The 55,861-nt window shown below is 41.4% G+C and carries 46 protein-coding genes; 36 read left to right on the forward strand and 10 right to left on the reverse strand.

Annotated elements, in window-relative coordinates; genetic code table 11:
* Positions 1-85: 85 nt before the first annotated feature.
* Together tpx and AAFM34_RS03525 are read left to right on the forward strand one after the other, a co-directional pair.
* Complete coding sequence (tpx, locus tag AAFM34_RS03520) at positions 86-586, forward strand: thiol peroxidase (protein ID WP_341660017.1); 501 nt, start codon at positions 86-88, stop codon at positions 584-586.
* A 30-nt stretch (positions 587-616) separates the two neighbouring features.
* Positions 617-1,435, forward strand: a complete 819-nt coding sequence (locus AAFM34_RS03525) for a transporter substrate-binding domain-containing protein (RefSeq protein ID WP_341660019.1) — start codon at positions 617-619, stop codon at positions 1,433-1,435.
* A gap of 83 nt (positions 1,436-1,518) precedes the next feature.
* On the opposite strand, the gene AAFM34_RS03530 is transcribed toward AAFM34_RS03525, so the two are convergent.
* Positions 1,519-2,253, reverse strand: a complete 735-nt coding sequence (locus AAFM34_RS03530) for a PilZ domain-containing protein (RefSeq protein WP_341660021.1) — start codon at positions 2,251-2,253, stop codon at positions 1,519-1,521.
* A gap of 256 nt (positions 2,254-2,509) precedes the next feature.
* On the opposite strand from AAFM34_RS03530, the gene AAFM34_RS03535 reads away from it, so the two are divergent.
* The 3 genes from AAFM34_RS03535 to AAFM34_RS03545 all read left to right on the forward strand — a co-directional run bounded on the left by AAFM34_RS03535 (position 2,510) and on the right by AAFM34_RS03545 (position 5,562).
* Positions 2,510-3,688 (forward strand): MFS transporter, encoded by a 1,179-nt coding sequence (locus AAFM34_RS03535; RefSeq protein ID WP_341660023.1) that lies wholly within the window; start codon positions 2,510-2,512, stop codon positions 3,686-3,688.
* Between the two features lie 99 nt (positions 3,689-3,787).
* Positions 3,788-4,522, forward strand: a complete 735-nt coding sequence (locus tag AAFM34_RS03540) for an RNA methyltransferase (protein ID WP_341660025.1) — start codon at positions 3,788-3,790, stop codon at positions 4,520-4,522.
* A 41-nt stretch (positions 4,523-4,563) separates the two neighbouring features.
* Positions 4,564-5,562, forward strand: coding sequence for a succinylglutamate desuccinylase/aspartoacylase family protein (locus tag AAFM34_RS03545; protein ID WP_341660027.1), 999 nt, complete (start codon positions 4,564-4,566; stop codon positions 5,560-5,562).
* 7 nt (positions 5,563-5,569) lie between these two features.
* Here the strand turns inward: AAFM34_RS03545 and AAFM34_RS03550 are convergent, their stop codons facing one another.
* A complete protein-coding gene (locus AAFM34_RS03550; RefSeq protein ID WP_341660031.1) occupies positions 5,570-6,478 on the reverse strand; it encodes a LysR family transcriptional regulator in 909 nt (302 codons plus the stop codon).
* A 261-nt stretch (positions 6,479-6,739) separates the two neighbouring features.
* Here AAFM34_RS03550 and AAFM34_RS03555 point away from each other — a divergent pair, with 261 nt between their 5' ends.
* From AAFM34_RS03555 to AAFM34_RS03590, 8 genes are all read left to right on the forward strand, one after another.
* Positions 6,740-7,252 (forward strand): hypothetical protein, encoded by a 513-nt coding sequence (locus AAFM34_RS03555; RefSeq protein ID WP_341660033.1) that lies wholly within the window; start codon positions 6,740-6,742, stop codon positions 7,250-7,252.
* Between the two features lie 50 nt (positions 7,253-7,302).
* On the forward strand, positions 7,303-8,625 hold the full coding sequence (locus AAFM34_RS03560) for a DASH family cryptochrome (protein ID WP_341660035.1): 1,323 nt from the start codon (positions 7,303-7,305) through the stop codon (positions 8,623-8,625).
* Position 8,626: 1 nt separating this feature from the next.
* A complete protein-coding gene (locus AAFM34_RS03565) occupies positions 8,627-10,171 on the forward strand; it encodes a cryptochrome/photolyase family protein (RefSeq protein ID WP_341660037.1) in 1,545 nt (514 codons plus the stop codon).
* Between the two features lie 104 nt (positions 10,172-10,275).
* Positions 10,276-11,004: a sulfite exporter TauE/SafE family protein gene (locus AAFM34_RS03570; protein ID WP_341660039.1), complete on the forward strand. Its 729-nt coding sequence runs from the start codon at positions 10,276-10,278 to the stop codon at positions 11,002-11,004.
* A gap of 84 nt (positions 11,005-11,088) precedes the next feature.
* Positions 11,089-11,517 carry a YccF domain-containing protein gene (locus AAFM34_RS03575; RefSeq protein ID WP_341660041.1) on the forward strand — a complete coding sequence of 143 codons (429 nt, stop codon included), beginning with the start codon at positions 11,089-11,091 and terminating at the stop codon, positions 11,515-11,517.
* A gap of 647 nt (positions 11,518-12,164) precedes the next feature.
* Positions 12,165-14,504, forward strand: a complete 2,340-nt coding sequence (locus AAFM34_RS03580; RefSeq protein ID WP_341660043.1) for a M4 family metallopeptidase — start codon at positions 12,165-12,167, stop codon at positions 14,502-14,504.
* Between the two features lie 81 nt (positions 14,505-14,585).
* The gene (locus tag AAFM34_RS03585) at positions 14,586-16,136 is read left to right on the forward strand and encodes a M28 family metallopeptidase (protein ID WP_341660045.1); all 1,551 of its coding nucleotides are present in this window, start codon (positions 14,586-14,588) and stop codon (positions 16,134-16,136) included.
* A gap of 104 nt (positions 16,137-16,240) precedes the next feature.
* On the forward strand, positions 16,241-17,791 hold the full coding sequence (locus AAFM34_RS03590; RefSeq protein ID WP_341660047.1) for a M20/M25/M40 family metallo-hydrolase: 1,551 nt from the start codon (positions 16,241-16,243) through the stop codon (positions 17,789-17,791).
* Positions 17,792-17,863: 72 nt separating this feature from the next.
* Here AAFM34_RS03590 and AAFM34_RS03595 read toward each other — a convergent pair whose 3' ends face one another.
* Entirely contained in the window at positions 17,864-18,670 is an 807-nt protein-coding gene (locus tag AAFM34_RS03595) for an HAD family acid phosphatase (protein WP_341660049.1), read from the reverse strand.
* A 730-nt stretch (positions 18,671-19,400) separates the two neighbouring features.
* On the opposite strand from AAFM34_RS03595, the gene AAFM34_RS03600 reads away from it, so the two are divergent.
* From AAFM34_RS03600 to AAFM34_RS03610, 3 genes are all read left to right on the forward strand, one after another.
* A complete protein-coding gene (locus tag AAFM34_RS03600) occupies positions 19,401-21,320 on the forward strand; it encodes a leukocidin family pore-forming toxin (RefSeq protein ID WP_341660050.1) in 1,920 nt (639 codons plus the stop codon).
* Positions 21,321-21,548: 228 nt separating this feature from the next.
* Positions 21,549-22,394: a tryptophan 2,3-dioxygenase family protein gene (locus tag AAFM34_RS03605; RefSeq protein WP_341660052.1), complete on the forward strand. Its 846-nt coding sequence runs from the start codon at positions 21,549-21,551 to the stop codon at positions 22,392-22,394.
* 18 nt (positions 22,395-22,412) lie between these two features.
* Positions 22,413-23,594, forward strand: coding sequence for an aminotransferase class V-fold PLP-dependent enzyme (locus AAFM34_RS03610; protein WP_341660054.1), 1,182 nt, complete (start codon positions 22,413-22,415; stop codon positions 23,592-23,594).
* A 64-nt stretch (positions 23,595-23,658) separates the two neighbouring features.
* On the opposite strand, the gene AAFM34_RS03615 is transcribed toward AAFM34_RS03610, so the two are convergent.
* On the reverse strand, positions 23,659-24,267 hold the full coding sequence (locus AAFM34_RS03615) for a pyridoxamine 5'-phosphate oxidase family protein (protein WP_341660056.1): 609 nt from the start codon (positions 24,265-24,267) through the stop codon (positions 23,659-23,661).
* 254 nt (positions 24,268-24,521) lie between these two features.
* Here AAFM34_RS03615 and AAFM34_RS03620 point away from each other — a divergent pair, with 254 nt between their 5' ends.
* From AAFM34_RS03620 to AAFM34_RS03630, 3 genes are read left to right on the forward strand one after another with little or no spacing between them, the layout of a single operon-like run.
* Positions 24,522-25,070 carry a DUF2975 domain-containing protein gene (locus AAFM34_RS03620; protein WP_341660058.1) on the forward strand — a complete coding sequence of 183 codons (549 nt, stop codon included), beginning with the start codon at positions 24,522-24,524 and terminating at the stop codon, positions 25,068-25,070.
* Positions 25,071-25,079: 9 nt separating this feature from the next.
* The gene (locus tag AAFM34_RS03625; protein ID WP_114784013.1) at positions 25,080-25,289 is read left to right on the forward strand and encodes a helix-turn-helix transcriptional regulator; all 210 of its coding nucleotides are present in this window, start codon (positions 25,080-25,082) and stop codon (positions 25,287-25,289) included.
* Positions 25,290-25,345: 56 nt separating this feature from the next.
* Positions 25,346-26,224: a hypothetical protein gene (locus AAFM34_RS03630; RefSeq protein WP_341660062.1), complete on the forward strand. Its 879-nt coding sequence runs from the start codon at positions 25,346-25,348 to the stop codon at positions 26,222-26,224.
* A gap of 58 nt (positions 26,225-26,282) precedes the next feature.
* Here the strand turns inward: AAFM34_RS03630 and AAFM34_RS03635 are convergent, their stop codons facing one another.
* Positions 26,283-26,915 carry a hypothetical protein gene (locus AAFM34_RS03635; protein WP_341660064.1) on the reverse strand — a complete coding sequence of 211 codons (633 nt, stop codon included), beginning with the start codon at positions 26,913-26,915 and terminating at the stop codon, positions 26,283-26,285.
* Between the two features lie 394 nt (positions 26,916-27,309).
* Between AAFM34_RS03635 and AAFM34_RS03640 the strand changes: the two genes are divergently transcribed.
* The 5 genes from AAFM34_RS03640 (at position 27,310) to AAFM34_RS03660 (ending at position 34,387) form a co-directional block, all read left to right on the forward strand.
* On the forward strand, positions 27,310-29,028 hold the full coding sequence (locus AAFM34_RS03640) for a hypothetical protein (protein WP_341660066.1): 1,719 nt from the start codon (positions 27,310-27,312) through the stop codon (positions 29,026-29,028).
* Between the two features lie 112 nt (positions 29,029-29,140).
* Positions 29,141-30,043, forward strand: a complete 903-nt coding sequence (locus AAFM34_RS03645) for a homocysteine S-methyltransferase family protein (RefSeq protein WP_341660069.1) — start codon at positions 29,141-29,143, stop codon at positions 30,041-30,043.
* On the forward strand, positions 30,030-31,565 hold the full coding sequence (locus AAFM34_RS03650) for a BCCT family transporter (protein WP_341660071.1): 1,536 nt from the start codon (positions 30,030-30,032) through the stop codon (positions 31,563-31,565). Before AAFM34_RS03645 ends, AAFM34_RS03650 begins: the two co-directional genes overlap by 14 nt.
* A 96-nt stretch (positions 31,566-31,661) precedes the next feature.
* Positions 31,662-33,047 (forward strand): TldD/PmbA family protein, encoded by a 1,386-nt coding sequence (locus AAFM34_RS03655; protein ID WP_341660073.1) that lies wholly within the window; start codon positions 31,662-31,664, stop codon positions 33,045-33,047.
* Complete coding sequence (locus AAFM34_RS03660; RefSeq protein ID WP_341660075.1) at positions 33,047-34,387, forward strand: TldD/PmbA family protein; 1,341 nt, start codon at positions 33,047-33,049, stop codon at positions 34,385-34,387. Before AAFM34_RS03655 ends, AAFM34_RS03660 begins: the two co-directional genes overlap by 1 nt.
* Positions 34,388-34,436: 49 nt before the next feature.
* On the opposite strand, the gene AAFM34_RS03665 is transcribed toward AAFM34_RS03660, so the two are convergent.
* Positions 34,437-36,140, reverse strand: a complete 1,704-nt coding sequence (locus tag AAFM34_RS03665; RefSeq protein WP_341660077.1) for a protein adenylyltransferase SelO family protein — start codon at positions 36,138-36,140, stop codon at positions 34,437-34,439.
* Positions 36,141-36,322: 182 nt separating this feature from the next.
* On the reverse strand, positions 36,323-37,189 hold the full coding sequence (locus AAFM34_RS03670) for an alpha/beta fold hydrolase (RefSeq protein WP_341660080.1): 867 nt from the start codon (positions 37,187-37,189) through the stop codon (positions 36,323-36,325).
* 289 nt (positions 37,190-37,478) lie between these two features.
* On the opposite strand from AAFM34_RS03670, the gene AAFM34_RS03675 reads away from it, so the two are divergent.
* The 7 genes from AAFM34_RS03675 to ompW all read left to right on the forward strand — a co-directional run bounded on the left by AAFM34_RS03675 (position 37,479) and on the right by ompW (position 45,306).
* Positions 37,479-37,802, forward strand: coding sequence for a (2Fe-2S)-binding protein (locus AAFM34_RS03675; RefSeq protein ID WP_341660082.1), 324 nt, complete (start codon positions 37,479-37,481; stop codon positions 37,800-37,802).
* Entirely contained in the window at positions 37,795-39,180 is a 1,386-nt protein-coding gene (locus tag AAFM34_RS03680; RefSeq protein WP_341660085.1) for an FAD/NAD(P)-binding oxidoreductase, read from the forward strand. The genes AAFM34_RS03675 and AAFM34_RS03680 overlap by 8 nt, the downstream gene beginning before the upstream one ends.
* Positions 39,177-40,430, forward strand: a complete 1,254-nt coding sequence (locus AAFM34_RS03685) for an FAD-binding oxidoreductase (protein WP_341660088.1) — start codon at positions 39,177-39,179, stop codon at positions 40,428-40,430. Before AAFM34_RS03680 ends, AAFM34_RS03685 begins: the two co-directional genes overlap by 4 nt.
* 375 nt (positions 40,431-40,805) lie before the next feature.
* Positions 40,806-41,120: an isoamylase early set domain-containing protein gene (locus AAFM34_RS03690; protein ID WP_341660090.1), complete on the forward strand. Its 315-nt coding sequence runs from the start codon at positions 40,806-40,808 to the stop codon at positions 41,118-41,120.
* A 199-nt stretch (positions 41,121-41,319) separates the two neighbouring features.
* Entirely contained in the window at positions 41,320-42,576 is a 1,257-nt protein-coding gene (locus AAFM34_RS03695; RefSeq protein WP_341660109.1) for a peptidoglycan DD-metalloendopeptidase family protein, read from the forward strand.
* 302 nt (positions 42,577-42,878) lie between these two features.
* Positions 42,879-44,507 carry a methyl-accepting chemotaxis protein gene (locus AAFM34_RS03700; protein WP_341660092.1) on the forward strand — a complete coding sequence of 543 codons (1,629 nt, stop codon included), beginning with the start codon at positions 42,879-42,881 and terminating at the stop codon, positions 44,505-44,507.
* A gap of 151 nt (positions 44,508-44,658) precedes the next feature.
* Complete coding sequence (gene ompW / locus AAFM34_RS03705) at positions 44,659-45,306, forward strand: outer membrane protein OmpW (protein WP_341660094.1); 648 nt, start codon at positions 44,659-44,661, stop codon at positions 45,304-45,306.
* Between the two features lie 77 nt (positions 45,307-45,383).
* On the opposite strand, the gene AAFM34_RS03710 is transcribed toward ompW, so the two are convergent.
* Positions 45,384-45,863: a PaaI family thioesterase gene (locus AAFM34_RS03710; protein ID WP_341660096.1), complete on the reverse strand. Its 480-nt coding sequence runs from the start codon at positions 45,861-45,863 to the stop codon at positions 45,384-45,386.
* A 373-nt stretch (positions 45,864-46,236) separates the two neighbouring features.
* On the opposite strand from AAFM34_RS03710, the gene AAFM34_RS03715 reads away from it, so the two are divergent.
* Positions 46,237-47,934 carry a S8 family peptidase gene (locus AAFM34_RS03715; protein WP_341660097.1) on the forward strand — a complete coding sequence of 566 codons (1,698 nt, stop codon included), beginning with the start codon at positions 46,237-46,239 and terminating at the stop codon, positions 47,932-47,934.
* A gap of 50 nt (positions 47,935-47,984) precedes the next feature.
* Here the strand turns inward: AAFM34_RS03715 and AAFM34_RS03720 are convergent, their stop codons facing one another.
* Complete coding sequence (locus tag AAFM34_RS03720) at positions 47,985-48,695, reverse strand: SDR family NAD(P)-dependent oxidoreductase (RefSeq protein ID WP_341660099.1); 711 nt, start codon at positions 48,693-48,695, stop codon at positions 47,985-47,987.
* 957 nt (positions 48,696-49,652) lie between these two features.
* Here AAFM34_RS03720 and AAFM34_RS03725 point away from each other — a divergent pair.
* The 3 genes from AAFM34_RS03725 (at position 49,653) to AAFM34_RS03735 (ending at position 52,175) form a co-directional block, all read left to right on the forward strand.
* Positions 49,653-50,255, forward strand: a complete 603-nt coding sequence (locus AAFM34_RS03725; RefSeq protein ID WP_341660101.1) for a nitroreductase family protein — start codon at positions 49,653-49,655, stop codon at positions 50,253-50,255.
* Between the two features lie 191 nt (positions 50,256-50,446).
* The gene (locus AAFM34_RS03730; protein ID WP_341660103.1) at positions 50,447-51,397 is read left to right on the forward strand and encodes a LysR family transcriptional regulator; all 951 of its coding nucleotides are present in this window, start codon (positions 50,447-50,449) and stop codon (positions 51,395-51,397) included.
* A gap of 208 nt (positions 51,398-51,605) precedes the next feature.
* Entirely contained in the window at positions 51,606-52,175 is a 570-nt protein-coding gene (locus tag AAFM34_RS03735; RefSeq protein ID WP_341660111.1) for a cysteine dioxygenase family protein, read from the forward strand.
* Between the two features lie 58 nt (positions 52,176-52,233).
* On the opposite strand, the gene AAFM34_RS03740 is transcribed toward AAFM34_RS03735, so the two are convergent.
* Complete coding sequence (locus AAFM34_RS03740) at positions 52,234-53,238, reverse strand: Gfo/Idh/MocA family oxidoreductase (RefSeq protein WP_341660105.1); 1,005 nt, start codon at positions 53,236-53,238, stop codon at positions 52,234-52,236.
* 645 nt (positions 53,239-53,883) lie between these two features.
* Here AAFM34_RS03740 and AAFM34_RS03745 point away from each other — a divergent pair.
* Positions 53,884-55,707, forward strand: coding sequence for an ABC transporter transmembrane domain-containing protein (locus tag AAFM34_RS03745; RefSeq protein ID WP_341660107.1), 1,824 nt, complete (start codon positions 53,884-53,886; stop codon positions 55,705-55,707).
* Positions 55,708-55,861: the final 154 nt, after the last annotated feature.

The raw sequence follows: 55,861 nt of genomic DNA on the forward strand, positions 1-55,861 counted from the left end.
TATACTATATACTATATACTATATACCATATATCTACTTTATCTATACTAAAGCCTTCACTAACATTTATATTTAAGGGGTATATATGTCTTTAGTTAAATTTCAAGGAGAGCCTGTAGATGTGTCGGGCTTGTTTCCTCAAACGGGGTCTAGTGCGCCTGAGTTTTGTTTGACCGGGGGGGATTTATCAGATCTGACCTTGTCCAGCTTTGCGGGGAAAAATGTGGTGCTTAATATTTTTCCTAGTGTCGATACGCCAGTATGTGCGACAAGTGTTCGACAGTTTAACCAACAGGCTTCACGCTTACCAGATATGGTTGTTGTTTGTGTTTCTGCTGACCTACCGTTTGCTGTTAGTCGTTTTTGCCAAATCGAAGGGATAGAAGGTGTACAACATGCCTCCACTTTCCGTAGTCCTGATTTTGCAAAAGCTTATGGTGTGGATCTTTCGTCAGGAGCTTTACGTGGCCTAACCGCGCGAGCAGTGGTATGTATTGACAAAAATCGAAATATTGTTCATTCCGAGTTGGTTTCTGAAATTACGCATGAGCCCAATTACGAGGCAGCAATAAATGCATTTGGCTGAGTTGTTGCTTGCCAAAGTAGGCCAGTGCCTATGAGTTTTGCTAGAAGGTCTCATAAAACCTTCCTTTTTTCTTTGGTTCTTTTTGTTTTTGCAACGAGAGTTACTGCTGAAGAGAAAGCCTCTGTGACCATTTATTTGGATGAAAATGTTCCACCATACAGTTATCGGCAAAATGGACAGCTTGTAGGTATCTACCCTGATTTGATCAAAAACATCGCCAATGTTATTCCTAGCTTTAATGTCAATATAGAGCCCATACCTTGGACTAGGGGGTTAGCACTAATGGAATACGGTCAAGGCTTTGCTCTATCTCCAATCTATCACCTTCCTGATGAGCGCCCGTACATAGGAGCATACTCGAAACCCTTGTTAGGAGAGGAGGTTGCAATCTTCTGTAATAGGTCGGTAAGCGAAAGACTTGATAAACCAGTCATGTTTCCGAGGAGCTTTCATGGCTTGTATATTGCTGTACACAAAGGCTATCACCTAGGAAATGATACTTTTTGGCAATCTGTTAGAGAAGGGAGGATAAAGGCGGTAGTGAGTGGTAAGGATCCCCGAGCAAACTTGCAAATGCTGCATGCCAAGCGAGTGGACTGCTATCTCCATATTCAACTTTCTGTTACGTGGACCGCAAATGAAATGTTACAGCAGGGGATATTTGAAAATTTGGATTGGTTGGTTCTGGTTAATACACTTGATGAAAAATCGGCATTCGTAGGCTTTACTTCAAATACAGAGAAGTTTCCTTTCAGAGATGACTTTGTCGAAATGTTTAATCAAGAGCTCGTTAAACAGCAAGAAAACGGGTTGCTTGATAAAATAGAGTCTCTCTATAAATACCAGTAAGTAATATTCCTTTCACTTTAATGCTGATACTCCTTGTACAATTGTCTCTAGTTAGGCTGTGCAGTTGTTTTACCTGGATGTCATTATCTCAAGATAAGCTTGTTGCCGCTAAATTTGAGCTTGGATAGCAGAAGCTTGGAGCCTTCAATGCCTTTTTCATCAAATTCTACGCCATAACTAGAATAGTGGATTGAACTTTGTGAATTTCGAACATGGCCTGTCATTGATTGGAATTTGTGCTTTTTCGCCAATGCTTCGTGGATACAGACGGTGATTTCATCGCCGACTTGGAAAGCTTTGCTTAAAGGTGATGTCACAAAACGACAGCCGTGGACAGAAAGGTCTCGCATCTGACATTCCATTTTGATCCCTTGACATTTTACGCTAGCTGGGAGGTCGAGGTTATATCTTGGCTCTCTACGTAGCTGATTTACTTGCATGGTATTTGGAATGTTAAATGCCACGATTGGGATAGGGCTATGTAAAACGTATTCTAGTTGTGTTTTGAATGAAACTAAGGCACCTTCACCACGTGGTGAAATCGCTCTGATAGTTGCCCAAAATCCGGATTGAAAGAAGCAACCAGTGTCTTCGAGTGATACATTAGGTAGTTCGGCTAAGATTAGGTTGTGTGAGTGAGCTCCAATGAATAATGTTTTACAACTGAAGGCTCGGCCTACAGGCGTAGTAATAGTGACGGTGAGCTCGCCGCCGTGTTCTAGCATCGCAAGGGCATCAGTACTGTTGATCGATGTAAAGCCTTTCTCCGAAGAAGGGTTTGAGAGACGATCTGAGCGATCCTCTTCCTTTAGTTCCATCTAGCCTCCAACAAAACGATATCCTTATTGATGATATTATAATTATAAGTAGACCTAGTCAAAGTTTAGAGAGTTCATTTTTTGCACAAAGATATGCTAGGTTTTTCTTGAGTAACGGGAGACCTCAGTGTTTTCGTTAGCTTATGCAACAATGAGATATGCAATTTAAGTTTTTCTGGTAGATTAATTGTAAATAAATTTGTCTATTAACCCGGACCGATTTAATCTAAGCCTGCTGGTGTAAAAGGACTTCATCATGACTCATCTCTCTAACTGGAAAACACCCCAGAACTTTTTAATTATTATTTCTATTGTTGTACCCATTGCTTTCTCAAGCTGGATGGCGCTGCTCAATAATTTTGTGATTGAGCGTGCGAATTTTGATGGCTCAGATATTGGGTTACTGCAAAGCGTACGTGAAATTCCGGGCTTTCTAGCATTTACCGCTGTCTTTGTTCTTCTATTCATTCGAGAGCAAAAGTTTATTTTACTTGCGCTTGGTGCTTTGACCGTAGGCACCGCGATTACGGGGTTCTTTCCCTCTCTGTATGGGCTTTTACTCACCACACTGCTAATGTCGACCGGCTTTCATTACTTTGAAACGCTGAAGCAGTCTTTGTCTCTGCAATGGTTGTCAAAAGACGAAGCGCCAGAAATGCTAGGTAAGTTTATTTCAATTGGTGCATTAGCATCTTTACTTACTTATGGAGCGCTATGGGTATGTTTGGAAGTTCTTAGTCTAGAGTATCAATGGGTTTATCTTATTTTTGGGGGGGGAGGTTTTTTACTTGTGGCTTGGATGGCTTTGGTATTTCCCCAGTTTCAAACCGAAGTTCAGCAAAACAAAAAGCTAGTATTGAGAAAACGATATTGGTTGTATTACGCCTTAACTTTTATGAGCGGTGCACGCAGACAAATATTTACTGTATTCGCTGGCTTTTTGATGGTTGAAAAGTTTGGCTACACTGCAGCGGAGATTACCCTGCTGTTTTTAATCAATTATTTGTTTAACTTCTTATTTGCTAAAAAGATCGGTCGTTATATTGGTAAAGTCGGTGAACGTAAGGCCTTGATGTTTGAATATATTGGCTTAGTTGGCGTATTTGTTGGTTATGCTTTGGTGCAGAACGCGCAGTGGGCTGCAGCTTTGTATGTCATTGACCATTTATTTTTTGCCTTGGCACTGGCGATCAAAACTTATCTGCAAAAAATTGCCGATCCTGCGGACATGGCCTCAACGGCAGGTGTTTCCTTTACCATTAACCACATAGCCGCGGTGTTCATTCCCGTATCTTTTGGTTTTATTTGGCTTGTATCTCCTGCGGCTGTTTTTTATATCGGGGCGATAATGGCAGGTGTATCCCTGATTCTATCTTTGAATATTCCAGCCAAACCAGAAGAGGGTAATGAGGTGCGGATTCTTCGCTGGAACTGAGCGAATGTGTGCTAAGCACTTTAGCTAACCAGAGCTTTACTCTATAATCTCGCACGTTTTTAATAAGGGTGTTTTTTACCCTTTTACCTTGGATTTATTATGATTTCGAAAAATCAGCTCAAACTCTTACGTGCGTTAGGTCAGAAAAAACAGCGTAAGGCTCAGGGACTTTTTTTAGTCCAAGGAGAAAAAAACGTACTCGAGTTAGCAAACAGTAATTTAAAAACCAAGCAGATTTTTGCAACGGCTGACTTTCTATCCTCTTATCAAGATGATCTTAAGCGTTTTGAGTGTGTACAAGCAACAGAAGATGAGCTCACCAAAGCGAGTACTCTAGTAAGTAATAATACTGCGATTGCGGTCGTTGAGATACCAGATACCACAGTCCCTAAAGCTGAGGGAATCATTATTGGATTAGATGGTGTTTCTGACCCAGGAAATCTGGGGACCATAATTCGTGTTGCCGATTGGTATGGTATAAAGCATATTGTTGCGAGTAGAGATTGCGCTGATCCGTACAACCCGAAAACCATTAGCTCAACCATGGGTAGTTTTGGTCGAGTTACAGTGACGCAGCTTGATTTGCCTGAGTATCTTGAGCGGTCTGAGCTCCCTATTTATGGAGCATTTCTGCAAGGTGTTAGCGTTCACAAAACAAGCTTTTCAGGTCAGGGTATTTTACTGATGGGGAGTGAATCCCATGGTATTCGTGAAGCCGCAGCGCAGTTTGTTACTGACAAAATTACTATACCCTTGTTTGGCGGTGCAGAGTCGCTTAATGTGGCTATGGCTACGGGTATTATTTTGGATAATATGCGTCGCCAGCAAGCATAAATGAAGTTTTGAGCGCTCTGGATATATGAGGTAGTGATCGAATGAGTAGAACATTGAATGAATGCATAGTGCCTATGTATCCGACCATACAGGCGCTAGATGTTGATACTCTAGAGCCTGGTGAGCATAAGTTTTGGTTTGCTGTTGCAACCGATGCAATTGGTCACCCTCAAACTTTGCCTGTGAGGGTTTTCAAAGGTCGTAACCCTGGTAAACGTATCGTCATTACCGCAGGTATTCATGGTGATGAACAAAACGGGATTTTGACTGCTCAGAAATTGGCAAGAGTGTTGGAAAACCATACGATCACAGGTTGTATTACCATAGTGCCGACCGTCAACTTATCAGGTATAGCCCGCCATAGCCGAGACTTTCATTCTGCGGCTCCCGATAGTTCATCGGCAAACCTCAATCGTATTTTCCCTGGCAACCCCAATGGGGATGATGCTAACCGTTATGCTAACAGTCTTTGGCAAAATCTGCTTCAGCCCAATGCGGATCTGGCTATTGATCTTCACTCACAAACCAGTGGCTCAGCGTATCCTCTTTATGCCTTTGCAGACTATAGATTGGAAGATGCCATTAAGATGGCAAGGTTGGTTTGTCCTGATGTCATTTTAAATGATCCTGGTGATCCGGGTATTTTAGAAACTGTGTATAATCAAGCGGGCATTCCTTCGATCACGATCGAAGTGGGTATTGGCCGATATACTGATATTGACATGATAGAGCGTGCTGCTCTTGGCATCTTAAACATTTGTAAGCACTATAACATTATTGATGGTCAAGTTGATACACAGGCAAAACCATGTTTTGAAGGGAGCCGTATAACGAGCATAAGAGCCGAGCAGGGAGGGTTTGTTATTTGTCATGTTTCTTTGCTTGAGGCTGTCGAAAAAGGGCAGGTGTTAGCAACACAATACAATAGCTTTGGTGACGAAATTCATACCTATCACTCACCTGTTAAAGGCACGGTGATTAGCCACAATGTTGAATCTGTGCGTGCGCCAGGCTCTCTCGTGGTGCGCTTGATTGACTAATTTTAAGCTATCCCCCCCTTGTGTATTCTTGGCTTATTTCCTCCATAAACTGAATCAGAGCTTTTACGCGCGGTGACTGAGTCATTTTACTGGCATAAACTGCTGAGATCGCCACCTTAGGTAACACATTAATTTCTGGCGCAATTTGTATTAGCTTACCCTCTCGGCATGACTGGCGACAGTAGATATCTGGTAAAAGAGATACCCCATTTCCAGAAGCGATCAGATCTCTTACCATCAGAACATCATCAAGTTGATTCGCGTGTGGAAATACAACTTTTTGCTTGATGCCATCGAGACCATTCATATATAGCTCAGACTGATTGTTTTCTTGATCATGGTAGAAGTTTACATGAGATATCAGCGTATCCGGTGTTGCTTGTTTGAGTTCTGGGTGTGCGTAAAGGTATTCGGGTGTACAGAACCAGAGTAGGGTGACGATGGCTAGAGTCTTAGCGTAAAAGCCTGAAGGGGCCAAATCTCCGAGTTGAATAACCAGATCAAAGTTATCTTCAAGTAGACTCGCTTTGTTTGACATACTTCGTATAGATAGTCTTATTTCCGGATAACGCTCAGTAAAGGTTGTTAGCTTAGGCGATAAAATCTCACGCGAGAAAGCAAACGTGGTCGCTATTGTTAAAGATCCTTTAAGGCTTTGCGAGGGAACCTGTTGTTTGATGTGATTTAAGTTTTTAACTATGGGCTCTACTTGATTGAAGAATTGTTGTCCATCTGACGTAAGCTTTAGATGGCGAGTGTTTCGCTCTATGAGCTTAATATCCAGTGACGTTTCAAGCCTAGAAATTGCTCGACTGACACTGGATTTTTGTATACCGAGTTGTCTAGCAGCTTTTGACATTCCACCTGTACCCACAACGGCTATAAATACGGGAAGATCGTTTAAGTTCCAATTCATAGTATGTGACTTTTTTATTCATAACACCGTTGAATAACATACTTTAATGCATACCTAAAGCAACACTGTGTTGCACTTTTTGTTGTTCTTGCAGGCAAAAGAAAAATCTATGCTGGTGGCATTCGATCCTTAGCCGAGAAAACTACTCGTGCCAAAATCACAACACTATCGATGCCCAGATCACTCACCTTTTGGTATGAATCTATTGTGGGTCAATAAAGGTCTACCAAAATCAGCTGGCATTCATATGCAGGTAATAGTATGAAAATAAATGCCATAAACCGATCTCTAGTTCCAGATGTGTTGAAAAACAACGGTTCGTTAACTCAGGCTTTTAAGTCTGTGTGCTTAGACTTCAATATCAGAAAAATTACGCAACAAGGTGAGAACCCTCTCTATGCCCGTGAAGTTTTCCTCTGTGATGGTGAATACCCTTTGGTTTGGGCTAAGTCTTATCTTTTTTCTGCAGATAGATCGATAATCAATGCATTTTGGGGCTTAGATGGGCGGTCTCTTGGCGAACAACTACTATTTACTGGCGACTCAGTGAGTCGAGGACCCTATCAATTTGGAGTGTGTAGCCGAGGGATCGATAAGTTCGACTTAGACTTCGGGTATGAGTTTGAAAAAGGCATAGCACGAGTGTCCAAGTTCTCATGGCAAAAGCAATCCACTACATTAGCTTTATTGGAAGTCTTTAACCAGAATGCGCTAGCATTACTTGAATCGAGAAAAGAGGAAACTCGTAGAAATTTCACTTCCCATAAGTCCTGAATGCGAATTCTTTCGTAACACTCATTAAAGACAAAATGGGAGAGTCAAGAGTGAGCGAAAAGATTGGGCTATATTGGTTTCATTGTGATTTAAGAGTTCAAGACAATGATCTGCTTTTCAAAGCTTCTCGGGAAGTGGATCGGTTGATTTGTTTTTATTGTTTTCCTAGTGTGGACCAGTATCTTTGTCAATATTCACAAGAGCGAGAATTGGGTGAGCAGAGACAAGCGTTCTTGTCGCAGAGTGTAGTATCCTTATCCCAAACACTTGGCAGTTTGGGTCAGAAGCTTATTGTTCGACATGGTGAAGTTTTCGATATACTCTCGGATTTGATCAAACAATATAGGGTTACCTACTTCTACTGTGATTTGTTCTCTGGGTCTAATGAACAGAGTACGGTTGAATCATTATCCCGCCTATACCCTCAACTCATTTGTACTCAGCTACCGGTAAATGACTTATTTAGTGAGGGAGTGGTACCTTTTCCATTGGAAGATCTGCCCAATACTTTCACTCAGTTCAGAAAGAAAGTTGAACACCTTCCCATAGGCTTGACGCCAAGGCTTTCGGATTTACCGCCAACTGTGTCAGGCTACATGGATTCAAACGTATTCGAATCCAAACCTGGCGGGCAATTTTCAGGTGGTGAGCACGAAGGGCTCTCTCATTGTGAACACTATTTTTCAGGCCTCTTGGCCAAGCAGTATAAGCAGACTCGTAATGGGCTTGATGGTATTGAATTGTCGACAAAATTCTCTCCATGGTTGGCTTTGGGGTGCGTGAGTCCAAAGAGAATTTTTATTTTACTCAAAGAATTTGAGAGTAAGCAGGGTGCAAATGACTCAACCTATTGGATTTTTTTTGAACTACTCTGGAGAGAGTACTTTAGATGGTATGCGAGAAAGTGGAGAGCGCGCTTATTTCATTTCTCCGGCATAAACCGACAGACGCCGTTAACGAGCTTTTACAATTATCGGTTTCAGCAATGGAAACAAGGGGAAACACAATATCCCATTGTTAATGCCTGTATGAAGCAGATGAAGGCGACCGGATATATGTCGAATCGCGGTAGGCAGTTGGTAGCGAGCTGTTTGATTCACGAACTTGAGCTCGACTGGCGTTATGGCGCGGCGTATTTTGAAACTCAGCTCATTGATTATGATGTCGCTTCAAACTGGGGAAACTGGCAATATCTGGCAGGTGTTGGGGCTGACCCGAGGGGATCTCGCCAGTTTAATTTAGATAAGCAAACCCAGATGTACGACCCAGATGAAACCTTTATCAATAAATGGCAAGGTAAAGCGGTGATGAGACAATTAGATCAAGTAGATATGGTGGACTGGCCGATAGAACCCGCTAAAGGAGACAACTAATATGACGTATCATACCGTTCGTCTCATTTTGGGAGATCAACTCAACGCTCGTCATTCATGGTTTAAAAAAGCAGATAGCTCTGTGTTGTATGTGATTGCTGAGCTTCATACAGAAGCAACCTATGTTAAGCACCATGTCCAAAAAGTTTGTGCATTTTTTTGTGCTATGGAGGCCTTTGCCAACGAACTACGAGAGGTGGGGCATCAAGTCGAGCACTTAAGGCTTGATCAAACCAAAGACTTTGAGGATATCACTGATCTTATACAATTTGTCGTGCAAAAAGCCGATGCGACAAGATTTGAATATCAAAGGCCTGATGAGTATCGGCTATTGAGAACTTTGAAGGGATTTACTCTCTTGGAATGTCATATTGAATGTGTCGAGACTGAGCACTTTCTGTTGCCATATGATGAGATTGAACAGTATTTTCCGACAGGAAAACACATCATGATGGAACATTTCTATCGTAAGATGCGCAAAAAATTTGGCATTTTGATGGATGGGAACAAACCTGTTGGTGGGAAATGGAATTATGATGCCAGTAACAGAAGTAAGCTCAAAACGGCAGATATAGAGACCCTACCTTCGCCTTTACTTTTTAGTACCGATGTTTCTGCGGTATTGAAATCGATAGATGAACACAAAATTCAAACCATAGGGCACATGTCTGGGCCGCTTTTATGGCCGATAAATCGCAATCAAAGCCTAACGCTTTTGGCTCACTTCTGCTCAATATGCCTACCAAACTTTGGCCGCTTTCAAGATGCAATGACCAAAGAACACAAAGCGAAATGGTCGTTGTATCACAGCCGACTTTCTTTTGCGCTAAATACTAAGATGTTAGACCCATTAGAGGTGATAGATAGTGCATTATCAGCCTATGAAGCGAATTCTGAGGTTGATATTGCTCAGGTAGAGGGGTTTATTCGCCAAATTTTGGGCTGGAGAGAATACATTCGAGGCGTGTATTGGGCCAATATGCCCGATTATGCTGAGCGTAATCACTTTCAGTTTCGTCGCCATCTACCAGACTACTTTTGGTCAGGTGATACCAAAATGTCATGCTTAAAAGAGGCGATTGGTCAGTCTCTAGAGTTTGCTTATGCTCATCACATCCAGCGTTTAATGGTAACTGGAAACTTTTGCCTTCTCACTGAGATAGAACCAGACCAAGTCGATAATTGGTATTTAGGGATCTATGTCGATGCAATCGAGTGGGTTGAAATGCCGAACACACGCGGTATGGCTTTATTTGCTGATGGTGGAATCGTTGGAACAAAACCTTACGCAGCGAGTGGATCTTACATAAATAGAATGAGTGACTACTGTAAAAGCTGCCACTACGATGTGAAAGGCAAGTCAGAGCCTAATGCTTGTCCACTGAATAGCTTGTACTGGCGTTTTATGCATAAACACAGGGAGCTTCTGACCCAAAACCCTCGCGTGGGCATGATTTATCGTTCGTGGGACAATCTTGATGATGATGCTCAAGGAAAAATTTTGCAAAAAGCGGAACTCTACCTGCAACATTTGGATGAACTCTAATCATGATTAAGTTAAATAAATGTCAGAAACTCACTTTTGAGAGGGAGCTAAACGGCAAAATTAGAGTATGATAAAGACTCCAATTTAACAAAGTCTTAACCGATATGTACAGTGAATGGATAACCAGCGAAGCATTAATTGCGGCGTTTTTGATTTTTTTGGGCTCATTCGTTCAAACAGCAATAGGCTTTGGTTTGGCTATCATTGCTGCGCCGTTGCTTTTTTTGGTATCGCCAGATTATGTGCCAGCACCTATCTGTTTAGTTGCTCTATACATTTCGATTCTCAATGCCCTCAAACATAGAGAAAATGTCGAAATAGGAGGGCTTAAAATGGCATTAATCGGTCGTGTCCCCGGTTCAGTTGCTGGTGGTTTACTGCTTGTGATGGTATCGAGTGACATTTTAGCTTTATGGTTGGGTTTATTGGTATTGTTAGCTGTCGGAGTGAGTCTACTTCCATTTCGTATCGAACCTACTTCACCGAGGATGGGCATCGCGGGTTTTTTCTCTGGTTTTTTTGGCACCAGTTCAGGGATTGGTGGCCCCCCAATGGCATTATTACTACAACACCAAGAAGCGAATCAACTGAGAGGAAACCTCTCGGCGTTTTTTGTCTTTAGCTCAATTATGTCTTTAATTGTTCAGGTTCCAGTTGGCTTTTTGACATTCCATCATTTGTGGATAACCGTGCCCTTGCTGCCAGCAAGTTGGCTTGGTTATAGGTTAGCACTAGCTACCACCCAGAGCTTACCCAAAGAAAAAATTCGTTTAGCAGCCCTATTACTTTGTACTATTAGTGGAGTGACAGCGGTATGGCAGGGGGTATCATAACTTTTGTGCTGATATTCATTCTGTATTCAGAATGATTGATGATAATAGAGTAGATACTGGGGGGATCATGAGGAGAAAGATCAGGTGTTAAGAACGATAGGCAATATTCTTTGGTTTGTACTCGGCGGGGTTATGATGGGCCTAATGTGGTGGTTCTTCGGCCTGCTTGCGTTTATCAGTATAGTGGGGATACCTTGGGGGCGTGCCTGTTTCGTGATTGGAAACTTTTCCTTTTTTCCTTTTGGGCATGAGGCCGTGGCTCGTGATGAACTGACTAAGCAAAAGGATATAGGTACGGGGTCGTTGGGACTCATTGGTAATGTTATTTGGTTTATATTTGCAGGTGTGTGGCTAGCGATCGGGCATATCATGTCGGCAGTCGCTTGCTTTATAACCATCATAGGGATTCCATTTGCTCTCCAACACTTGAAATTGGCCTATATCTCTTTGGCTCCGATTGGAAAAACCATTGTGCCCAAAGAGCAAGCGGCAATGGCAAAGTATGGACGTTAAGTAGCCATTATTCTCAACAATCAATCTTCCTACCTCAGTGGTTACCGGTATCCACTGAGGTTGCTTTCATCAATAACGATACTTTTTAATTCTTTTTACTGGAACATTATGTAGCTCAGAGTTCGAATAGTCATTTATTCTTTATAAACGCATTCCTAGTATAAAATGTATATTTTATTTTAATTCTTTTATCCAAAAAAAAGAAAATATTATCATTCACTCATCCAGTTTTATTTATGTTCAATATCATAAAATAAAGTTATTTTAATTTTTATTTGTATTATTAGTAATGGATATCTCGTCGCTAATGACCCTCTATATTATTAGTGAATGCGTCAACACAATCTATCCGAATATCTATATAATTAGTTTATTATTCTGCATTTGGACTTTTTTGTGTTCTTTTGGTGAAGTATTTACTCGTATTGGCTACCATTATATACAAATCCTCCTTTGTGATTTTTGTAATTAAATCGATATCAAAAGACACGTGTAACTTTATTGTATGTTTTTGTAAATTATAAGTTAAAAATATTGTACACATGTTTGATTTATTAAATTAGTGTTAAAATTAGGTAGTATTTTTTTTAATCATTAGTGTTATGGTTCTAGTGGCATTTTTCAATGCCATGATAAGGAGAATCATAATGAAATTAGACAACCGTCTATTGGCTGTAGCCGTAGCCAGTGCACTTTCAATCTCAGCACATGCCGGTGAGTCAGTCTATCTGAGCAAACCCATCAACTTTACTTCTTTTTCTGGGCTGAATTCTCAGCTTGGTGTGGATAATTCATCTAGCTTCAAAATGGTTAAGCAAGTCAACATAGAGAAGCGTGGTATTCACAAAGTTAAGGTTCAACAAAATATTTGGGGTGTTCCTGTATGGGGTCACTACCTAAACGCGACACAAAGCTTTAGAGGTGGTGCGCTTAAGTCGGTTCAGGGTAACTATGTCAAGATGACTGGTGTTGATCGTAAGTTTGTTAAGCCTTCTTTCAATCGCGCCCGAGCCTTAGAGCTAGCAAGTAAGGATATTAAAGCTGGCCTAACAGGTGATAAGTCGCTATCCAATACTCAAGATAAGCTCTATGTTTATCAAGATGGCGATAAAACTCGTTTGATCTATGTAGTTTCATATTTAGTTGAAGGTCAAGGTCACCCATCGCGACCATTCACCATGCTAGATGCTCATAGTGGTGAAATAATCAAACGCTGGGAAGGTATCGCACACGCTGAAATCGGTACAGGCCCAGGTGGTAATGAAAAAACGGGCATGTATGAGTATGGCACCGACTACCACTATCTTGATGTTCAAGAGGATGGTACCGACTGTGTTATGGAATCAGAAAATGTTGTTACTGTTGACTTAGATGGTGCGACAGATGGCACTACACCATACAAATACGAGTGTCCACGTAACGAGCACAAATCAATTAATGGTGCATATTCACCGCTAAATGACGCACATTATTTTGGTAATGTTGTGTTCGATATGTATAAAAACTGGTTTGATACAGCGCCTTTGACATTTAAGTTGATGATGCGGGTTCACTACGGAAGTAGTTATGAGAACGCCTTCTGGGATGGTCAAGCGATGACATTTGGAGATGGTGGAAGCCGTTTCTATCCTCTTGTCAGCCTCGATGTATCAGCTCATGAGGTCAGCCATGGATTTACAGAGCAAAACTCGGGTCTAATTTATGCGAATCAGTCAGGTGGCATGAACGAAGCTTTCTCAGATATTGCTGGTGAGGCTGCTGAGTACTTCATGAAAGGAACTAATGACTGGATGGTGGGGCGTGACATTTTCAAAGAGGAAGGTGCACTGCGCTACATGGACGATCCATCTCGTGATGGCGTGTCTATTAACCATGCATCTGAATATTATGATGGACTGAATGTTCACTACAGCTCAGGGGTATTCAATAAGGCCTTCTATCATATTGCCACGACTGAAGGTTGGGATACCAAAAAAGCCTTTGAATTATTCGTGCTAGCAAACCAGATCTACTGGGCGGAAGACAGTAACTATTGGCAAGGCGCTTGTGGCGTTAAAAACGCAGCCAATGATTTAGGCTACAGCACAGATGATGTTGTTGCAGCATTCGATATCGTTGGTGTTGAACCTTGTGCTGAGCCGCCACTACCACCAGAGCCAGAATACCAACGCCTAGAAAATGGCGAGTCAGTTAGGGTTGCAGGCGAAACAGGATCTAAGACCTACTTTGATATTGAAGTACCTGAAGGTCAAGACAAATTCACTGTCGAGTTGACTGGTCCAAGTGGTGACCCAGATATCTATATCGGTTTGGATTATGCACCGAACCAGCAACAGAACATCTGTAAGAGTGACTCTGTATCTGATGAAATTTGTGTGATTGAAAATCCTGAAGCTGGGCGTTACACAATCAATGTATTCGGTTACTCAGAGTATGCAGATGCAAGTCTAACGGCTTCGTATGGTTCTGACAGTACTAATGTGCCACCAGTAGCATCGTTTGACTATGTTGTCACAGGTGAGAAAGTCGACTTGACCAGCACAAGTACAGATAGCGACGGCCAAATTGTTTCTTACCAATGGGATCTTGGTGACGGTACCTCGAAGTCTGGTGCTGTTGTTAGCCATACTTATGCAGCAGCAGGTGATTACGTGGTAACTCTGACAGTAACAGATGACGCAGGCACAGCAACTTCGACCAATAAGACGGTCACTATTGAAGGTGGTCAAACCGATGCATTCCCACTAAGACTGCAATTTGGTGATAAGCAGCCAAATGGTAAAGCGCGCGTGAAGCTCGCATGGGAATACGCGACAGACGACTATTATGTAGTGAAGCGTGACGGTAAAGTGGTAGGTGCGACTGAATTTACTTCTTATGTTGATAAGTTCCGCCACAACGGCAGTATCAATGTTGAATACCAAGTCTGTACTTCAGGTGGTATCTGTTCTGAAACCAAGCGCTACCGCTTTATCAAAGTGCAATAACCAATCCTAAACCTTCAGGGCTCCACTTGGAGCCCTACTTCGCAATTCGTCTAAAGAAGTCACAAGGAATTGAGTCTCATTATGAAAAAAACACTATTAGCTATTGCTTTAATTAGCAGCACATCTGCTTTTGCCTCAATGGATAACAGCATATTAAAAGAGGGTGAAGTTTGGATTACAACAGATGCAGATGCAAAAGAGCTGATCACTCAGCACGGAGCTACTGTATTGAAAAGCTTTTCACATAAAGGCTTTGCTGCTTATCCAAATGCCGTAGTCGCGAAAGTTAAAGAAAGTCAGTTGGCGGCAGTATCAAGTCACATGCACAAAGATAAACATAGGTGCGGTGGTTATATGGTGCACGCTGATAAAGAAAGTGCGATAAAAGCGGCATCTATGCCTCTTTCCATGAGCAATTTCGAAAAACCAGTCATTAGCCATCATGATACTGTGGAATCTCTGATTGCTCAGGTAGAGCCTAATAATTTGGTTGAAACGATTGAAAATCTGATGAGCTTTACCAACCGTTTTTATACTACCTCTACAGGTATTGCTGCGTCAGATTGGTTGCTTGAACGATGGAGTGAAGAAATTAAAGATGTTCCTTTTGCATCCGCACGCCAAATCACTCACAGCGATTACCCTCAAAAATCGGTTGAGGTGACATTATTGGGAGCGAAGTATCCTGAGGAAATTGTGGTTGTCGGTGGCCACTTAGATTCGACCGTTGGTTCATGGACAACGGAAGGTACAATTTCTCCAGGAGCCGATGATGATGCTTCGGGCATTGCTACTGTCACTGAAGCGCTTCGCCTTATGATAGCCAGTGGTATTCAGCCTGATCGTACGATCAAGTTTTATGGGTATGCTGCTGAAGAGGTTGGTCTGCGTGGTTCACAAGATATTGCTGAAACCATGAAGGCGGATGGCGCTAATGTAGTATCAGCGCTGCAACTTGATATGACCAACTACAATGGATCTGCGCATGATATTACCTTTATTACGGATTACACAGATTCAAATCTAACCGCGTTTCTAAAAGAGCTCATCGATACTTACACCAGCGAAATCACTTACGGGTTTGATCGTTGTGGTTATGCTTGCTCTGACCACGCTTCTTGGCACAATGCCGGCTATCCAGCTGCAATGCCTTTTGAAACCATGTTCCATGAATATAACTCCAATATTCATACTGAGGAAGATACGTTAGAAAATTCGGATCCTACCGGCAGCCATGCAACGAAGTTTGCCAAGTTGGCTATTGCTTACTTGGTAGAATCAAGCCTTGATGATGTCGAATCTCCTATCAAAGAACTAGAAGATGGCGTGCCTGTTGAAGACCTATCCTCAGGGTATTTTGATGAGCAATTCTTTACCTTTAATACGGCTGAGGCTGGAGAAGTAACCATCTCGATTTCTGGCCCACAAGGCGGTGATGCGGACTTGTACGTAACATATGAAGGCCCAGTATCGAAGACTGAGTTTGACTGTCGCCCATTCCAAAACGGCAGCAACGAGCAGTGTGTTTTCAACAAGCCAGCAGGCGAATTTAACATCATGGTTCGTGGGTATAGAAACTTTGAAGAAGTCGATATTGTCGCAAGTTTCAGCCCTGAAAGTCCTCAAGACTAGGGGTTAGACGAGTCTTCTTAATCAAATCACAAAACTATAGGGCTCCAAATGGAGCCCTATTTTATTTCGACTTAAATAACACCAACACAGGGATGGAATTTTGTATGAATAAAACGCTTATCACGCTTGGCTTAGTTGGACATATGTCAGTATTTGCAGCAACAGGGTCGACCGATTTAAAAGAGAGAGAAGTTTGGATCACTACAGACGCTGATGCCAAGCATCTTATCGTGGAACATGGAGCAACGATACTTACTAGCTTTGCTCACAAGGGTTTTGCAGCCTACCCTAATGCGGTTGTAGCAAAAATTGATCAAGGCCAGCTAGCGGTATTGTCGAGCCATATGCACCAAGAAAAACACCGCTGTGGTGGCTACATGGTACATGATAATGAGGAGAGCGCTTTAAGAGCGGCAGCAATGCCCCTTTCAATCAGCGTGTTTGAAAAACCAATCATAAGTCATCATGAAACAGTTGAATCACTAATCGATCAAGTGGAACCCAATAACATAGTTAATATCATTGAACACCTTACTAGTTTCACTAATCGTTTTTATACTACAACGACAGGAGTGGCTGCCTCCGATTGGCTTTTTCAGCGCTGGAGTGAAGAAATAAAAGACATACCTTTTGCCTCGGTAAGGCAAATCTCACACAGTGATTACCCTCAAAAGTCGGTTGAGGTAACCTTACTCGGTACTAAATATCCTGAAGAAATTGTCGCGATTGGCGGACATCTTGATTCGACAGTCGGTTCATGGACGACAGAAGGGACAATCTCGCCAGGGGCTGATGATGATGCATCGGGTATTGCTACAACAACGGAAGCTCTGCGCCTTATGCTAGCTAGTGGCATTCAGCCAGACCGCACAATTAAGTTCTATGCGTATGCAGCAGAAGAAGTAGGGCTAAGAGGGTCTCAAGATATTGCTGAAACGTTAAAATCTGAGCAGGCTAATGTGATTTCTGTGTTGCAGCTTGATATGACCAACCATCAGGGTTCTGCTCATGATGTGACCTTTATGACAGATTATACAGACGCCAATCTAGTCGAATTTCTTACCGAGTTGATGGATACCTACATCAGTGAATTAACTTATGATACAGATCGTTGTGGGTATGCATGTTCTGACCATGCGTCTTGGCATAATGCAGGCTACTCAGCAGCAATGCCAGCACAAAGCTATTTTCATGATACCAACCCAAATCTGCATACCCCAGATGACACGCTAGAAAATTCTGATCCTACTGCAAGTCATGCAACAAAATTCGCTAAACTAGCGATTGCTTATTTGGTTGAAACAAGTCTTGATGATATTGATTCGCCAATAAAAGAATTGGAGGATGGAGTACCAGTTGAGGATCTATCCTCTGGCTATTTTGATGAGCATTTGTTCACTTTCACAACAACTGAAGCTGGTGAAGTAACTATTTCCATCTCTGGGCCACAGGGTGGTGATGCGGACCTATATGTAACTTATGAAGGCCCTGTATCCAAAACAGAATATAACTGCCGTCCATTCCAAAATGGGAGTAACGAACAGTGTGTTTTCAATAAACCAGCAGGAACATTCAATATCATGCTGCGTGGTTATCGTAACTTTGAGGATGTTAGTATTGTGGCAAGTTTTAAATTAGAGAGCTCCACCAATTAACGCCTAGAGTGCCAAATAGTGCCGTTCATTGAATGTGAACGGCTATTTATGTTTGATGTTGTGAGACGGGGGTTACTTATCCAACAGGGCTGCTTTCGTTGCTGCCTTGATAAGTGTTTCTCTATTTTCTGGTGTTGCTTCTGGCTCTGATTGACCAAAAATAGCGGCGAGCCAGTGACCATCTGTTGGGTTAGGAAAAAGGATATACTTGCTACCAAAAAGATCTTTGTCTTCTTCCATTTTAGCTATGCGTCCTTCTACATCACCTTTGATGTAGTACTTGCGCTTAAAATCATTGAGGTTGTCACCAAGAAACACAACCACGTTATAATCTTTCAATATTTCATTTTGGCGTGTTTCTTTGTTAGATGTATCCCTTAATACAGTGAGATGAGTATCATCTTTGAGAGGGAAGCCCATGGCTAAGATATTTTGCTTTGCTAACTTCCATGTTGGCTCTCCCTGATCACGGGAGGTGACATAGAAGATGTCTACATTATTACGACTTGCGTATTCAAGAAAATCGTTAGAACCAGGGCTTGGAATCATGCCGTTTGTTGGGACCCATTCATCCCACAGTGGATCGTCAAAGAAGTCCTTATTGTTTTGTATCAGCTTTCCCCAGTATTCAAGTGGAAGCACCAAAGTATCATCAAGGTCTGTCACTATAGCTAGAGGCTTATCTCCTTTTTTATGTTCTGCTAGGGCTTTATCAAGATGCATTTTGGCAAGATTAAAGCCCTGATAATACAGTGCTCTATATTCGGCTGCGGTCTGCTTCCAAGCAACCGAGTAGCCGAGTAAGTTGTCGTTATTATCAGAGGCAGAGCTCGTATGAGGGAGCAAATAAGCTAGTGTTGCTAGGCCCCAAGCTACCATTTTTTTGCGCTGTTTTTCACTGTTAGGTCCAATCCGTTAGTCAATCTTTTCAGGATTTTGATGTATAACGTAAAACCTTCCGATAGTCACTTCAAAAATGATTTTCCAGTAATAATGCACGTTACTGATCCAAAATTTACTAAAATCTGCGTTATAAAATAGTTTGATATTTAGTTATTCCAGAATAAAATTGGTCTCATATCTGGGTGGGTTGTAATTTATTTCAATATTATTTTACTGGTTGAAAAATACAAATAGGAATGGATTTAATTTCCTGAATTTAATACCAGCATAAATGTTATTTATAATTTTATTTTAGATCTTAATTTAATTAAAATTATTTATTTTGATATTAATTGTTATTATAATATTTCATTCAATTAAAGTCTTTAATCTATCATCTAATTGATTCCCTTATCAATATATATTGTCGATTATTTTTGTTTTTGCGATCTATGGTTAAAATGAAAATAATTACACTTCTCAATCTATATTGGTAATTGTATTTATATTTGTGTCGAGACTATTTTATTTAACTTATAATTTGTTCTAGATACCCATGGATGGAATGGCGGTATTTATGTTATAAAACAATTGCTTATGCACTTGGTTTCTAGTTTAAGATAACGCTCCATTACAGTCATTGCTTATTATATAATTTATTATTATATGAAAGAGAATGAGATTTACTAAAAGGTAGGACCTAAATGACAAATTTGTAGAGGTTTTTATGGTATTAAACAAAAAAAGGACATTTATCGCTATTGCTATTACGTCGTGTATGGTATGGAATACAGCTAATGCGACGATAAATGAGCCCCAAGGTATATCAGTTGAAATATTAAGTAGCTTACAAAATAGTAGTCAAGTAGCCTATATTAATGCGAGCTATTGGCTGAACGGAGAAGTTGAGCCTCCATCGATTATGAGTATTAGAGATAATGTTTTAAAGTTAGAACGGCGTTATCTAATCGATTTCACTGCAATTGAAGATCTATCTCAAAAAGAAGAAGCAAGAAAACTTCTCAGTAATAAAATAGGACTGTCCTTTACTAGTGACTTTTTGGTTATTACACCACACAAAGGAGAGTTGCTCTATACTCCGCTAGTCGACGAAAACGATCCTAACAAGTTTGAACTAGAGGCTCCTCTAATCTCCGAACTTCGAGACGGCAGTGAAAGTGTCAACTCTGAGGCAAGTACTCTTCCTCATGTAGCATTCTATTTGAGGGTAAATCGTCCAATTTCTGACCAAGAATGTACCTTTGATAAGTCACTAAACTTTGAAAATAAGGGTCAAAGAGTTTTTTGTGATAACGCCAATATTTCTCTTATTTACCGTGTTATTTTGGAGCGTTCTCTACCCTATGGTAAGTCTGGATCTGCAACTCCTGATGCAAAAATTGTTCGTATTAGTTTAGATGACGATACATCAGGCGTTGGTATTCATCTTAATGAAAAGCTTGATCACGAGTTTTCCCATATCGATCTCGAAGCCGATAATGCTGCATTTATAGGAGCGGTTGCATCGAGTATCTTTAGCCCGATTATCGGTGCCAGTTCTGTTGGTGCTCTTAGTGCATCAGGTACCGACTACAATAGTTATGACGGGTATGTAACAGATTGGGCAACAGATGCCATAGCCCAAGATTATGAATTTGCTTTTAGTGCTTCAAATGATAAAGCATCAATCTTGAGAACCGTCCCAAGTAGAAATTTAAATAAAGATTATAACAGCACGGAAGTATCAACTTTTCAGATAGGTGGCAGCCTAGAAGCTGGTGCTGGACCTGATGGACCTAAAGCTACTTTGGGCGCAAATGCGAGCTATAGTCAGCAACTTCGCTTCTCTTTCGATACACAGGATTACCGTGTTGAAAGAATAGGTACCGATGCTCAGAATATTCGATTTAAATGGGCGCGTGAGCAATATAAAACCGCTGAGTCAATGATGAAGCGTTCGACAGATGCTCTCTGGGCTAATGTGTATCCATTGGACATTAGCAGGATAAGTCCGATCAGCTACACAGGTTTTGTTCCGAAAATGGAAGTCATTTATACAGCGGACCCAAGTGTAACGGGTAAAACTGAATTTACTATTGATTCTTCAGTGAATATTCGTCCTATCTATAACGGTACCTATAAACACTTCGTAACAAACCATTCATACCATGGTTTTGAAAACGATGGTCGTCGTCGAATTAATGAGAGTGTGTCGTTTGAAGTAGATTGGAATCATCCTGTATTTACAGGTGGCAGGCCTGTAAATCTGCAACTGGGTGGTTTTAACAACCGCTGTATCGGTGTTAGCACGGATGGGACTATTGTTCCTGAGACATGCGATTCTACCAAAGATACACAATCTTTCATCTTTGATAAATCAGGGCGATATATGAGTGCAAACGATGTGAGCATGTGCCTAGATGGCGAGTCATTAGACAAGCTTCAAGCATGTAACCAAAACTTGAGTCAACGTTGGACTTGGAAAGATAACAGCAATCACTTAGTTAATGGTCTTAATAACCAGAATTTAGGCCATGATAAATCAACGGGTCAGTTAGGCTTGTATTCTCAAGAAAAGGACAGTGCTCAAGTCAGCCTTCGCACAATCACGACTTATGCCGATGTCTTTACTGCTAATGCTCAGTAGCGTGCTTGGTGTTTGATTCATTAATTTATACTCAATCTACAATTTGTCTTCTGCCTTAGTGTTTAAGTCGTCGACAGTGTGTAAATTAAGATCATTATACTTTTTATCTGTATCTCTAGGACACACTTAGGCTAAGTGTGTCCTTTGTTATTTTCTTTTATCATCTTGAACTTTTAGTCATCATGTGCAATTGATCTCTTATTTGTTAAATAAGAAGGAGCTTTGCTTATGGGGTGTCCACATAATAATTTCCGAGAAATGGAAACAGACATTCATACCGACTTTGCAGATGATATGTCTTATGGTGACTACCTTAAATTGGATAAAATCCTCTCCGCCCAAACTCCTTTATCAGCGCAACATGACGAAATGTTGTTTATCGTTATTCATCAATCCAGTGAGCTATGGTTAAAGCTTGCAGGACATGAGTTGTCAGAATCAATAGAAAATTTAAAACAAGGGGATTTTGGCCAAGCATCTAAGGTCATCTCTAGAGTTAAACAGATTTTTAACCAACTGACCCAATCTTGGAGTATCCTTTCCACCCTAACTCCGGTCGATTATTTGAAGTTTAGAGATGCACTGGGTCACTCGTCTGGTTTTCAATCTTATGGGTATCGCAAACTAGAGTTCTTGCTTGGCAATAAAAATCAGCTATTGCTCCAAGTCCATGAAACTAATAGTAAAGTGTATAGAGAGCTAAAGCAGATTTTAGAGGCGCCGAGTTTATATGATGTGATTTTGTCTACTCTCTCTGAGCAAGGGCTAGAGATAGATAAGAGCCACCTAGGTAGAGATGTTAGCCTGCCTTATGAGAAAAACACATCGGTCTTGAATGCATGGTTAACTGTTTATAGAGAGCCCGACAAGTATTTTGAACTTTATGAGTTAGCCGAAAAACTGGTTGATATTGAAGACTCCTTCCAGCAATGGCGATTTAAGCATATGTACACTGTACAAAGGATCATCGGTAACAAAAATGGTACTGGTGGCTCATCAGGTGTCACATTCTTGAAAAAGGCGCTTGATACGAGGTTCTTTCCTGAACTGTTTGAACTGAGAACTCAACTTTAAAAGCCGTGAGATCAATAAATGGATATTACTAAAGACTTGCAAAAACATTATCAGGACTTTGATGTTAGTGAGCGCATTTTATTATCAGGACACTCTCATCAAGCTTGGCCTGATGTCGCAAGACAAGGCGTAGTAGATTGTTTTAATGATGCAGCTAAGCACATTGATGACAAGTGGGAGCTTGCGTTTGAAAAAGCAGAAAAAGTCAGGAATTTCTATCGCCATGCTATGTGTGACCCTAGTGGACAAATGGCACTTGGGGAATCAACCCACGAGCTTATCTTAAGGTTTTTATCGGATCTCAATTGCTTCAAAGTTAAGAAAAGCACACAGACAAAAATAGTCACGACGGATGGCGAGTTTCATTCAATGCGCCGTCAGTTAAATAGACTAAAAACACTGGGTATTAATATCGAAGTCGTCCCAACTCTACCACTTGAGACCTTATCCAATCGGATTATCGAAAAACTGGATCCATCGACTGATGCTGTCATGTTGTCAGCGGTCTTCTTCGCAACCAGCCAAATATTTAAGCAAGTCGGTGAAGTTGCGCAGGCTGCAAAATCACTCAACATTCCATGTGTTGTTGATGCCTATCATGCGATTAACGTGGTTGAGTTTGATCTTGACAAGTGGCAGTTACAAGGTGCTTTTGTTATTGGTGGTGGGTATAAATATTGCCAAGCAGGCGAGGGCAATTGTTTTATGCGTATTCCTCCTGACTACCATGGCTCCCCCATTATCACAGGCTGGTTTGCTGAGTTTGATACGCTCAGTCAAGCGCCTGATCAAGTGAGCTATGGAAAAGGGCAAGCTGCATTTGCTGGGTCAACTTATGACCCGACTAGCCATTATCGCGCGGCTGCTGTGTTTGAATTTTTTGACCAGCAGGACTTATCGATAGGTCGACTTGCTGATCTTAACAAGCAGCAAATAAAAAGGCTTTGGCAAGGCATTGAAAGTTTAAATCTCGGCAGCACAGCCTTAGCTCTTCCGCAGCATAATATTGAAGATAACGCAGGTTTTTTATCTTTGACCTCACCATATGCTTGCGATTGGGTGAGTCTACTTAAAGATAGAGGTATCCATTGTGATAGCAGAGGAAACAAACTCAGACTTGGCCCAGCGCCCTATGTATCCAATGATCAAATCGATAATGCGCTTGATGAGATAGAGGCGGTAGCTAAGCAGTTTTCTTAACGGTCTCTAAAAGCATACAAACGGAAATGTCTAGGACACTCAATACCGTGAGTGTCCTAGTATCCTAAAGAGTTGATTTGTAGTATTTCACCATTTCTTTTTGATCAATATCCTTACAGTCAAGGCTCTGTTGCTCCTTTAATATTTGGCCTAGAGAGGGAAGTATTGAACGTTCAACCTTATATTCACCTGACCACAGTTTTCCTCGCATTATGGCTTTAGCACAGTGAAAATACAGGCTCTCTATGGTAACTTTGATGACTACTTTAGGTGCTTTTTTTCCATCAGGACACGCTACCAATATCTCTGAGTCGGTGTGAATGCTTGCCCTACCTTTAATGCGAATCACTTCATCAATGCCACTGACCATGATTAACAACCCAATTTTGGGGTTGTTGATAATATTTCTTAGGCTATCTAATCGATTGTTACCCGAGCTATCAGGTATCAATATGGTGGAGTTATCGATCACTTTGATGAAACCAGGAGCGCCTCCTCGTGGAGAGACATCAGTAAAGCCTAGTGCGTCACAAGTGCTTAGAATGACAAAATGGCTATGATTGACCATTGTTTTGGCGTGGCGATCTAAAGTGGGCAAAACCTTGTTCTGGGCCCTAGGGCTGGGTTTGGGATAGAGAGCTTCCAACTGGTTTATTGTTTTAATTTCACTCATTTTTAAACTTTTTTCGTTAAGTACAGCGAGCATTAAACTGTACCCTAAACAAATACTTATATCTAAGAATATGGCTGTTATTAACTGCCTTTATTAACGTTTTGCTCCATAGATCACGCCAGTTTATTAGTCTTACCTAAACTATGAATGTACTCTTACATTAAATATTAATTTTTTAATGTTTTTCGATAAATTTTTGTTGTTTTGTTGGTTTTTGATGCTAAGATGCCTCCATCAATCAATAGGAGACTTTTATGCAACAGATTCAAATGTACAGCCGAAAAATTGGACTAGTTCTTAACTTTTTGCTGGTGTTTTTGCCTTTGGCGACGGTTTATTTTTGGCTCACGGTACAAACTTCGAGTGATGTTTTAAACGAGACTGGTATCATTCAGTTATCTTATGAAATTGACGCTTTTATCCAGCAGCCTTTAACACTTCAAACTCGTCTCTGGGCCTTGCTGGCTAGCGCCCTGCCTTGTGGAATTTTGTTTTATGCCCTTGTTTTATTGAAGAAATTATTTAGAAGTTACGAAAATGCTGAAATATTTACTCTTCAGACGGTTAAGTACTATCGGCAGCTTGGTTTGGTATTCTTTTACTGGGCGATTGGTGGTTTTATCTACTCAGGGCTTATTTCAGTGGCGTTAAGTTTTAATAATCCGCCAGGTGAGCGTGTTTTGTCGCTAAGTTTTTCAGGTTTGGATGTGATGGCCATATTCTGCGGGTGTATTGTGTTGGTTATCTCACATGTTATGCACCAAGCCCAGCAAATTGCTGATGAGCAAAAACACACAATTTAGGAGTTTGCGGTGGATATTATAATCAATCTGGATGTGATGATGGCCAAACGCAAGATGCGCTTAAAGGAGTTATCTGAGCGAGTGGGTGTCAGTGAGCAAAACCTATCAATCTTAAAAAATGGTAAGGCCAAAGCCATTCGCTTCAGTACATTAGAAAAAATCTGTCAGGTCTTAGAATGCCAACCCGGTGATATTTTGGAATATCAGCCAAGTGCTTAATCAAGACAATGTTAACTAGGCGCTATTATTCAGCGCCAGTGACTGAGGAGTCATCTATGTCTACTAAACCATCAAGACAATGGCTTGGGCTGTATTTGTTTGTCATGGGTATAATTGCTGTGAATATCCATATACAAATGATGCATTTGGGGGTGTTGTACCCTCAATGGAAACCGACCCAATGGATAGAGACCGCTATGTTTGTCATTCAAAGCTTAGGACTATTATGGCTGAGTTTGCAATTGGTGCGTTGGAAGTCATCAATCAGCTTTGCTCAACAATTTGGTATCGCTTTTGTCACTATGGCTGCAATCCAAGAGCTTTTTATCCGTTTACCACTCACTGCTGGCTATACCGTGGACCAGAAGTATTTATTTGTCTGGGTGTTAAGTTATCTTCCCGAGCTTTTAGTCACCTTTGTGACAACGCTTGGCATTATTAGCTTTCAACGCTACTTAGTAAGGCGTTACACTCTATTTGTCATAGCAATAGTGGTCACTTTTTATAGCGTTGGGATACATCTTTGGTTAACCCCATTTTTGCAACAAATCACGGCCCCACTTGCTCAGTTTGTTACTCCGCCATCCGATTCGGGGGTGCTGTCTTTCCCATATCCTATGATAGTCGACATTATCGCATCGGTGACCTTTATTGAGCCTATGATTGCCGCCTATTTTGTGTGTTACTTGATTGGTCAAAATGGTACTAGAAATTTATACGTTCTGCTAAAAACTATCGCTGCACTATTAATACTGACTAAAAGCGGCGCAAAATTTGTATTGTATATGTGGATTTCAACGATCGATGATTTGATGGACCGTTTGCTGAGTATCAGCCAATTTACCCTAGAATGGGTGTTTATTGCCGTGGCGGTTAGTGTTGTTGTGTATAGTAATCAATATCTTTTGGATCCACTAGGTTCACAAAAAGAGTAGACATTGGATGCATCATTACACCAGGATGCATCCAAATACAAACTACCTAATCGGTTGTTCAAAATTTAAGGTTTAGTCTTTCTAAGTATGGATTTTTCTCACTGTTCGATGTATCATCGCGTGATAATATTAATGTTAAAGATTTGTTTCTATAACCATATGATATATTCTTCAAAAGATCAGAAATGAAGTTAATCTCATTTGCATAACCTGAGCGAATATCTCCTGTTGAAATCATTTTCTCTGTTTTTCTCATTACTCTTTTCGTATGGTTACTTATATTGACACTACGAGCATAATATTTATCTATTGACTCTGGCTTACTCAAAAAGTCAGATCTAAGCCTTTGTAGCTTATCTACTGTTCTAATCAGGCTTTCAACTATATCAATCAGCTCAGACCTGGAGTCCTCATCTCGAGGAGAGCTATATAGGAACTCACGATTGATGTCAGATGTAATATTTTGTAGTCTTCCTCTGACCTTATTGAGTGTCATGTATACTGCGGTAATATCCCCATCATAACCATGTGGCATGTTACTTTGGTCATAGATAACATTATTTTCTAGGTAAATTTTGAAAATATCCTCATGCGTCAAGGATGATGTATTTTGACCTGCTAGCTTACTCTCAGAAAGAACGTTGGAAGAAATAGCCAGTAAACCTAAAGCCACAAATATTGATTTTTTCATTATCTAAACCTTTTTAGCAAGAAATATTATACATTTAACAACCATTTCATATGAAACTATTAATTGTATGATCTTGATTTCATATTTAATGTGTATTTAATTGTTATTTGTATCATTACTCTTTATGTTTTTTTTATCAAGCATTTTATATAGATAAGGAATGTATTTTTATTATATTTACCATTAATATCTTAATTGAACATAATGCTTCTTTCTCTTTTTATTTTTATCGTTGCAATTATAAGAGTAGGAAGTATCCGACTATATGACGAAGTCCTGTTACTGACTAAACTCCAGATATCCTATTGAGATAAAGCAAACAAGGTTCAGTTTTCTGAATTCTGGCTAGGATATAGTCTTGTTTTCGTCTAGTTGATTGATAATAAGGCTGTTTATGTTTGATTCGATTCCGATACGTTCACTTGTTTTGGTTTCATTAATTGCCAGTAATATGGCGTGTGCAGCGAGTGCTGACACGCCATATGTGATTGATGATGAGATGGTAAAAAGGCAAGTTTCTCTATCTGCCAATAAGGAGCCTAAAGCTCCCAGTCCATCTGATTATGGGTTTGGTCCGGATGGGCGTTTTTATCACCCAAAGGAAGCGCCAAGCTCGCATCAGGCACAGCCGTTTGAAGGCCAGTTGGACTATTGGGATACACAAAGCTATCAGCACAATATGACGGTTGAAGCCTATTATCCGATTACGGTTGAGCCTTTTCATACTTGGCAAAATATGGTGGATTTTGATGGCAAGCGCTACTTATATCAGTATGTCAGAGGTGACCTAAAAATCTTTGATGTGACTAACCCTAAAGATGTGCGTTTGCTACTAACCAAAGGTCATACTTGGGGGAAATCTGGCCCTGGAGAGCTGCAGTCACCTTTCAAAGACGGAGAAATGATGGGCGCAGCCTCGATTCAATGGAGTGAATCTGAGCAAAGTTATGTAATGGTGCAAGCCTATGAGGTTAGGCGCTTTGGCTTACTTAAGGATAAGTATCGTAGTCCAGAGCAAGTTAAAGCTATTCGGCAAAGTCAGCACTTAAAAGGCTTTAAGGTATACAGTATGAAAGGACCCATGCCAGAAGATTGGACTTTGCTTGCTGAACGCACCACAGATATTCTTCATCCTGATGCGCCAGTTGGTCAACAGCAAGGCTCTGGTGTACGCGATATCCCAGTGTATTATGGTGACGGCGTTATGTATGTCGCTGCTGCCCCAGATAAACGATATGCCCTAACTGAATATGCCAACGATCTTTATAGCGCGGGCTATCAGGCGTGGGATATGTCGGACCCTCGCAACCCTCGTTTGCTTGATATGCTCTCGGTACCGGGCCAAATTGTCGGTGACGCTGAGCATGAAAAGGTGTATCAAGATAATCCGAGAGCAGGTAATCGCACGTCGTGGATGGGCGCTCGTATGTCATTATTTTTGAGTGATAAAGATGCGGACTATGCCTATGCTGCGATGGGGGGATTAGGTTTTTATGTGGTCGATATCCGTGATCCTAGTCAGATGAAGGTCGTAGGACATCTGAACTTTCCACCGAGCGTAGCAGGCACAGAGGGGGATTTTGTTGATGTGTCTCAAGTCCAGGAAACGGGTCTAGTTTACTACAGTGGCTATCCACTCAATGAAGACTGTTATGAACCCTATAAGGACGTTTATATCATCGATGTATCAGAGCCCAGTAGTCCGGTGGTAAAAGGAGTCTTACCTCGTCCTATGCCGCCAAAAGAGGCAAATTTTAAAGACTATTGTCAGCGCCGAGGCAGCTTCGGTCCCAAACGAACAGGAGCCTACCATCAGCCAGGCACGGCCCAATCAGGTTTTCTGCCTTACAACTTCTACAATGCTGGCCTACAAGTGTTTGATGTTTCCAAGCCAAATGAAGCGTCTGTCGTAGCTTATTTTGTTCCACCTTTTGCACCAGACAAAGTGGTTGACTATGCCATGGGAAATTTATCTCATTCTGTCTATGTTGAGTACGACCGAAATCTATTTTGGCTCTTCACAAACCATGGCTTCTATGTCTTATCGAGCCCAGTGCTAGGAGAGCCTAGCTTCCAAGCACCGAAGAAACCATGGCCTATTAAAGGAGAATAACGGCATACTCAACATGAAAATTATTCATGTTGAGTATGAAGAATACTAACTTTAACTTGCGGACTATTGTGGTTTAATGACTGCTTGGATGTTGAGACGTATGGATGTCTAAATGGTTAAGCTTACAATATTAGATGGTGGAATGGGGCGCGAGTTAAAACGCATTGGCGCGCCCTTTTCTCAGCCCTTGTGGAGTGCGCAAGCACTAATCGAATCACCAAAGCATGTCAAACAAGCTCATCACGGCTTTATTGATGCAGGCGCACAAATTATAACCGTCAACAGTTATGCTTGTGTACCTTTCCATTTAGGTGAAGCTCTTTATGCGGAAAAAGGATATGCGTTGGCTCAGCAAGCCGCGCAGCTCGCCCGAGAAGTGGAACAAGAGTCAGATAAAGAAGTGCTAGTTGCTGGAGCGATCCCTCCGGCTTTTGGGTCTTATCGTCCAGACTTATTCGATGCGCAAAGAGCACAGGCAATCACATCCCATTTAGTCGATGCTCAGCAGCAATATGTGGACGTTTGGTTGGCAGAAACGGTTGCAAGCCTTGGCGAAATGAGGGTGATTACGCAGGTTTTGTCTGACACTGATAAGCCCGTATACATCTCTTTTACCCTGCAAGATGAGACTGGCCAGTCACCATGCCTTCGCTCTGGAGAGCCAGTTTCTGACGCCGTTTCCGAGCTGCTGGATAAAAACGTGGCTGGTATCTTCTTTAACTGCTCAATACCTGAAGTGATCGAACATGCTATCCAAGAAGTGAATCAAGTGACAGAGCAAACCGGTACAGCGCTTATTATTGGCGTGTATGCCAACAGCTTTGCGCCGATTAAATCTGATCATCAAGCCAACGAATCTTTACAAGAGATGAGACACTTCTCACCTTCGGAATACCTTGAATATGCGCAAAAATGGTATCAACTGGGCGCGAGTGTCATTGGAGGGTGTTGTGGTATCGAGCCAAGCCACATCCAAGCATTAGCAAACTGGAGAGATAGCCTTGAAAAATCTTAACTTAGGACTGGCTATCCCTGCGATTGTAACGGTTTTATTTATATTGCTGGTTTCATCGCTTCACCCAGAGCAAGCTCAAGGCTTAGCGGGTAATGCGATGACTTTTGTTACTGATTGGTTTGGCTGGTTGGTACAACTGAGCAGCCTTGCTCTGGTTGGTTTTTTGCTGTGGTTGGCGTTCTCAAAATACGGAAATATTCGTTTGGGTGACGATAAGCCTGAATACTCCAATTTCTCTTATGGAGGAATGATCTTTACCGCAGGTGTGGGTGCCTCTTTAATTTATTGGGGAATTGGCGAACCCATGTATTATCTACAATCGCCTCCTTTTTTCGCAGAAACTAATAGTTACAGCGCCGCAGCCTGGTCTGTTACTTATTCTATTTTTCACTGGGGGATCACTGGTTGGGCGATTTATTGCTTCCCTGCGATTCCATTTGCTTATGCCTTTTACGTCAAAAAGCAACGAACCTTGAAGCTTTCTACCCTATGTGAACCAGTACTAGGCCGCAATAAATTCATTGCTAAATGTATCGATTTGCTGGCGATTTTTGGCACCTTATCGGCTTTCGCCAGCTCATTGGCATTAACAGTTACTCTGCTTAGTGCGGGCGCTGCTCAGTTATTGGGCGTCGAGAATAACCTCGTTTTACAAGGCAGTATAATATTGCTGTTTGTGCTGGTTCTTTTTGCTGTCACCTTGGTGGGCTTTAATAAAGGAATCAATAAGGTATCTGACTATACAGTGATATCAGCGATTATTTTCGCTCTATTTGTTCTGTTCTCGTCCAATGTACAATTTATTTTGAATAACTTCACCGACTCTGTTGGGGTCATGCTTGATAGTTTTTTCCGTATGTCACTTTGGACAGACCCGGTGCAGCAAAGTGGTTTTCCGCAAGCTTGGACCCAGTATTATTGGTTTTGGTATTACGCTTATCTGATCATGATGGGCTTATTCATTACCCGTATATCCCGAGGGCGTACGATACGCGAAGTTATTCTTTATTCCATTTCCATGGGCTCTTTGGGCTGTGCGTTCTTTATCTCTATTTTTGGCGGTTATGCGGTTTGGGCTCAGTTATTGGGGGGGTATCCAATCCAAGATTGGATGGGTGAAGGTGGACTCACTTTTGCCGTTGTATCTTTAATTCAAACATTACCAGCTAAGAACTTGGTTCTTGCTCTGTTTTTGATTATCCAATTCTTTTTAATGCTGACGACGATGTCGAGTGCGAGTGTTGCTACCTCTATGCTGACGACTAACCAGTTGTCGTTAAATGGAGACCCAGATATTAAGGTTAAGCTTCTTTGGGCAGCAGCCATTGCCTTGATTAGCTTTAGCGTGTTTCTAACCGGAGGAGGTATCAATACCATAAAATCACTTTGTGTGGTGGCTGGGCTTCCTATGATGTTTATTTATGGCATTTTGATAAAACAAATCATGATGGAACTTAAGGGTAAAAGCGAGCTACGGGAGCCTCTCACGCAGCCTTTAGTATCTAAAAAAATGATCGCCTAGCGGTAAGAAATATCAAAAAGCAGACCAAGAGTAGAGGCAGTGGCGGGCGGTTCTTGTTAAGATGAAATGTATCAGTGCAGTCGCCTAGGAGATTTCATGCTTAACCCTGTCACAGCCAAAGCCGTCATTGATCATGCCCTATTCTTAGGTGCTGATTTTGCCGAGCTATTCGTTGAACATCATCAGACGAATACGGTTCAAGTTGCTTCAAGTGAGGTAGATAAAGTTAATTCGGGTATCGATTTTGGTATCGGTATCCGGCTTTTTTATGGCCAAAAAGTTCTGTATGGCTACACCAACAGTACGGATGAAACTGAATTAAAGCGCGTTACGTCTTTGCTTGCAGCCAAAGATAAACGTCAGCAAATTGCCTCAGCAGGAGAGTTGAATTTAAACCCTTACCCAGTTCAACACGGCTGCACAATGCCTCTTAGCCAAGATGCGAATCTCGATGCAAAAATTGCCTTTTTGCTGGATGCAGATCGAGCGGCGCGTGAAGAAAGTGAATGTATTAGCCAGTTTATCGGTAGCGTCCTTCAACGTGAGCAGAAAGTCGCTATCTTCAACTCAGATGGATTACAAGTGGATGATACTCGTCACTATATTCGCATCGCAGGTAATACTGTTGCGCAAAAAGGTGGTGAGCAAACATCTGGTTCTGAAGGCCCTGGCGCTTTGTCAGGTTGGGAGTTCAGCCAGCACTTGGATGCGAAAGAGCTTGGGCAAACTATTGCTCAGCAAGCTTTGGTGAAATTAGGTGCAGATGCGTGCCCATCCGGTGAAATGCCAGTCGTGATCGGTAATGGTTTTGGCGGTGTGATTTTCCATGAGGCCTGTGGTCACTTGCTTGAAACCACAGCCGTTGCTAAGAAAGCCTCTGTATTTCATGACAAAATGGGCGAGATGATTGCACACTCTGCGGTAAGCGCGGTAGACGATGGCACTATGACCAACGAATGGGGATCAATTCATATTGATGACGAAGGCATGCCGACGCAGCGTACCCAGCTAATTAAAGATGGTCGATTAACCAGCTTTATGGTTGATAAAATGGGCAGCCTAAAAACAGGTTATCAACCAACGGGTTCTGGCCGTCGTCAAAACTACAAGTTTGCTCCAGCTTCGCGGATGAGAAATACCTTTATCGAAGCGGGCAGTCATTCTCTTGATGATATGTTTGCTGGTATAGAGCGAGGTATTTACGCCAAAAAAATGGGAGGAGGCTCAGTTCAACCCGGTACTGGAGAGTTCAACTTTGCGGTGAGAGAAGCTTACTTGATTGAAAATGGCAAAGTGACCAAACCCCTCAAAACGGCGACCCTAATCAGTACGGGACCAAAAGTACTTAAAGAAATCAGTATGGTTGGTCAAGACATGGCTTTGGCACCGGGCATGTGTGGTTCGGTCAGTGGCTCTGTTCCTACCACAGTTGGCCAGCCTTCACTTAAAGTAGACAATATTTTGGTTGGAGGTGGCAACTGATGAGCCAAGAACAACTTCTTAAGTCAGTGGATTACGTGTTATCTAAAGCCAAGGAACATGGCGCGGAAGCGGATGTGATTGTCAGTCGTAACAGCAGTTTTTCTCTAAAAGCAAACCAAGGCCAACTTGATGAGTATAAGGTAAGCTCTAGCCAAGTTATGGGTGTGCGCGTTATCAAACAAGCACGCGTGGCGACCAGTTATTCCGAATCATTAGAGCCATCCAGTTTAGATTCAATGTTGGCTAATGCGTTAGAAAGCGCACGATTTGCCAAGCAAGATGAGCATCAAACCATCGCTTGTACCGATAGCCAGATTGAAACTGATGTAGCCGAGCTGACACAGCAAGACACAACCTTAGTCGATGAAAAAATTGAACTAGCCCTTGGGTTAGAGCAAAACCTTATCGATAAGGCGGAAGGTGTCAGTTCACCTTACAATGGCTATAGCGATGGCGAAGTCCAGCTTATTGTAGCGAATACTAAAGGCAGCTTGTGTCAGCACTTTGAACGCTCGTTTAGCTGTTATGCCTACGCCTTACTTGAGCAAAATGGTAAACAAGCCATGGCGGGTAAAATGTCGGTCGGTCGACGCTTCGCTGATTTAAATTCGAACTTATGTGTTGACGAAGGCTATCGTCTAGCCCAAGAGCTACTGGATGGTGCTCCAGTGGCAACCGGAAATTATTCTGTTGTGTTCACTGTTAATGCCCTCAGCAGTTTATTTGGTGCTTTTGGTAGTGCTTTTTCTGGTGTGAGTGCAATGAAAGGAGTGACGCCGCTTGCCGATAAAGTTGGACATACGGTTGCCAATGAACTGATTTCTCTGTCAGATGTGGCTTATATGCCGAGCGGTATGGCGATTTCGGGCTTTGATAGCGAAGGTTTTGCCACCCAAGACAATATCTTGATTGCAAATGGCGAGCTGAAAACCTTACTGCATAATAGCCATAGCGCAAGCTATCTAGGAGTTCAATCGACAGCAAGCGCTGCGCGAGGGGCGAAATCCAGTTTGGATGTTTCGGCAAACCACAAAGTGATTGCACTTGGTAGTAGTACCCTTGCTGAAGTCCAGTCTGGTGAATATCTCGAACTTGTAGAGCTGCAAGGTGTTCATTCTGGCGCTGATGTTGTCAGTGGCGATTTTTCGTTTGGTGCTAGTGGGTTTTTGTGTCGTGATGGGCAGCGTATTCAACCGGTGCGCGGAATAACCGTGGCTGGTAACTTCTACAAGATGTTAGCTGAAGTGGATGCTGTAGGGGATACACAAATGAACAATGATAGTCATACCTTCTTTGCACCAGACATTCGATTTGCTCGATTGAGTATCGGCGGCAAATAAACCCAAAAGTCTAAGAGAGGACTCGCTGAGTCCTCTCTCGTTGGAAAGCTTAAGATGAGCAACTGTAGTGGGAAACGCCGCCAGAGGCAAAAAACTCTAGCGGTCTTAAACGATAGTATTTTTCCTCTACCTGCGATGATTGCTCACCATAAGGATCTTGGAGTACTTGTTCTAACTCATGAATAAGTGAATAATCCCCTTGCTCTGCTTGCTGATAGGCAGGCACAATCAGCCATTCTCGCCATGTATACTTGGGATTCACTGTTTTCATCTGATCCGACGCAGATTCAGGACTTGAAGTGGAAAGAACCTTATCTCGCCATGAAGATAACCATCGCTGCCATTCATTAAGGATTTCTTCACTTGGCTTGGCGTAGAAGCTAGGCTCAATACCTGATACGTCATCTGGAATATGACAAAGCTCGCGGAATAAGATGGTGTAGTCGACATGAGTTTTCATCATCAGAGTGATAAGTTGATTGAAAAGAGCATTGTCGAATGTTTCCCAGCCAAGTTTGTCGGCCCACATCTGACTGACTTTACTCTGCATCATTGGCGAAAAGCCTTCACAAATATCGTCTAATTGCTCTTCTTGCTCTGGTGAAGAGTGCAACAGTGGCTTAAGTGCGGCGCAGAAGGTTTCAAAGTTTTTTTCTGCAGCCAGGGGTTGATTTAGAAAGGCGAAATGGTTTCCACCGCCTGTCCATGGTTGGAAATAAGGCTCAAAGTATTCACAAAAACCGAATGGTCCGTAATCTAGAGTGAAGCCTCCTGCTGCGCAGTTGTCACTGTTGAAGTTACCTTGGCAGTAGCCGACACGAATCCAATTAGTGACAAGAGAGGTTAATCTCTCTCGAAATTTATCGGCAAGAATAACGACCTTCTGTGTGAGTGGCAGTGAGTGTTCAATCTCATCTTGATATTCTCGTTCTATGGTATGCAGCACTATCATCTCGAGTTCTTTCATGGCGTCAGCATCAGTAAGGCTACGAGCACGACGACTAAAAAGTTCAAGCTGCCCAACCCGTAAGAAAGAAGGCGCAACTCGCGTGGTAATCGCGACGGGGTTAGACACCATGATATCGGGATTCTCTGAGCGAGTACCTTCACTATACCATGGTCGATCGACAGTGTCTGATTGAGATACAAAAAGGCATAATGATCGAGATGATGGGATCCCTAAAGTATGCATGTATTCTTGAGCAAGATATTCCCGCACACTTGAGCGAAGTACTGCTCTACCATCGGCTCCTCGACAATAAGGCGTTGGACCACCGCCTTTCAATTGCATTTCCCAGTGCTTATTATTCAGCACACCTTCAAATACTGAAATCGCTCGCCCGTCACCATAACCGTTACCGGTTCCAAATGGGCACTGTTGTATGTATTCGGTACCGAAGATCGAGAGTGCATAACCCGTTGCCCAGCCTATATTTTTCATCTCCTCTGGCACATGATTCATGTCGCCAGAAAAAAGGCGTTTAAAGTCTTCTGATTGTGCTAGTTTGTCACTGAGGCCTAGTTCTTTAAAAAACGTCTTACTGTGACTGATGTAAACAGGATCAGCAATTGGAGAAGGTTTGACTGGCACATAGTGCCCAGAGAGCACTTGTCTTGGCAGATGATCCTCACCACTGCTTGTTGCATCGGGATCGGGATGCAGAGTGTTGAGCAAAGAGTAGTTTGATGCCGCAGCAAGGCTTTGAATGTCAATCACTTTGTTCAAGGTCTGGTCGTCTTTTGGCTTACTCATTGCCTAAGTGCTCCAATGATGAATCTTATTCACTAGCCATGATACGTTGCTATCAATAAAAAGACATCAATCATTGAGGGAATACCTTTTAAAATTTGAGAAAAGGGCACACCTGCTAAGAAGCCTGCGAGCAGCGAGTATTCATTCTTAGACGATATGCCCTGCCTATTTTTAAGTGTGGGTTATAAGTATCGGTTGAACCAATCCAATTGCTTGGTCACTACCGATTCAAAATGCTGTCCTGAATATACCTCATAGTGTGTTGCGTCTTTTTCCACATGTAAGGATTTTGGCTCATGTGCAGCGTCAAACAGTAGTCTTGATTCTTCTAACGGATTTACGCCATCTTTTTCTGCCGCAACAATCAATAAAGGCTTGTTGAGGTTCTTCAGCGCTTGTATAGGTTTATGGTTTATGGTTTCCCATACGGTGAGAAATGGGATCTTTATGGTAAGCGCAGGGAAGTCATCTTTATAGTGATTAAAAAAGTCCACAGATTGGTCATCACTTAGTACTTTAGCAATAGGCACCATCATCTCTTTGCCGGTTTTGGCTTTCTTGTCACGCATACGCTCTAGTGTAGAGAGAAATTTCTCTTTTTCTTCCACAGACATTTTATCAGTAATAACGGTTTCACCGTCGGCAAAGGTAAGTTGGGCAACAACGCATTTTATATCGTGGCTTTGGCTTGCTGCAATTATGGCGTTGGCTCCACCAAATGAACTTCCCCACAAAGCGATACGACTTGAATCGACAGAAGTTTCCTGTTTTGCCCAATCTATAGCAGCATGGATGTCTTCGATTTGTAGAGCCGGAACTAAACGGCCTTTTTCACCTTCACTTTCACCAAATCCACGGTAGTCAAATGTTAAAGCGGCATAGCCGTGATTTGCAAAACGTTCAGCAAAAGCGGGAAGCAGTAACTCTTTTACGCCACAAAACCCGTGGCAAAGAATGATTAAAGGAGCTGGCTTTGTTGTGTTCTTCGGCAAAAATAAATGTCCGGAAATGGAAGAGCTATGCGATTTAAATCCAATTGTTTGATGCATTTTATTTCTCTGGATGGATGTATTTATGGTCTTTATACATGATGTTGTAGGCTAATGAAATTAGACCTTTTGATTTTGGTCAAAGTGACTTGGCTACCTTTATTCTCTCACCCCTTATCTTCCAATTTAACATATCTCACAGTGGTACTGAGTACTCACATGATAATTAACCACACTATTTGTGATGAATTATTGTTAATCAAAACTCGCTAGTATTTAGGCATTTAACTTACAAAATGCATGGGTATCATAGTACAAGCTTTGTTGCTCTTTTGCTTTGGAGACATCGATGAAATCTACTACGAAACGACATCAAGACATTACCGAAGTTCTCGATAAGCCATTCACCATTCGTGTGGATGGAAAACCCATTCCAGCAGTTGAAGGAGAAAGTGTCCTCAGTGCTTTACTTGCATCAAATATACGTCACTTTATGACTAACGATTATGGCACTAACTCTGGCCCCTATTGTGGAATGGGCGTGTGCCATTGTTGCCTATTGCATGTTAATGGCCGTTTTAAGCAACGAGCCTGCCAAACTCTAGTGAAACCTGATATGGAGATAGAAACTAACCGCAATCAGGTATTAGAGAAGGGGAAGAAACATGGATAAGAAAGTCGTTATTGTTGGAGCTGGACCTGCTGGAATATCGGCGGCCACTGAACTTGCAAAATTTGGTGTGCACACCACTGTGATTGATGAAGCGCCAAAAGCAGGTGGTGTGATTTATCGTGGTCCTTTGCGAAAAACCCATGATTTGCCTCACTTAGACACTAAGCTCAAAAAAGCTATGGATAAATTGCAGGAGGATTATCGTAGTAACGCTTCATATATTGACCTTAAAACTCAAACGAAAGTCTTGGGGCCTTTAGCTGATAGAACCTTACTCGTTAGCCACGATGGTAAGTTATCACAGATTGATTATGACTATTTGTTATTGGCTACAGGTTGTCAAGAACGCAGCATTCCTTTTCCTGGGTGGCAACTACCCGGTGTAATGCTTCTTGGTGCTATCCAACTTCAGCTAAAAAGTGGTTTGGTAAGGCCCGGTAAAAAACTGGTGATCACAGGCACAGGCCCACTGCTTATTTTGGTTGCCTGCCAGTTGCATAAAGCCGGTTGTCAGATAGATGCGATTTATGAAGCGGCAAGATTTTCTTCGATTGCAAAGGAAACACTCGCTATCTTAAATCGGCCTCAACAGGCACTGGATGGGTTATCTATGATGTTGTATCTAAAGCAACATGACATTTCCCTCCATTATGGCTGGGGGTTAGTTAAAGCTGAGGGGGAGGGACAATTGCAGCAGGTTACGGTCGCTCCTTACGATGATAATTGGTGCCCTGATCATTCTAAAGCGGTAAAACATACTGTCGATACCTTAGGGGTTGGTTATGGCTTTGCAGCACGTTCTCAGTTAGCTCAACTTATCGGGCTTGAGATTCAATACGATCATATGAGTGGTGCTATACCCTGCGTTGATGAATGGCAACGTAGTAGTCAGGAAAACATTTATTGTGCTGGTGATAGTGCAAAAATTGCAGGTGCTGATGCTGCTGCTCTTGAAGGAAACATAGCGGCTAAAGCAATTGCCTCTGAGCTCAGTAAATTGGGGCGTTTGGATGCCCAACAAGATATTTCAGCGATGCGGAAACGTTTAGCGCGCTTGTATCGTTTTCGTGAGGCTTTTGACCATGTTGGCTACAGGGAACTCGGCTTACTCTCGTTACCAGACGAAGATACGGTGATATGTCGTTGTGAGCAGGTGAAGCGAAAAGCGATTGATGACGCCATCCAGCAAGGGTGCAGAGATATTGTGACCTTGAAAATGCGCACCCGTATAACCATGGGTGATTGCCAAGGAAAAACCTGCGCGCATTACTGCTATGACAGGCTTAAAAAAGAGGGCTTAGTAGCTGAGCAAGGCATGGTTCGCCCGAGGTTTCCTCTTGACCCTATCCCATTTTCTGCTTTGGAGGAAAAATCATGAAAACCTATGATGTTGTTATTTGCGGTGGTGGTGTTATTGGTGCTTCAATAGCCTATTTCTTGAGTAGAGAAAAAGATCTTAATATTGCACTTGTGGATTACAAATACCCAGGCAATGCTTCACGAGCATCAGCAGGTGGTTTATGGGCAATGGGCGAGTCGACTGGGCTTGGTTGCGGGGTAATTTTATTCAAAACCCTATCCAAACAGATGCAAGAATCGGGATCTGATATCGCGCCTAAAATGCAGCCCCATATTATGCCCAAACCATTTTTTGATATGGCAATGATGTCAAATGCCATGTATCCCGAATTGTATAACGAGCTGGTAGAGAATCATGGTGTCGACTTTAAGTTTGAGAAAACGGGGCTTAAGTTTCTCATGTTTGATCAGTATGACCGAATGTATGCTGAACAAATAGCAGCCGCCGTTCCGGACAGGCAGCAGCATGTTCGATGGTTGGATCAAAGTGAACTGCATCTAGAAGAGCCGAATGTATCTGAGCACGCAATAGGTGCGATGGAGTTTGACTGCGACCATCAGATAAATCCTTACCGCCTTAATGAAGCGTATCTTGAAGCGGCAAGACAAAATGGTGTTGAACTTTACTTAAATACTAAAGTTACGGGTATTGAAAAGCATCAAAACCGTATAACGGCGGTTGAAACTGAGCAAGGGAGGTTGCCTTGCAAAGTAATGATTAATGCTGCTGGGGCTTGGTCTGAAAATATCTGTCGTTGGGCGACAGGTTACGATCTTCCAGTGTTTCCTGTTAAAGGCCAAGTTATCATCACCGAAAAACTCCCTAAATTACTAAATGGCTGCTTGACGACAAGCGATTGTTATATTGCGCAAAAGGATAATGGAGAGATTCTGATCGGCTCGACAACCGAGGAGCGAGGTTTTGATACAACCAATGATATTAAATATATCAAGCAACTTGGATTAGGTGCTATGAAGTCGATCCCCGCCCTCAAAGATATGAACATCAAACGTTGCTGGGCTGGGCTTAGGCCTGGTTCACCTGATGAACTGCCAATAATCGGTTCTGTTCCTGGCACTGAAGGGTACTTTAACGCTTGTGGGCATTTTCGTACTGGTATGCTGACTTCAGCAATTACAGGGAGAATATTAGACGAACTAGTTAGAGAGCTGTCTACTTGTGTCGACATTTCGGCTTTCTCGTACCAGCGTTTTCTTAATCAAGAAGGAGAAATGATAGGTAAGTACCACCTAGATCATGCTTTATAACTCTGTACCACATCAGCTTAAGAGTCAGTTAAATCTGGCTTTTAAGTTGGTGGATTGAAGGTACAAAAACTTTGAGCCTTAATCCTATAATATTCAACCTTTCACTCTCTACCCATATATTGATAATAAGAAAGCGAGTTTTTCGTGTATCTCTTATTTTGCTCATTTCTATTACATTGTTCATTTTGTTCATTATCAATAAGTTGTGTCGACTTAGCTTTTGTGATGATGAGCATAATGAATGCCTTTGGTTATCAAGCTACAAACTTCAAATAACGTGAATCTGGTCAACCGATCTCGCGAGAAGCAATAGTTTTAGACACTATACTTTTTGAGCTTATGGCGAAAATACCAACCCCAATAGTGGAGTAAATCATGATTAATAAACGTTTTTTCAAGACTAAAGATGAGGTGGAAGTGACTTTCGAGCTGTCGGCAGCACAGGTCCGTGAATCTGTTGCAATCGTAGCTGACTTCTCAGACTGGCAGCCAGTGGCAATGAAAAAAATTGTTAAATCAAAATCATACAAGTTTAAAACGCGGTTGCCGAAGGATAACCACTTCGAATTCCGTTACTTGATCGATGGGCATCATTGGGTGAATGATCCTAACGCAGACCAATACCAACCTAATGGATTTGGCACCGATAACGGTTTAGTTTCAACTTATCATAACCTTGAATTAAATTGATAAAATGATATTTTTATCATGAATAATATTGCAAAAATAGGTTGGTTTGTCTCTTTTTTGATTCAATAATGACAATCAGAAGGTGACAAGCCTTCCAGAAATCCGTAATCTTAGTCTTTTGTTTTAACCATGTATAGGTCAAATTGTGCAACCCAATAGTTTTAGATCTCGTTTTAGAGAGCTTTCTAAATCGAGAAAGATGATGCTTTTGAGTCTCCCTATTGTTGCCGCATTGGTTATCTCTGCAACAAATAATACCAGTCAAAATAAGCGTACAATTCATCTTTCTATACCGGAATCAAGCATTGGAAGTGACCAAAATAACCAAGCTGAGATAGTTCGTGATGTACCAGACTATGAGTACGTCATAAAAAGAGGGGATAATCTCAGTACCATTTTTGATCAGTTGGGCTTTGGTTACAGCGAACTGATGAAAATAATGGAAACGGACCTAAACTACTTGGCATTAGACACCTTGAGGCCTGGAAATACTCTAAGATTTTGGCGAGATGGCGATACTAAACGTCTTGCTAAAATGGAATTGGAATTCAGTATTGTTGATAGAGCCGTCTACAAACTGCTTGATGATGGCAGTTACGTATTTAATGAGGTAAAAATCCCGGGAATATGGAAGGAGCATGCTCTAGTTGGGGAAATCGCAGGCAGTTTCTCTCAATCTTTACATCGTATTGGATTAGGGAATAGCGAAAATGAACAAATTGTTACCTTGTTGAAAGATAAACTTAATTTTTCACGTGATCTCCGCGCTGGTGATGTTTTTGAAGTTGTCCTATCAAAACAGTATGTTGGAGATAAAGACACCGGGAATAAAGAACTACAAGCGATAAAAATTTATAACCGCGGCCGTGAAATTACTGCCTATTTGCACTCAGATGGTCAGTACTATGATAAAAACGGTAACAGTTTGCAGAGAGCTTTTCAGCGTAAGCCTTTTAGTGGCAGCTATCGTTTGAGTTCTAATTTTAATCCAACTAGAAAACATCCTGTCACTGGTCGCATTGCACCTCACAATGGTACAGACTGGGCTACTCCTGCTGGTACTCCAATCCAAGCAACGGGAGATGGTGTAGTTATAATGACACGTAAACACCCTTATGCGGGTAATTATGTAGTGATTCAACATGGAAGCCGCTATAAGACTCGTTATCTCCATTTGAGCAAAATATTGGTTAGTAAAGGCCAAAAAGTCTCTCGTGGGCAGCGGATAGGTCTGTCTGGAGCGACAGGGCGTGTCACAGGTCCACATATTCACTATGAATTGATCGATCGAGGCAGGGCTGTTAATGCTATGACGGCTAATATACCCATGGCAAGTTCGGTTCCAAAAAGTGAAATGTTAGCATTTAAAGCACGTCGTGATGCGTTAGATACTATGTTGAGGCAGCAAGAAATTCAGCTTGCTGGTAATACTGAATCTGACCCACCTGCTAGTTAATGCTCAAGCATAGCTTTAAAGCTAACTAGCTTGTTATTAAGCAAAAATGCTCAAAACTTCTGCTAAAGTATGATAACTGCTTTAGTTTGATTGCGGAAAAAAGACGCACACAATGCCCGGCAATGTGTGCGTTTTTTGTTGTCTTTAATAAAGTAAGAGGTAATGTCGCAATTTATAGTTTAGAGATGAGTGTAGATTGTTCATAATTCGATATGAATCACGTCCATTTTGAGGGCGAAATATCACAGATCGCTATTTATCGTCTAGAATTATTGATTGAAACGTCACTTAGGATTTGTTTTATGAAAATGTTGCAAAAACTACCGACGAAAGTGCTAATTTACAGCGCTCTCATTGTCATCATTCTTGGATTTGTATCTGTCGCAATTCTGGCCAATCAGTCAAATCAGAATGTGATGGTGAGCCAAAGTCAGGTATCTAAGACTTATACGATAAAAGGTAAACTCGACAGTTTACTTGAGCAAATCCTTAATGTCGAAACTGGGTTTCGCGGTTACATGCTGACCAAATCGCAAGCTTCTCTCATGCCATATAATCTAGGCATTAAAAATATTGAAAAAGATATCAAATACTTGGCAGATATTTTTATTAATAACCCTACTGATGATCAAACCAAACGTTTGAACGAGATCAAACGCTTGTATGAAGAATGGCTCAGTGTTGAGATTGACAAAGGCATTCAACTAAGAGAGTCCGCTAGTGATTCTGAGGTGCTAGACTTCATTCAGCAAGAGCGCCGTAAGTATGTGGATGATATACGGGTTATTTTCGAACAAATCGACGGTGCCGAAGAAGCATTTTTGCAAACTCGTTACACAGCGCTTAAATCTTCTTTATCCTCTTCAGTATTTAACGTCATTATGTTGTCAATAATATCCTGTATCATATCAGGTTCATTCCTTATACTTATCAATCAGTTATTGGGCAAAAATATCGATGAAATGTCGCAAGCAATCAAGCAACTTGCCAAAGGAACATTGAAACCTTTACCGTTGACACCATCGAAAAATGAGTTTTTTAAAATCAAGCGGACATACAACCAATCGATTGAACAGCTTTCTCAGTTGATCAGAGAGCTCACCGAGTCCTCAAATAATACCAATTCAGCCTCTGGTCATTTGACTCAATTGATGCAAAATACATCGGACAATACTCAGGATGTTCTTAATCGCGTGGAGAGTATTTCCACGGCTATTAATGAGCTATCGAGTACTTCTAAAGAGGTGTCATCTAATGCGGTACAAGCTGAAGAAGAGACCAAAAAAGCAATCAGCAATGTGAAGAACGGCAATACTGCCTTGGATAAATCAATAGTGCTAACCCAAAATATCAACAAGTCTGTTCAAGAAACAGCCAGCATGATTGAGGAGCTGAAAAACAGTGCGGTCAATATCGGTGAAGTGACCAATGTGATCAGTTCTATTTCTGAGCAGACCAACCTACTGGCTTTGAATGCAGCTATCGAAGCCGCGCGTGCTGGTGAACAGGGGCGTGGTTTCGCGGTCGTGGCAGATGAGGTTAGGCAACTTGCAGGTAAGACACAAGAATCCACACAAAATATTCAAGAGATCATTACCAAGCTCCAAGAGCAATCAGAGAAAGCCAATAACAATATGATTGCAAATGTTGCGTCGATACAGGAATCTGTGGATTTGTCTGATAACGTCAAATCGTCGTTTGATGATATAGCCAATTCTGTCGAAGCTATTTCAGGGATAAATACCCTTGTTGCTACCGCTTCCCAAGAACAATATAGTGTGACTGAAGAAATCTCTCAGAGCACGGTGACCATGTTTGATTTGGTCAACGAAAATGTCGGTGCAGTTGATCAAGCGAAGAGTTCTGCAACAGAATTAGCCTCGTTAGCTGACAAGCAAAATACTGAGTTATCTTTCTTTAAGGTTGAGTAAAGCTGGCGATCAAACTCTTAAAAAAGACGCTGCCTAAGCCTTTAGGCAGCGTCTTTTGATTTTTATCAAAGTGGTTAATTTTATCTATGGTAGCTTGTCCCCAAAGGTATGAATTTCTGGTTCAACAAAAGAAGCCTTAAGGGATATCAAAATGAAAAAAACACTATGTGGTCTTGCTGTTCTCACAGCTCTTGTATCTGGTAATGTCATGGCTCATAAAGAAGGTGACTTTATTGTTCGTGCAGGGGTTGCTACAGTTTCACCTAATGATAGCAGTGGTGACGTACTCAACTCGTCGGGTAGCCATTTTTCCGTAGACTCCAACACTCAGCTTGGTTTAACTTTTGGGTATATGTTTACCGACAATATCAGTTTTGAAGTGCTTGCAGCGACACCGTTTTCTCATAAGATTTCAACTAATTTAGGCAATTTGGGTGAAGTAGCCGAAACTAAACATTTACCACCAACTTTTATGGTTGAGTACTATTTTGGTAATGCAGACAGTGATATCCGCCCTTATATTGGTGCGGGTATAAACTACACTATGTTTTTTGACGAAGAGTTAAATGGCACGGGCAAAGGTGCTAACTTAAGTGATTTGTCTCTTGATGATTCATGGGGGTTAGCAGCAAATATCGGTATCGATTACATGATAAACGAAGATTGGTTCCTTAACGCTTCAGTGTGGTACGCTGATATTGATACGACGGCAAAGTATAAACAAGGTACAACTGAATACTCTACCGACGTAGAGATAGACCCATGGGTGTTTATGATTGGTGGTGGCTATAAATTTTAACTATAGGCTTTACCGAGAAAGACTAATGACTTTACTAGAAGCCAGCATTTTAAAGTGCTGGCTTAATGCGACATAATTCACTGTCTAGGTTCAAACCATTGGTTAGGGACTTTTACAGCGACAATTGTACTTTGACAGCACAGAGTGTCATCGGCAAACAAATTGCAATCGAGTACAATTTTACTTTCTTTCGCTTCCGAAATTGTTGCGACTAACCGAACATGGCTGTCAATGGGGACTGGTTTTGCAAATTTTACCTCTAAATTCCCAGTTGCAAACCATACTAACTCGCCTTGTCCTATCTCCCTCCCACGCATCAGATAGCCTTTGGCAATTGCAGTACACACGCTGTGGCAGTCGATAATGGTTGAAATGATGCCACCATTAAGAAAGTGCAACGGTCCAGCACTGTGGTGTGGTAATGGGGTAAAATCACACACAGATTCGTTTTCACCACTCCAGTAGCTCTGAATTTTCAACCCTTGGTTATTCTGAGGCCCACAACCAAAACAATGGTTATTGGGGATTTGTTCTTGAAATGATCGTCTAAGCTCCATGCCTACTCCTCAGATTTCAGTATTATAAATTTCAATCACTTAAGTCGATCTTAGTTAAGCATGTCCGATATATTCTTCAAGTTTATAATACAAATTTGTGATGTTTTACGATTATTTCACACTGTATGAAGATATAAAAATAGGATATTTATCCATATGCCATACAGTACTTAGAATAATGCCTTTAATATTTTTTCTATAAATTGTTTGTGAGTTAATTATCAATAGAATTTATCTCAAACTTTAAGAGATAAATGTCGACAATAGTGAGATCTTAATATCATTTAGCTGATGATATGAATGACCTTATGAGCTTTGCATCTTATCGTTTTGTTCGCTTTTTAAGCGCTTAATTAAATAGGATGTAATTAAAATGAAAAATGGATATAAACTTTCTACGCTTGCCATTGCTATTATGGCGTCGGCGTCGGTCTCTGCGGGTATTACTGTTGAGCCAAGTCCTTTTGTCACCGATGTAAAAGGAAATATTGTCGAAGATTATTCACAGCAATCGATCAAGCCTGTCGCTTTCTCCCCTATGAGCATGATGATTCCTCCTTCAGAGCAAAGAGGCGACTGGTTCAATATGTCAGCAAATTACTCGAATCTACAGGGTGTTGGTGCTGACTATGTGTATGAATCTATGCTTCCACCACTGAAACCTCAACCAGTGATTGTTGCGGTACTTGATTCTGGTGTTGACATTGAGCACGAAGATTTAAAAAGCAAGCTGTGGACAAATGAAGATGAGATCCCCGGTAATGGCATCGATGATGACGGTAATGGTTACATTGATGATATTCATGGCTGGAACTTTTTGGGCAACTCTTTAGGTGTAAACGTTGACCAAGATACTTTGGAAGTTACTAGAGAATACAAGAAGTATCTTGAAATGGTCGCAGAGCAAGAGTGGATTCCGCCTAAGGCGCTCGAATATTACAAAGGTGTAGAAGCTGACTATCAAAGCTCTGTATCTAATAACCAAAATCTTCTTGAGAAAGTGATCAAAGCTACTGATGAAGCTAATGGCTTTAAAGCCATTATTCTAGGGCTAGTTGAACATAAAGATTTCACTGTCGATGGTTTGCAAATACTACTTACGAATTCAAATCCAGAAGTGGTAGAGGCGGCAAAGGGTTTGTTGGCTGTGTTTGAGTCATGGTATTCAATTGACTATTTAGAATCACGCAAAACACGCTACCAGACAGCTCTTGATTATCACTACAATTTAGAGTTCGATACACGTAAAGATATTGTTTTGGATGACATCGATAATGCGTGGGAAAAAGGTTACGGCAACAATGATGTTAAAGGTCCGGTAGGATCGCACGGTACACATGTTGCTGGAATTATTGCTGCTGAACGTCGAAATGGAACTGGTATTGATGGCATAGCCCAACACGCTCAGATAATGGCAGTTCGTATGGTGCCAAATGGTGATGAAAGGGACAAAGACATAGCTAATGCCGTTCGTTATGCAGTCGATAACGGGGCAAAGATCATCAATATGAGCTTTGGTAAGAGCTACTCTCCGCGCAAGTTTGTTGTTGATCATGCGTTTCGCTATGCGGCACGTAAAGGAGTTCTAATCGTTCATTCTGCTGGTAACAGCCGTAATGATAATGATGTTAAACCAAGCTTTCCAAATCGGTTTGCGAAACACCAGTGGTCTAAACCTATCTCAACTTGGATGGATATCGGAGCCTCAGCTAAATATGCCGATGATGCTCTTGTAGCGAGCTTCAGTAACTATGGTCAGGAAACAGTAGATGTATTTGCTCCTGGTTATCGAGTTCTGTCTTCAACGCCTGACAATACTTATTCCACATATAGTGGTACTAGTATGGCAGCACCTGTAGTCTCAGGAGTAGCTGCTATGGTATGGTCTCATTACCCTGATTTGTCTGCAGTCGAGCTGAAAGAGCTATTGATGAGTAAGGCTCGTACTTACCCAGAACTTTTAGTCAAAAATCCGACCACTCCAGAAGAACTAGTGCCATTTAGTACTTTGTCCGTCTCTGGCGGTGTTGTTGATGCAGAAGCCATTTTTGACGAACTTCAAAGTCGTTAATTTGCTATTTTGTCACTCAAGAGGGCTACGCTAAGTAGCCCTTTTCATCCTTAACTTTCCATATCAATCACCTTACATCGTATTGGCAGAACGGACATCGAGGCTCCTGAAGACAACTGGCGAATAAAGTCCATTGCTTTGGTGATATCTGTGGTTTCAATTTTGAGTGAATTGTCAATTCTTCCATCGTTAGTCATGTCTGTATCCACAACGCTTGGACATAAACAACATACCTTTATATTGTGTGGCAAAAGCTCCTGATAAAGTGACTGGCTATAGCTTACTATTGCAGATTTTGTGGCTGAATAAGCGCCAATTTTAGAGACAGGAGATAAACCTGCTGTTGAGCCAAGATTGTATATTTCCCCATATTTTTGTTGGCGCATTCTTTGTGCTACTGCATTACAAATAAGCATGGTCGAAGTTAGATTAACATTCACTAATTTTATGAGTTGAGAGGTAGAAACATCAATGTGACCTGCTGTTAATACACCAGCACTGCTGACGAGTATGTCGATAGTTTCCAGCTCGGCTAAAATGGCTTGAATTGATGTATCCACTGTTTCTGGATGAGAAAGATCTACGCTAAAATTTTGTATAGATAGATTAGGGAAATCTAGACTGAGCTGAGAACTAAGTTTCTTTAGGTTATCTGTGTTATTAGCGAGTAGCACTAAATTGTAGCCTTGCTCAGCAAGGTAGTGGGATATCGCTTTACCGATGCCACGGCTAGCACCTGTGATGACAGCTGTTTTGGTCATAGTCTATGCCCTTTTTGAGTCGTATGACTGTAATACTGATTACTAGACTACTTCATATTTCTATGTAAGGTAATATGAAGTTAGGTCAGTTTATTACTAACTTACATGTTTTTTTTATATAGGTTAAGAGGTAAAAAACAGGTCGTATCAGATATCTGAACCTGTTATACAGTGATGACATGTAAAGGATGATAAACATCTATGAAAGATAATGATGTAAAAATAACAACCAAAAAATTTATGTTAATATAATTAACCTTCTATTTTATTTTTATTAAATATCTTGATTTAAATAATAGAGTATTTAATCGGTTTTATTATATTTTTCTTAATTTTTTCTATTTTAATTTAGATGCGTAATTAGTTATAAGGTATAAGATATTTTTAATTATTAATTAATATATTCTGGTTTAAACTTAACGGATTAAATATGCAATTGTTATGGTATAGAATAAGTTGACTAACAAGTATAAAAGGAGTTAGTCTGTACTAAACCTTTGATTTTTCGGATAAATATTCATTATGTGAATAAGGTGGAATTTTTTCCCTAATTTCATTCGTCATACGAATTTCAATTGGACGAAAAATTGTGTGAGAATGAGCATGGAGAAATGATTACAGTAAATAATATGCATCAAAACTCTTTAAGCACGTCAATTCTTATGCTAATGGCTGTCGCTACGTCGCATTTGTTGATAAATGAAGATTCTTTATTCAAGTTGAGAGTTTTTTATGACTAGACTTAGTTGTGCAAAGTTGATGCATAGTATTTATATTCAAAGTTTTGATTCATTTTTTATTATTAAGCTTGCTGGCGAGATGAATCAGATTCCATGATTTAGCTATGGCTATTGCTATAGGAATGGTTTTCCTAAGTTAGATGAATAAAGGCAATACAGCTCCCTTTAGAGAAAGAAGTACAGTTATCATTAATAGAATATTAACATGGGAATGCTAATGAAAAATTCATTTTTGCTCGACCTAGAAAGGAGACGTTCTATATATTGCTTGGGTAACAGTGTCACTCAACCCAAGAAGTATATCTCGGATCTTGTCAATAGAGCGATCAAGTTATCGCCCTCGGTATTTAACTCTCAAAGTGCGCGTGTTGTCGTACTATTTGGCAATCATCACTGCAAACTTTGGGCTCTAGTTAAGCATGAGTTAAGTAAGGTGCTGACATCTGACGCATTAGATACAAGCCTATCAAAGATTGATACATGCTTTGCATCAGGTTTTGGTACGGTGCTGTTTTTTGAAGATACTGCAGTGGTTAAAGAATTACAGCAAAGCGATCCCTTATATGCCGATAACATAGAAAGTTGGTCTGAACAGGCCAATGGTATGGCGCAACTTTCGGTTTGGACGGCGTTAGCCGCTGAACATATAGGAGCTTCCCTACAACACTACAATCCAATCATTGATGCAGGTGTAGCGCAAGAGTGGAGTATTCCCAGTACCTGGAGGATGATTGCTCAACTGCCCTTTGGCACCATAGAAAAGCACCCCGAACAAAAATCTTTTGCTAGTGATGAAGAGCGTTGCATTATCTATGAGTAGCTTAGCACATCGCCATAAGTATATTTTGAGCGCTTGCTTACATCCGGTATCCTGTCCAATTTATTTGGGTAACGCAGCCAAGCATACCCACTCTTTAAAAATTTGGAGTGCGCCCAAACTACAGCTCATAAGGCGATAGGTGAATTGAAAGTAAGTTTATTTTTTTATATTGTACAATGAGTTAAGTAAGAATGCCGTTTACAAGCCCAAATATGAATTATCTAAGACGAGTTGATCTCAATCACTTAGTAACCTTACAGGCACTGTTGTCTGAAAAACATATTTCCCGTGCTGCAATTCGGCTCAGTAAAAGCCAACCTGCGGTTAGTCACTCTTTAGCCTATCTTCGAAAAACGTTTGACGATCCACTTCTGATTCGCCGAGCGGGGAAGTTGGAGCTAACGTCGAAAGCCGAAGAACTTCTACAGCCTTTGGAAGAGGCTCTCGCTCAGCTGACAACTTTATTTGAGCCGCCAGAGTTTTCTCCAAGACTCGCAAGCCGAACTTTTCGGATTGCGATGTCAGATTATGGTGCTAGGGTACTTTTACCCAATTTATTGTCTCAGATACGTGCAATTGCTCCGAATATAAAGTTTATCGTAAAGCACGGCAGCAGAGAGGCAATGATAGCTAGTGTTATGGACGGTGAATGCGATATGGCTTTTGGGGTCTTTCCGGAAGTAGGTACAGATCTGCAGACAGAAACACTGTTTGAAGAGGAGTTTATTTGCGTAGCCGATAAGTCTACACTCCCTGAGAGTGGTTACTTGAGCTTATCGGATTGGTTGTCTCGTTTTCACCTACTTGTTGCGCTTAAAGAAGGTGTGGATAATGAAATTGATAGTTCGCTAAGTAGAATCGGACATAAACGTAATATTAGCTTGATCCTTCCTCATTGGAGTATTGCTGGCGAATTAGTGAAAGGTACGGACTTGATACTAACGGTAGCTAAGAGGGCATTGGGAGCATTGGAAAAGCAGCCAGAACTCGTGACATTCAGGCCTCCATTTCACATTGATTCGTTCAACTTTGACGCGATTTGGCATAAAAGAAAGGCAACGGATCCGAGTCATATTTGGCTTAGAAAAATGATTAATCATTCTCTTACAGTCAAGGTTAAAGCTAACTCATTGTGTGTTTAAGGTGTTATTAGTAGCAAATATTTTGATGAACTTTTCTGTGTGTAAATAATTTTCATATTTATTACCCTTTATGTGTGACTTCTGTCGTTAATTGAAGTTCCAGCTTTGCACTTTTGATACATTTACGTGTCTACTGGATCATTATCTTATAACAATAAAGTAACATCGATACCAAGATGGGGAGGGTAACTTGCGACATCCACAGACAATGAGCTTACCAGCACTAGCGGCGTTGCTTGATAGTGACTTTAAACTCAACTTTCAGTCTTTTATCGAGCATATTCAGTTAGTAAATAAACCTATGTCGTTATCAATGATTCGATTTATATTAGACAGTGTGGATCTTAAAGATGACGAAATAAGATCGTTAGCAAGCTTTGATAAAGATAATTATTGTCGTAAGCGTTTATTTAAAAATCAGCATTGTGAAGTATTGATCTTGAGCTGGCTCAATGGTCAAAGAAGTAAGATCCATGATCATCTGAATACAGCTTGCGGTGTTCGTGTATTGAAGGGAGAGGCGACTGAGACTCTATTTGAGACCGCTGAGAATGGTTATATTTATGCGGCCGAATCGACACACCACCCAGAGGGAAGTGTTACCGTGAGTATGGATAATGATATCCATCAAATTTCCAATTTACAGGCGGGTGATAAACCTTTGGTTACTTTGCACGTATATTCGCCCCCGCTGAGCCAGTTTCACTTATATCAACTTGAGAAAGGTCAACCTGAGCTACTGGACTTGCAGTACGACACATGGTTTTATGAGATCTAAGGGGCAATTTTCTCCCTTAATTTAAATGCAGAGAGGCAACTAGCCTCTCTAAACTCGTTTAAACTGTTCTTGCTAAAAGTGTTGCAAATCCTTTGTCGATAAGGCTTTGCTCCATAATGTCGATAACTTTTCGGCTTGTCTCGGTTCTCAGTAGTGGTGAGCTGGTTTCACCATTGAGAATAAGTTCAGAGACGTGAGTTGCTTCATGTTCAAAGCCTCCTCCTACTAATGGGTAAGAGATGACACTATGCTCTCCCTTATAGATCACATCAATCTTAGCTGGATTCCACCATTTGTCATGAATGATTATCTCTATATTAGGACCTTGTATAGTGGCACGGCGCTCTAAATTTTGCGTAATTGAGGCTTTAATATTACCCTTGATGCCTCGTGAAAAGTTGAACTCGATAGTTTCATCTACCTCAGATCCTGGGTTGTCTTGCCAATAGTTGACTTTTGGGGTCGAAATTTCAGAGCCAGTCAGGTGACATAAACTGACATATAACCACAGTGGGTATACCCCTACATCTAGAGTTGCGCCTCCGCACAAGTCGGGGTTGAATATTTGTTGCTCAGTATCAAACTCGTGCCAATTGCCAAAAGCGGCTTTAATTGAAGTGATTTCGATATTGTTTTGAATGATAAACTGGCACAGACTCTGATAAGCAGGGAAAGTGACGGACTTCATTGCTTCTAATAAGAGCACTTTCTTTTCAGAGGCTAGACTCTGCATTTCATCCCAATCTTTCACGGTCGTAAAAGCAGGCTTTTCTACTAATACGTGTTTGCCAGCACTTAAAAACAATTGGGCCATTTCATAGTGAAAAGGATGGATGGTCGCGATGTAAACGGCATCAACACTCGGATCGTTTGCCAGCTCTTGATACGAGGCGTAGGCCTTTTCTGTATTGTACTGATCTGAAAACGCTTGTGACCGTTGTTCTGATCGAGACGCAACGGCGTATAAATACCCATTTTCAACATGCTTGGTTAGGTCATCGGCAAACCTGTGGGCTATTTTTCCTAGGCCAGCAATAGCCCATCGAACACGTGTCTTTACCATTATCCCCCCTTTTTCAGACGCTTGGATAGATATTGATACTAAATGTCAGCTTACACTAAGGTCAATAACTATAATGCTCACAAATCTGGTTGGTATAGTTTACCGATTAATCACAATCCTACTGGTGATCGAATCTTATTTGGGTAGTAATATCAATGGACTTGGTATGTATTGATAGAATGGTGTGGTGAACAATGTATGAGGGACAATTAAAACAGGTAACCTCTTCTCAAAAAATGCAGTACGGGATGTTAATGACAGCAGCCTTTGGTGGTAAAGCAATATCTACTCCAATGTATAGACCACCGACGGTATAGGCGATTATTCTGTTTGCTATTGCGGCTTGACATCTGTTTAGAAAAGCCGCGTTATTAGCTAGCAGTTAAAGATAATATCTCATATGTTTCGGATAGTTAGCTAGAGATTCATTTTTTCTTAATCATTAGAAAACGTTATCCTCTAGGGAGTTTTGACACAGACTCCCTCACCGATGACACATTACCAAATGACAGATCAAGAGCTTCAGCAGCTCCTATTCTTAAATCAATTGGCTGGCGGTACTGAGCAGTGTTAATCTTTTGCCACAAGCCGAGCGAAAGACAAATCTGAGCTTTTAACTAAACTCCCAATTTATTAGGCGGTATTATGCGTGGCGTTCATCAGCCAGACTTGAACAAGTCGACTTCTTCTCTCTCATCAAGCAGTTCGCCCATTACTGAGCGTCGATCTTTGTATGTATTGGTCGAGTTAATACAATTTATTCGTCCATATCGCTGGAAGGTTTCGGCTGCATTGTTGGCTCTAGTCATGACTGCGTGTCTAACATTATCCGTTGGTCAGGGTATCCGATTGCTCATTGATCAAGGTTTTGCCCAGCAATCAGGGCAGGCGCTTAATGTAGCCATTGGCTTTATTTTATTGGTAACGTCATTGATCTCAGTCGGCACATTCTTTCGTTTTTACCTAGTGTCTAGTGTTGGTGAGAGAGTGAGTGCAGATATTCGTCTCGCGGTATTTAATCACGTTATTACACTGCATCCTAGTTACTTTGAAACTAACGGAAGCGGTGACATCATGGCTAGAATAACAACTGACACAACGCTGCTTCAAAGCATCATTGGGTCATCACTTTCAATGGCGATGCGCAGTGCTCTGATGTGCTTAGGCGCCATTATTATGTTGTTTGCGACCAATATTAAGTTAACTCTGATTGTTCTAATCTCTGTCCCCGTTATCATTCTACCCATATTGTTTTATGGTAAGCGGGTAAGACGGCTCTCTCGACAGAGTCAGGATTCTATTGCTGAGGTCGGGAGCTATGCAGGTGAAGCGATAGAGCAGATTAAAACAGTTCAAAGTTACGTTAGACAGAGTTTAGAAAGCCACGCTTTCAGCATCGAAGTAGAGAAAGCCTTTGATATTGGCCGTCAAAGAGTGAAACAAAGAGCAATTCTAATCTCAGGGGTTATCTTAATTGTGTTCAGTGCTATTGCGGGCATGCTATGGGTAGGTGGGAATGATGTGATTAACGGCACCATCTCAGGAGGGGAACTAGCAGCATTTGTGTTCTATTCGATTATGGTTGCATCATCGTTGGCAACAATATCCGAAGTAATGGGGGAGCTACAAAGAGCAGCGGGAGCAACAGAGAGGTTGATCGAACTTCTTCAAGTTGAGAACCAAATTAAGCTCCCAAGCTCGCCTTTGACTGATGTGAGTGGTCTCTCTACTGAACTTAGATTTGATGATGTGATTTTTTGTTACCCATCGAGGCCTAAGCAATCTGCTATTGACAAGCTGACGCTCACAGTTAAACAAGGTCAAGTGGTTGCGTTAGTAGGACATTCAGGAGCAGGAAAAACAACAGTATTTGAGTTATTACAGAGATTTTATGATCCGCAGCATGGGTCAATAACACTGGGCGGTACCGACATTCGCGATTTGGATCTTAACGCCTTACGTCAAAAAATGGCGCTAGTTCCTCAACAGCCTGCTTTGTTTAGTCAAGACGTGTTTTACAATATTCGTTATGGTAAGCCGGATGCTACAGATGAAGAAGTCATCAATGCTGCGAAAAAAGCGCATGCACATGACTTTATTCTTAAATTACCTGATGGCTACAATAGCTTCCTTGGTGAGCGAGGAATTCGTCTGTCTGGTGGGCAACGTCAACGTCTCGCTATAGCACGAGCTATTCTAAAGGATCCAGAGATATTATTACTTGATGAAGCAACGAGTGCGTTAGATAGTGAGAGTGAATATCATATTCAACAAGCTCTTGATGCTTTGATGCACAATAGAACCACGGTCATTATTGCGCATCGTTTATCGACTATTCAACATGCTGATCAGATTGCGGTCTTAGAAGATGGTAAGCTGGTCGATATCGCGGATCATCAACAGCTATTAGAACGCTGCGAGTTGTATCAGCGACTTGTCGCCCTGCAGTTTAATTCAGTCAATGAGTAAATACTGAGAGCAGCCTCAAATCATATTGCCGTTAAGGTTTTTAAAGGTGTAGTTCATAATGAAAATCACATTTACTTTCAAATTAAGAATTGGGTGCTAAATACTGAGGGATCCCCTCATAAATCCGCCAGTGCATAGCCATCTTTTAAGAGCT

It is taken from the genome of Vibrio sp., from assembly GCF_038138445.1.
In the GTDB taxonomy this organism is placed as follows: Bacteria; Pseudomonadota; Gammaproteobacteria; order Enterobacterales; family Vibrionaceae; genus Vibrio.

Excerpts from the sequence above, each read along its gene's own strand:
- tpx (WP_341660017.1), top strand. The coding sequence starts at position 86 with ATGTCTTTAGTTAAATTTCAAGGAGAGCCTGTAGATGTGTCGGGCTTG.
- AAFM34_RS03525 (WP_341660019.1), top strand. The coding sequence starts at position 617 with ATGAGTTTTGCTAGAAGGTCTCATAAAACCTTCCTTTTTTCTTTGGTT.
- AAFM34_RS03530 (WP_341660021.1), bottom strand. The coding sequence starts at position 2,253 with ATGGAACTAAAGGAAGAGGATCGCTCAGATCGTCTCTCAAACCCTTCT.
- AAFM34_RS03535 (WP_341660023.1), top strand. The coding sequence starts at position 2,510 with ATGACTCATCTCTCTAACTGGAAAACACCCCAGAACTTTTTAATTATT.
- AAFM34_RS03540 (WP_341660025.1), top strand. The coding sequence starts at position 3,788 with ATGATTTCGAAAAATCAGCTCAAACTCTTACGTGCGTTAGGTCAGAAA.
- AAFM34_RS03545 (WP_341660027.1), top strand. The coding sequence starts at position 4,564 with ATGAGTAGAACATTGAATGAATGCATAGTGCCTATGTATCCGACCATA.
- AAFM34_RS03550 (WP_341660031.1), bottom strand. The coding sequence starts at position 6,478 with ATGAATTGGAACTTAAACGATCTTCCCGTATTTATAGCCGTTGTGGGT.
- AAFM34_RS03555 (WP_341660033.1), top strand. The coding sequence starts at position 6,740 with ATGAAAATAAATGCCATAAACCGATCTCTAGTTCCAGATGTGTTGAAA.
- AAFM34_RS03565 (WP_341660037.1), top strand. The coding sequence starts at position 8,627 with ATGACGTATCATACCGTTCGTCTCATTTTGGGAGATCAACTCAACGCT.
- AAFM34_RS03570 (WP_341660039.1), top strand. The coding sequence starts at position 10,276 with ATGTACAGTGAATGGATAACCAGCGAAGCATTAATTGCGGCGTTTTTG.
- AAFM34_RS03580 (WP_341660043.1), top strand. The coding sequence starts at position 12,165 with ATGAAATTAGACAACCGTCTATTGGCTGTAGCCGTAGCCAGTGCACTT.
- AAFM34_RS03585 (WP_341660045.1), top strand. The coding sequence starts at position 14,586 with ATGAAAAAAACACTATTAGCTATTGCTTTAATTAGCAGCACATCTGCT.
- AAFM34_RS03590 (WP_341660047.1), top strand. The coding sequence starts at position 16,241 with ATGAATAAAACGCTTATCACGCTTGGCTTAGTTGGACATATGTCAGTA.
- AAFM34_RS03595 (WP_341660049.1), bottom strand. The coding sequence starts at position 18,670 with ATGGTAGCTTGGGGCCTAGCAACACTAGCTTATTTGCTCCCTCATACG.
- AAFM34_RS03600 (WP_341660050.1), top strand. The coding sequence starts at position 19,401 with ATGGTATTAAACAAAAAAAGGACATTTATCGCTATTGCTATTACGTCG.
- AAFM34_RS03605 (WP_341660052.1), top strand. The coding sequence starts at position 21,549 with ATGGGGTGTCCACATAATAATTTCCGAGAAATGGAAACAGACATTCAT.
- AAFM34_RS03610 (WP_341660054.1), top strand. The coding sequence starts at position 22,413 with ATGGATATTACTAAAGACTTGCAAAAACATTATCAGGACTTTGATGTT.
- AAFM34_RS03615 (WP_341660056.1), bottom strand. The coding sequence starts at position 24,267 with ATGAGTGAAATTAAAACAATAAACCAGTTGGAAGCTCTCTATCCCAAA.
- AAFM34_RS03620 (WP_341660058.1), top strand. The coding sequence starts at position 24,522 with ATGCAACAGATTCAAATGTACAGCCGAAAAATTGGACTAGTTCTTAAC.
- AAFM34_RS03630 (WP_341660062.1), top strand. The coding sequence starts at position 25,346 with ATGTCTACTAAACCATCAAGACAATGGCTTGGGCTGTATTTGTTTGTC.
- AAFM34_RS03635 (WP_341660064.1), bottom strand. The coding sequence starts at position 26,915 with ATGAAAAAATCAATATTTGTGGCTTTAGGTTTACTGGCTATTTCTTCC.
- AAFM34_RS03640 (WP_341660066.1), top strand. The coding sequence starts at position 27,310 with ATGTTTGATTCGATTCCGATACGTTCACTTGTTTTGGTTTCATTAATT.
- AAFM34_RS03645 (WP_341660069.1), top strand. The coding sequence starts at position 29,141 with ATGGTTAAGCTTACAATATTAGATGGTGGAATGGGGCGCGAGTTAAAA.
- AAFM34_RS03655 (WP_341660073.1), top strand. The coding sequence starts at position 31,662 with ATGCTTAACCCTGTCACAGCCAAAGCCGTCATTGATCATGCCCTATTC.
- AAFM34_RS03660 (WP_341660075.1), top strand. The coding sequence starts at position 33,047 with ATGAGCCAAGAACAACTTCTTAAGTCAGTGGATTACGTGTTATCTAAA.
- AAFM34_RS03665 (WP_341660077.1), bottom strand. The coding sequence starts at position 36,140 with ATGAGTAAGCCAAAAGACGACCAGACCTTGAACAAAGTGATTGACATT.
- AAFM34_RS03670 (WP_341660080.1), bottom strand. The coding sequence starts at position 37,189 with ATGCATCAAACAATTGGATTTAAATCGCATAGCTCTTCCATTTCCGGA.
- AAFM34_RS03675 (WP_341660082.1), top strand. The coding sequence starts at position 37,479 with ATGAAATCTACTACGAAACGACATCAAGACATTACCGAAGTTCTCGAT.
- AAFM34_RS03680 (WP_341660085.1), top strand. The coding sequence starts at position 37,795 with ATGGATAAGAAAGTCGTTATTGTTGGAGCTGGACCTGCTGGAATATCG.
- AAFM34_RS03685 (WP_341660088.1), top strand. The coding sequence starts at position 39,177 with ATGAAAACCTATGATGTTGTTATTTGCGGTGGTGGTGTTATTGGTGCT.
- AAFM34_RS03690 (WP_341660090.1), top strand. The coding sequence starts at position 40,806 with ATGATTAATAAACGTTTTTTCAAGACTAAAGATGAGGTGGAAGTGACT.
- AAFM34_RS03695 (WP_341660109.1), top strand. The coding sequence starts at position 41,320 with ATGATGCTTTTGAGTCTCCCTATTGTTGCCGCATTGGTTATCTCTGCA.
- AAFM34_RS03700 (WP_341660092.1), top strand. The coding sequence starts at position 42,879 with ATGAAAATGTTGCAAAAACTACCGACGAAAGTGCTAATTTACAGCGCT.
- ompW (WP_341660094.1), top strand. The coding sequence starts at position 44,659 with ATGAAAAAAACACTATGTGGTCTTGCTGTTCTCACAGCTCTTGTATCT.
- AAFM34_RS03710 (WP_341660096.1), bottom strand. The coding sequence starts at position 45,863 with ATGGAGCTTAGACGATCATTTCAAGAACAAATCCCCAATAACCATTGT.
- AAFM34_RS03715 (WP_341660097.1), top strand. The coding sequence starts at position 46,237 with ATGAAAAATGGATATAAACTTTCTACGCTTGCCATTGCTATTATGGCG.
- AAFM34_RS03720 (WP_341660099.1), bottom strand. The coding sequence starts at position 48,695 with ATGACCAAAACAGCTGTCATCACAGGTGCTAGCCGTGGCATCGGTAAA.
- AAFM34_RS03725 (WP_341660101.1), top strand. The coding sequence starts at position 49,653 with ATGAAAAATTCATTTTTGCTCGACCTAGAAAGGAGACGTTCTATATAT.
- AAFM34_RS03730 (WP_341660103.1), top strand. The coding sequence starts at position 50,447 with ATGCCGTTTACAAGCCCAAATATGAATTATCTAAGACGAGTTGATCTC.
- AAFM34_RS03735 (WP_341660111.1), top strand. The coding sequence starts at position 51,606 with ATGAGCTTACCAGCACTAGCGGCGTTGCTTGATAGTGACTTTAAACTC.
- AAFM34_RS03740 (WP_341660105.1), bottom strand. The coding sequence starts at position 53,238 with ATGGTAAAGACACGTGTTCGATGGGCTATTGCTGGCCTAGGAAAAATA.
- AAFM34_RS03745 (WP_341660107.1), top strand. The coding sequence starts at position 53,884 with ATGCGTGGCGTTCATCAGCCAGACTTGAACAAGTCGACTTCTTCTCTC.